This is a genomic window from Arthrobacter cryoconiti, from assembly GCF_020905375.1.
Classification (GTDB): domain Bacteria; phylum Actinomycetota; class Actinomycetes; order Actinomycetales; family Micrococcaceae; genus Specibacter; species Specibacter cryoconiti.
In genome coordinates, this window is the sequence record NZ_JAJJBU010000006.1 from 56,576 (window position 1) to 113,237 (window position 56,662).

Annotated in this window: 55 protein-coding genes, 1 tRNA gene and 1 other RNA gene (1 of these 57 only partly in view); 28 read left to right on the forward strand and 29 right to left on the reverse strand. The window is 59.0% G+C overall.

Annotated elements, in window-relative coordinates; all coding sequences use genetic code 11:
• From LOH53_RS04260 to LOH53_RS04270, 3 genes are all read right to left on the reverse strand, one after another.
• A protein-coding gene (locus LOH53_RS04260; RefSeq protein WP_230066486.1) for an SDR family NAD(P)-dependent oxidoreductase crosses the window boundary here: on the reverse strand, window positions 1-411 show its 5' portion. Its footprint begins 390 nt before the window's first position; only the first 411 of its 801 coding nucleotides appear in the window; the start codon lies at window positions 409-411; the stop codon falls past the left edge of the window.
• A gap of 71 nt (window positions 412-482) precedes the next feature.
• Complete coding sequence (locus LOH53_RS04265) at window positions 483-1,022, reverse strand: MarR family winged helix-turn-helix transcriptional regulator (RefSeq protein WP_230066487.1); 540 nt, start codon at window positions 1,020-1,022, stop codon at window positions 483-485.
• Complete coding sequence (locus LOH53_RS04270; RefSeq protein WP_230066488.1) at window positions 1,015-1,761, reverse strand: SDR family NAD(P)-dependent oxidoreductase; 747 nt, start codon at window positions 1,759-1,761, stop codon at window positions 1,015-1,017. The genes LOH53_RS04265 and LOH53_RS04270 overlap by 8 nt, the downstream gene beginning before the upstream one ends.
• Before the next feature lie 489 nt (window positions 1,762-2,250).
• Here LOH53_RS04270 and LOH53_RS04275 point away from each other — a divergent pair, with 489 nt between their 5' ends.
• The 8 genes from LOH53_RS04275 (at window position 2,251) to LOH53_RS04310 (ending at window position 8,003) form a co-directional block, all read left to right on the forward strand.
• Complete coding sequence (locus LOH53_RS04275) at window positions 2,251-3,540, forward strand: adenylosuccinate synthase (protein WP_230066563.1); 1,290 nt, start codon at window positions 2,251-2,253, stop codon at window positions 3,538-3,540.
• A gap of 120 nt (window positions 3,541-3,660) precedes the next feature.
• Window positions 3,661-4,467, forward strand: coding sequence for a carbon-nitrogen hydrolase family protein (locus tag LOH53_RS04280; protein WP_230066564.1), 807 nt, complete (start codon window positions 3,661-3,663; stop codon window positions 4,465-4,467).
• Window positions 4,468-4,531: 64 nt separating this feature from the next.
• Window positions 4,532-5,041: an SUKH-4 family immunity protein gene (locus LOH53_RS04285; protein WP_230066489.1), complete on the forward strand. Its 510-nt coding sequence runs from the start codon at window positions 4,532-4,534 to the stop codon at window positions 5,039-5,041.
• Between the two features lie 29 nt (window positions 5,042-5,070).
• Window positions 5,071-5,487: a CoA-binding protein gene (locus LOH53_RS04290; protein ID WP_230066490.1), complete on the forward strand. Its 417-nt coding sequence runs from the start codon at window positions 5,071-5,073 to the stop codon at window positions 5,485-5,487.
• Window positions 5,488-5,509: 22 nt separating this feature from the next.
• On the forward strand, window positions 5,510-6,430 hold the full coding sequence (locus tag LOH53_RS04295) for a polysaccharide deacetylase family protein (RefSeq protein ID WP_230066491.1): 921 nt from the start codon (window positions 5,510-5,512) through the stop codon (window positions 6,428-6,430).
• 55 nt (window positions 6,431-6,485) lie between these two features.
• On the forward strand, window positions 6,486-7,040 hold the full coding sequence (locus LOH53_RS04300) for a dihydrofolate reductase family protein (RefSeq protein ID WP_230066492.1): 555 nt from the start codon (window positions 6,486-6,488) through the stop codon (window positions 7,038-7,040).
• Entirely contained in the window at window positions 7,037-7,441 is a 405-nt protein-coding gene (locus tag LOH53_RS04305; protein WP_230066493.1) for an MmcQ/YjbR family DNA-binding protein, read from the forward strand. The genes LOH53_RS04300 and LOH53_RS04305 overlap by 4 nt, the downstream gene beginning before the upstream one ends.
• Window positions 7,425-8,003, forward strand: a complete 579-nt coding sequence (locus LOH53_RS04310; RefSeq protein ID WP_230066494.1) for a DUF1990 family protein — start codon at window positions 7,425-7,427, stop codon at window positions 8,001-8,003. The genes LOH53_RS04305 and LOH53_RS04310 overlap by 17 nt, the downstream gene beginning before the upstream one ends.
• Before the next feature lie 126 nt (window positions 8,004-8,129).
• Here the strand turns inward: LOH53_RS04310 and purL are convergent, their stop codons facing one another.
• The 5 genes from purL to LOH53_RS04335 all read right to left on the reverse strand — a co-directional run bounded on the left by purL (window position 8,130) and on the right by LOH53_RS04335 (window position 13,050).
• Complete coding sequence (gene purL, locus LOH53_RS04315; protein WP_230066495.1) at window positions 8,130-10,466, reverse strand: phosphoribosylformylglycinamidine synthase subunit PurL; 2,337 nt, start codon at window positions 10,464-10,466, stop codon at window positions 8,130-8,132.
• Complete coding sequence (gene purQ, locus LOH53_RS04320; protein WP_230066496.1) at window positions 10,467-11,219, reverse strand: phosphoribosylformylglycinamidine synthase subunit PurQ; 753 nt, start codon at window positions 11,217-11,219, stop codon at window positions 10,467-10,469.
• Window positions 11,220-11,221: 2 nt separating this feature from the next.
• Window positions 11,222-11,473, reverse strand: coding sequence for a phosphoribosylformylglycinamidine synthase subunit PurS (purS, locus tag LOH53_RS04325; RefSeq protein ID WP_230066497.1), 252 nt, complete (start codon window positions 11,471-11,473; stop codon window positions 11,222-11,224).
• Window positions 11,474-11,661: 188 nt separating this feature from the next.
• Window positions 11,662-12,594: a 3-methyladenine DNA glycosylase gene (locus LOH53_RS04330; RefSeq protein WP_230066498.1), complete on the reverse strand. Its 933-nt coding sequence runs from the start codon at window positions 12,592-12,594 to the stop codon at window positions 11,662-11,664.
• 3 nt (window positions 12,595-12,597) lie between these two features.
• On the reverse strand, window positions 12,598-13,050 hold the full coding sequence (locus LOH53_RS04335; protein ID WP_230066499.1) for a MarR family winged helix-turn-helix transcriptional regulator: 453 nt from the start codon (window positions 13,048-13,050) through the stop codon (window positions 12,598-12,600).
• A gap of 106 nt (window positions 13,051-13,156) precedes the next feature.
• Here LOH53_RS04335 and LOH53_RS04340 point away from each other — a divergent pair, with 106 nt between their 5' ends.
• Window positions 13,157-13,369, forward strand: a complete 213-nt coding sequence (locus LOH53_RS04340; protein ID WP_230066500.1) for a hypothetical protein — start codon at window positions 13,157-13,159, stop codon at window positions 13,367-13,369.
• 129 nt (window positions 13,370-13,498) lie between these two features.
• Here the strand turns inward: LOH53_RS04340 and LOH53_RS16920 are convergent, their stop codons facing one another.
• The 5 genes from LOH53_RS16920 to ilvD all read right to left on the reverse strand — a co-directional run bounded on the left by LOH53_RS16920 (window position 13,499) and on the right by ilvD (window position 18,286).
• Window positions 13,499-13,681, reverse strand: coding sequence for a hypothetical protein (locus LOH53_RS16920; protein WP_326832740.1), 183 nt, complete (start codon window positions 13,679-13,681; stop codon window positions 13,499-13,501).
• 45 nt (window positions 13,682-13,726) lie between these two features.
• The gene (locus tag LOH53_RS04350; protein ID WP_230066501.1) at window positions 13,727-15,013 is read right to left on the reverse strand and encodes an aspartate kinase; all 1,287 of its coding nucleotides are present in this window, start codon (window positions 15,011-15,013) and stop codon (window positions 13,727-13,729) included.
• A gap of 200 nt (window positions 15,014-15,213) precedes the next feature.
• On the reverse strand, window positions 15,214-16,044 hold the full coding sequence (locus tag LOH53_RS04355; protein WP_230066502.1) for an SDR family NAD(P)-dependent oxidoreductase: 831 nt from the start codon (window positions 16,042-16,044) through the stop codon (window positions 15,214-15,216).
• A 49-nt stretch (window positions 16,045-16,093) separates the two neighbouring features.
• A complete protein-coding gene (locus LOH53_RS04360) occupies window positions 16,094-16,273 on the reverse strand; it encodes a hypothetical protein (RefSeq protein WP_230066503.1) in 180 nt (59 codons plus the stop codon).
• Window positions 16,274-16,396: 123 nt separating this feature from the next.
• On the reverse strand, window positions 16,397-18,286 hold the full coding sequence (gene ilvD / locus LOH53_RS04365) for a dihydroxy-acid dehydratase (protein WP_230066504.1): 1,890 nt from the start codon (window positions 18,284-18,286) through the stop codon (window positions 16,397-16,399).
• A 77-nt stretch (window positions 18,287-18,363) separates the two neighbouring features.
• Between ilvD and LOH53_RS04370 the strand changes: the two genes are divergently transcribed.
• A complete protein-coding gene (locus tag LOH53_RS04370) occupies window positions 18,364-19,215 on the forward strand; it encodes a helix-turn-helix transcriptional regulator (protein WP_230066566.1) in 852 nt (283 codons plus the stop codon).
• A 13-nt stretch (window positions 19,216-19,228) separates the two neighbouring features.
• Here the strand turns inward: LOH53_RS04370 and recR are convergent, their stop codons facing one another.
• The 3 genes from recR to ffs all read right to left on the reverse strand — a co-directional run bounded on the left by recR (window position 19,229) and on the right by ffs (window position 22,927).
• Window positions 19,229-19,828, reverse strand: a complete 600-nt coding sequence (recR, locus tag LOH53_RS04375) for a recombination mediator RecR (RefSeq protein WP_230066505.1) — start codon at window positions 19,826-19,828, stop codon at window positions 19,229-19,231.
• A gap of 56 nt (window positions 19,829-19,884) precedes the next feature.
• Entirely contained in the window at window positions 19,885-22,749 is a 2,865-nt protein-coding gene (locus LOH53_RS04380; protein WP_230066506.1) for a DNA polymerase III subunit gamma and tau, read from the reverse strand.
• Window positions 22,750-22,831: 82 nt separating this feature from the next.
• Window positions 22,832-22,927, reverse strand: an RNA gene (ffs, locus tag LOH53_RS04385) — signal recognition particle sRNA small type.
• A gap of 208 nt (window positions 22,928-23,135) precedes the next feature.
• Here ffs and LOH53_RS04390 point away from each other — a divergent pair.
• The 3 genes from LOH53_RS04390 (at window position 23,136) to LOH53_RS04400 (ending at window position 24,404) form a co-directional block, all read left to right on the forward strand.
• Complete coding sequence (locus tag LOH53_RS04390) at window positions 23,136-23,348, forward strand: hypothetical protein (protein WP_230066507.1); 213 nt, start codon at window positions 23,136-23,138, stop codon at window positions 23,346-23,348.
• A gap of 372 nt (window positions 23,349-23,720) precedes the next feature.
• Window positions 23,721-23,808: transfer RNA gene (locus LOH53_RS04395), tRNA-Ser, on the forward strand.
• 116 nt (window positions 23,809-23,924) lie between these two features.
• Window positions 23,925-24,404, forward strand: coding sequence for a glutathione peroxidase (locus tag LOH53_RS04400; RefSeq protein ID WP_230066508.1), 480 nt, complete (start codon window positions 23,925-23,927; stop codon window positions 24,402-24,404).
• A 57-nt stretch (window positions 24,405-24,461) separates the two neighbouring features.
• On the opposite strand, the gene LOH53_RS04405 is transcribed toward LOH53_RS04400, so the two are convergent.
• Window positions 24,462-25,349: a Cof-type HAD-IIB family hydrolase gene (locus LOH53_RS04405; protein WP_230066509.1), complete on the reverse strand. Its 888-nt coding sequence runs from the start codon at window positions 25,347-25,349 to the stop codon at window positions 24,462-24,464.
• 122 nt (window positions 25,350-25,471) lie between these two features.
• Here LOH53_RS04405 and LOH53_RS04410 point away from each other — a divergent pair, with 122 nt between their 5' ends.
• A complete protein-coding gene (locus LOH53_RS04410) occupies window positions 25,472-25,771 on the forward strand; it encodes a type II toxin-antitoxin system VapB family antitoxin (protein ID WP_230066510.1) in 300 nt (99 codons plus the stop codon).
• A complete protein-coding gene (locus tag LOH53_RS04415) occupies window positions 25,764-26,627 on the forward strand; it encodes a LytR C-terminal domain-containing protein (protein WP_230066511.1) in 864 nt (287 codons plus the stop codon). Before LOH53_RS04410 ends, LOH53_RS04415 begins: the two co-directional genes overlap by 8 nt.
• Here the strand turns inward: LOH53_RS04415 and LOH53_RS04420 are convergent.
• The 4 genes from LOH53_RS04420 to kynU form a co-directional block, all read right to left on the reverse strand.
• Entirely contained in the window at window positions 26,624-27,250 is a 627-nt protein-coding gene (locus LOH53_RS04420) for a TetR/AcrR family transcriptional regulator (RefSeq protein ID WP_230066512.1), read from the reverse strand. The two genes, LOH53_RS04415 and LOH53_RS04420, sit on opposite strands and share 4 nt — an antisense overlap.
• A 45-nt stretch (window positions 27,251-27,295) precedes the next feature.
• Complete coding sequence (locus tag LOH53_RS04425) at window positions 27,296-28,561, reverse strand: type II toxin-antitoxin system HipA family toxin (RefSeq protein ID WP_230066513.1); 1,266 nt, start codon at window positions 28,559-28,561, stop codon at window positions 27,296-27,298.
• 22 nt (window positions 28,562-28,583) lie between these two features.
• The gene (locus tag LOH53_RS04430; RefSeq protein WP_230066514.1) at window positions 28,584-28,790 is read right to left on the reverse strand and encodes a helix-turn-helix domain-containing protein; all 207 of its coding nucleotides are present in this window, start codon (window positions 28,788-28,790) and stop codon (window positions 28,584-28,586) included.
• 133 nt (window positions 28,791-28,923) lie between these two features.
• Window positions 28,924-30,189: a kynureninase gene (gene kynU, locus LOH53_RS04435; protein ID WP_230066515.1), complete on the reverse strand. Its 1,266-nt coding sequence runs from the start codon at window positions 30,187-30,189 to the stop codon at window positions 28,924-28,926.
• A gap of 115 nt (window positions 30,190-30,304) precedes the next feature.
• On the opposite strand from kynU, the gene LOH53_RS04440 reads away from it, so the two are divergent.
• Window positions 30,305-31,618, forward strand: a complete 1,314-nt coding sequence (locus tag LOH53_RS04440; RefSeq protein ID WP_230066516.1) for an MFS transporter — start codon at window positions 30,305-30,307, stop codon at window positions 31,616-31,618.
• Between the two features lie 11 nt (window positions 31,619-31,629).
• Here the strand turns inward: LOH53_RS04440 and LOH53_RS04445 are convergent, their stop codons facing one another.
• Genes LOH53_RS04445 through LOH53_RS04455 form a run of 3 tightly spaced genes read right to left on the reverse strand, consistent with a single transcriptional unit; the run spans window position 31,630 to window position 34,698 of the window.
• Window positions 31,630-32,439 carry a carbon-nitrogen hydrolase family protein gene (locus LOH53_RS04445; RefSeq protein ID WP_230066517.1) on the reverse strand — a complete coding sequence of 270 codons (810 nt, stop codon included), beginning with the start codon at window positions 32,437-32,439 and terminating at the stop codon, window positions 31,630-31,632.
• Between the two features lie 28 nt (window positions 32,440-32,467).
• Window positions 32,468-33,811 carry an APC family permease gene (locus LOH53_RS04450; protein WP_230066518.1) on the reverse strand — a complete coding sequence of 448 codons (1,344 nt, stop codon included), beginning with the start codon at window positions 33,809-33,811 and terminating at the stop codon, window positions 32,468-32,470.
• Window positions 33,808-34,698, reverse strand: coding sequence for a carbon-nitrogen hydrolase family protein (locus LOH53_RS04455; RefSeq protein WP_230066519.1), 891 nt, complete (start codon window positions 34,696-34,698; stop codon window positions 33,808-33,810). The genes LOH53_RS04450 and LOH53_RS04455 overlap by 4 nt, the downstream gene beginning before the upstream one ends.
• Before the next feature lie 88 nt (window positions 34,699-34,786).
• On the opposite strand from LOH53_RS04455, the gene LOH53_RS04460 reads away from it, so the two are divergent.
• Complete coding sequence (locus LOH53_RS04460; RefSeq protein WP_230066520.1) at window positions 34,787-35,551, forward strand: FadR/GntR family transcriptional regulator; 765 nt, start codon at window positions 34,787-34,789, stop codon at window positions 35,549-35,551.
• A 53-nt stretch (window positions 35,552-35,604) separates the two neighbouring features.
• Window positions 35,605-35,940, forward strand: coding sequence for a hypothetical protein (locus LOH53_RS04465; RefSeq protein ID WP_230066521.1), 336 nt, complete (start codon window positions 35,605-35,607; stop codon window positions 35,938-35,940).
• Here the strand turns inward: LOH53_RS04465 and LOH53_RS04470 are convergent.
• Window positions 35,937-37,376, reverse strand: coding sequence for a DUF5129 domain-containing protein (locus LOH53_RS04470; protein ID WP_230066522.1), 1,440 nt, complete (start codon window positions 37,374-37,376; stop codon window positions 35,937-35,939). The two genes, LOH53_RS04465 and LOH53_RS04470, sit on opposite strands and share 4 nt — an antisense overlap.
• A gap of 305 nt (window positions 37,377-37,681) precedes the next feature.
• Between LOH53_RS04470 and LOH53_RS04475 the strand changes: the two genes are divergently transcribed.
• The 7 genes from LOH53_RS04475 to LOH53_RS04505 all read left to right on the forward strand — a co-directional run bounded on the left by LOH53_RS04475 (window position 37,682) and on the right by LOH53_RS04505 (window position 47,258).
• Window positions 37,682-38,851, forward strand: a complete 1,170-nt coding sequence (locus LOH53_RS04475) for an ABC transporter substrate-binding protein (RefSeq protein ID WP_230066523.1) — start codon at window positions 37,682-37,684, stop codon at window positions 38,849-38,851.
• Window positions 38,852-38,889: 38 nt separating this feature from the next.
• On the forward strand, window positions 38,890-40,653 hold the full coding sequence (locus LOH53_RS04480) for an ABC transporter permease (protein WP_230066524.1): 1,764 nt from the start codon (window positions 38,890-38,892) through the stop codon (window positions 40,651-40,653).
• Window positions 40,646-41,773, forward strand: a complete 1,128-nt coding sequence (locus LOH53_RS04485) for an ABC transporter ATP-binding protein (RefSeq protein ID WP_230066525.1) — start codon at window positions 40,646-40,648, stop codon at window positions 41,771-41,773. The genes LOH53_RS04480 and LOH53_RS04485 overlap by 8 nt, the downstream gene beginning before the upstream one ends.
• 49 nt (window positions 41,774-41,822) lie before the next feature.
• Window positions 41,823-42,989 carry an MFS transporter gene (locus LOH53_RS04490; RefSeq protein ID WP_230066526.1) on the forward strand — a complete coding sequence of 389 codons (1,167 nt, stop codon included), beginning with the start codon at window positions 41,823-41,825 and terminating at the stop codon, window positions 42,987-42,989.
• A 43-nt stretch (window positions 42,990-43,032) separates the two neighbouring features.
• Window positions 43,033-44,694: an ATP-binding protein gene (locus LOH53_RS04495; RefSeq protein WP_230066527.1), complete on the forward strand. Its 1,662-nt coding sequence runs from the start codon at window positions 43,033-43,035 to the stop codon at window positions 44,692-44,694.
• Window positions 44,691-45,380 carry a response regulator gene (locus tag LOH53_RS04500; RefSeq protein ID WP_230066528.1) on the forward strand — a complete coding sequence of 230 codons (690 nt, stop codon included), beginning with the start codon at window positions 44,691-44,693 and terminating at the stop codon, window positions 45,378-45,380. Before LOH53_RS04495 ends, LOH53_RS04500 begins: the two co-directional genes overlap by 4 nt.
• A 204-nt stretch (window positions 45,381-45,584) precedes the next feature.
• The gene (locus LOH53_RS04505; RefSeq protein ID WP_230066529.1) at window positions 45,585-47,258 is read left to right on the forward strand and encodes a ribonuclease J; all 1,674 of its coding nucleotides are present in this window, start codon (window positions 45,585-45,587) and stop codon (window positions 47,256-47,258) included.
• A 91-nt stretch (window positions 47,259-47,349) separates the two neighbouring features.
• On the opposite strand, the gene LOH53_RS04510 is transcribed toward LOH53_RS04505, so the two are convergent.
• From LOH53_RS04510 to LOH53_RS04520, 3 genes are all read right to left on the reverse strand, one after another.
• Complete coding sequence (locus LOH53_RS04510; RefSeq protein WP_230066530.1) at window positions 47,350-47,811, reverse strand: hypothetical protein; 462 nt, start codon at window positions 47,809-47,811, stop codon at window positions 47,350-47,352.
• Window positions 47,812-48,003: 192 nt separating this feature from the next.
• Window positions 48,004-49,641 carry an ABC-F family ATP-binding cassette domain-containing protein gene (locus tag LOH53_RS04515; RefSeq protein WP_230066531.1) on the reverse strand — a complete coding sequence of 546 codons (1,638 nt, stop codon included), beginning with the start codon at window positions 49,639-49,641 and terminating at the stop codon, window positions 48,004-48,006.
• Window positions 49,642-49,809: 168 nt separating this feature from the next.
• Window positions 49,810-50,457, reverse strand: coding sequence for a GntR family transcriptional regulator (locus LOH53_RS04520; RefSeq protein WP_230066532.1), 648 nt, complete (start codon window positions 50,455-50,457; stop codon window positions 49,810-49,812).
• A 124-nt stretch (window positions 50,458-50,581) separates the two neighbouring features.
• Here LOH53_RS04520 and LOH53_RS04525 point away from each other — a divergent pair, with 124 nt between their 5' ends.
• Window positions 50,582-51,589 carry a 1-aminocyclopropane-1-carboxylate deaminase gene (locus LOH53_RS04525; RefSeq protein WP_230066533.1) on the forward strand — a complete coding sequence of 336 codons (1,008 nt, stop codon included), beginning with the start codon at window positions 50,582-50,584 and terminating at the stop codon, window positions 51,587-51,589.
• A 142-nt stretch (window positions 51,590-51,731) separates the two neighbouring features.
• Here LOH53_RS04525 and LOH53_RS04530 read toward each other — a convergent pair whose 3' ends face one another.
• The gene (locus LOH53_RS04530; protein WP_230066534.1) at window positions 51,732-52,727 is read right to left on the reverse strand and encodes a sugar-binding transcriptional regulator; all 996 of its coding nucleotides are present in this window, start codon (window positions 52,725-52,727) and stop codon (window positions 51,732-51,734) included.
• A 271-nt stretch (window positions 52,728-52,998) separates the two neighbouring features.
• Here LOH53_RS04530 and LOH53_RS04535 point away from each other — a divergent pair, with 271 nt between their 5' ends.
• Window positions 52,999-54,846: an ABC transporter ATP-binding protein gene (locus LOH53_RS04535; protein ID WP_230066535.1), complete on the forward strand. Its 1,848-nt coding sequence runs from the start codon at window positions 52,999-53,001 to the stop codon at window positions 54,844-54,846.
• Entirely contained in the window at window positions 54,846-56,591 is a 1,746-nt protein-coding gene (locus LOH53_RS04540; protein WP_230066536.1) for an ABC transporter ATP-binding protein, read from the forward strand. The genes LOH53_RS04535 and LOH53_RS04540 overlap by 1 nt, the downstream gene beginning before the upstream one ends.
• Window positions 56,592-56,662 lie beyond the last annotated feature (71 nt).

Consider the following 56,662-nt stretch of genomic DNA (forward strand, 5'->3'; position numbering starts at 1 on the left):
TTCATCCCCGGCCAGTAGGGCAGCTACAAGTTCGGGGGAGTTGGGTTGCAGGGAGGCCATGGAGCTGACGACGGCGGCGCGTGGTGCTGAGCTTTTCGCTAAGACAGGTAATAGATGTTCTAAGAACTCGATGACGCCAAAGTAGTTCACGCTGACGGTCAACGGGATCGGCGCTGAGATACCCGCGCAGGCGATGACGGCGTCAATATTTCCGTCCGCCAGCTCGGTTACCTGATCTGCCGCTGCCTTGCGCCCGCTAGGCGTCCCTAGATCGGCCTCGACTTCGGCGCCGCGTAAGTCCACTCCAATCACATTCTCGCCGCGTTCGCGCAGTAATTGCACGGTGGCCGCACCTATCCCTGATCCTGCGCCCGTCACGACGTAACGACGGGGTGTGGTGGTGGCGCTCATGTGGTGCTCCTTTGAAGGTGTGCGGATCTAATGCGGGTACCGCAGCAAAATTTGGGTGGGTTGGGTGGGAATCAGCGAGTGGAGCTCAAATGCGCCGCGAACGCGATCGTGGACTTTTCGAATTGCGCCAGCAGCCGGGTGAAATCATTGCGATCCGTGTCCGACCACTCGGCCAGTAGCTCATCGGTAAGGCCGTTCCCGGCGCGGACGAACGCTCTGGCGACTTGGTGGCCTGGGCCCGTCAACTCAGCCAACTGGGCCCGTGCATCGCTTGGATCCGGAATCCGACGGGCTAGACCAGCGGCGGTGAGGCGTGCCAAAATCTTACTGATGTTCGATGCCCCGGTCACCATGTTTTCCGCCAGCCGAGACGGACGCTGTGCGCCCCCTCTGGCAAGGATGGTCACCATGGTAATGGCACCCGGATCCAGATCAACGCCTTCGCGAGCAGCAACGGCGGTTAGAAAATCGGGGGACGTCCACTCGGCCAAGACGCGGGTTAATGAGGTGATCAATGCGCTGCCGTCGACTTTTAGTGGAGCTGGTGCCCCGGGCGTCGGCGGATGATCCTGACTGTCAGATGTGCTCGCGTGGGCCAAAGACTTAGGCATTGACTGTTCCGCCGTCGACCGGGAGCACCACACCCGTAACAAAGCTGGCCTCGTCAGAAAGCAGCCAGATGACAGCGTTGGCGATTTCGTGTGCCTGGCCTAGGCGTTTCATGGGCACCTGTGCTGCGTAGCCTGCGCGGGCATCTTCGGGCAGGGAGGCCAGCGAAGCGGTTTCAATAGCACCCGGGGCAACGGCGTTGATGCGAATACCTTTGCTCGCATTTTCAATGGCAACGCTTCGGGTGAGGCTCACAACCCCGTGCTTTGAGGCGCCGTAAGGGGTCAGCAGGGGAGTGGAGGAGATGCCTGCCAGCGAGGCCGTGTTCACAATGGCACCGCCACCGTTAGCCGAGAAGTGCTTCACTTGGGCCTTCATCGCGATGAACGTTCCACGCAAGTTGACGTTCATAACCCTGTCCCATTCGGCGTCAGTGACGTCTTGAACAGGCTTGGGCATGGCGCCGATCCCCGCGTTGTTGACGGCGAGATGAAGGCCCCCGAAGGACTCCACCGCGAAAGAAACGAGGGCGTTGACATCGTCTGGCTCTGCCACATTGGCATGCATATAAGCGGCCTTTCCGCCTGCGGATATGATGGCATCCACCACGCTTTGTCCGGCTGCGTCGTTGACGTCTGAGACCACAACTGCGGCGCCCTCAGCCGCAAGACGAAGGGCTATGGCTTCGCCAATGCCAGCACCGGCTGCCGTGACGAGTGCCACCTTGTCCTCGAAAAGCATGATTTTCTTCTTCCGTTAGGGTGGCTATGCCGCCATTTTGTGTCGTAAAGACAGCATACGCCTTTTAGTGTCGAAAGGACAGTAATTTCCCAAACTCGTTACTGACGGAAGGGTAACGAGGTTGTTAGTTAGGCCTTGGCGAACCCAAGTGCAGTCTCTGGTTGTGAGCGTAAAACCATGCTGTGCACAGCGCTTCCAGTGACGCCATTTGTGTGAACCCTTATCCGCCAAAACGCCTCGATTTCAGAGTCATCATTGGGCACATATTTGCCGTCTTTGGACATCAAGGTGCGCCTCAGTGGGCGTTCCGGTAAACTTCAGTGGTAAGGCCCCCTTGTTCGCCCGGCCAGACAACGAAGTGCGACTCGCGCACATCTGTTCTGCCGAGCGGTTCCAAAAGGGGCATTTTCGTGTTCGGGTGATGTGCGGCGGAACTACCGCCGGTTTAAACAGCGCTCGGTTCAATTTATGAGCAAGGGGGAGGATCCCATGCCAGCAATCGTGATCGTCGGCGCCCAGTGGGGCGACGAAGGTAAAGGCAAGGCCACAGATCTTTTGGGTGGTTTGGTCGACTACGTGGTTAAGCCCAACGGTGGAAACAATGCCGGGCATACCGTCGTCGTAGGCGGTGAGAAGTATGAGCTCAAGCTCCTTCCTGCTGGCATTTTGAGCCCCAACGCGACACCCATTATTGGCAATGGTTGTGTTGTGAACCTAGAAGCACTGTTCGAGGAAATCGAGGGCCTGGAGGCGCGTGGGGCGGACACCTCCAAATTGCGCATTTCCGCTAATGCTCACTTGGTCGCTCCGTACCATCAGGTGCTGGACAAGGTGACAGAGCGTTTTCTGGGCAAGCGAGCCATCGGGACTACAGGTCGAGGGATCGGCCCGGCCTACATGGACAAGGTTGCACGCTTGGGGATCCGCGTTCAGGACGTCTTTGACGAATCGATCCTGCGCCAAAAAGTGGAGGGTTCACTGGTGCAAAAGAACGAGCTTCTGGTCAAGGTCTACAACCGCCGTGGCGTGGAAGTGGATGAGATCGTGGAGTACTTCCTTTCCTTTGCAGAACGCCTGCGCCCCATGGTTATTGACGCGACGTACGTGCTCAACGAGGCGTTGGACCGCGGGGAAGTGGTCCTCATGGAGGGTGGCCAGGCGACGTTCTTGGACGTTGACCACGGCACATACCCGTTCGTCACTTCTTCAAATCCGACGGCCGGCGGGGCATCAGTTGGCTCGGGAATTGGTCCCACGCGCATCACACGCGCAGTGGGTATCATCAAGGCTTACACGACCCGTGTTGGCGCTGGCCCATTTCCCACGGAGCTCTTCGACGAGATGGGTATCTACCTGCAAAAGACCGGCGGTGAGTTCGGCGTGAATACCGGTCGCCCACGTCGTTGCGGCTGGTACGACGCCGTTCTGGCCCGCCATGCTTCCCGCGTAAACGGCTTCACGGACTACTTCGTCACGAAGTTGGACGTCTTGACGGGCATCGCAGAGATTCCTGTGTGTGTGGCCTACGACGTCGATGGCGTCCGGCATGATGAGATGCCTATGACGCAGACCGATTTTCACCATGCAGTACCCATCTACGAATATTTCCCGGGCTGGACTGAGGACATCACCGGTGCCCGCACCATGGAAGACCTTCCTCAGAACGCGAAGGATTACATCCTGGCGCTGGAGGCAATCTCAGGCACCAGGATCTCTGCTATTGGAGTTGGTCCAGACCGCGATCAGACGATCGTCCGTCATGACCTCATCAACGATTAGCTAACCGTAACCAGGCAGGGTCGGCAGCGGAACTGTATTTTCCGGTGCCGACCCTGCCTTTTTGCTGGGCTAAAACGGCTAGGCTGGAGCTAATGAATGCCGCGTTTGAAGGGAGCAATCATGAAGGTCAGTGTTGGACAGTTCAATCCGGGCGGTAACGTCGTCCGGAACCTGACGGTCATGCGCCGGCTGGCCACTTCTTCCCGGGCGGACGGTGGCCGCTTGATCGTCTTCCCGGAGGAAGCAATGTTCTCCGTAGGTGAAGTGGAGGGAGACTTCGCCGCAGCCGTGGACGCCGAGTGGACTACCTTTGTTCAAGGCCTCTCTCGCATCGCCGCAGACGTGGGCATCGCTGTGATAGCTGGCGGCTATGAATCTAGTGGTGAAGAACGTCCCTTCAATACTCTGGTAGCCATTGACGACGACGGTGCTATCTTGGGCACTTACCGGAAACTGCACCTTTACGACGCCTTCTCCTACCAGGAGTCAAAGCGCATCAAACCAGGAGATAGCGGCGTAACTCTGGTGGAAATCGGCGGCTTCCAGGTCGGCATTATGACCTGCTATGACATCCGCTTCCCGGAGCTCGCACGCGCGTTGACTCTTGAAGGTGCCGAGCTTATTTGCGTTGCGGCAGCCTGGTTCAAAGGCGAGCACAAAGTGGAGCATTGGGAAACGCTACTGAAAGCGCGTGCCATAGAAAACACTGTCTGGGTTGCCGCTGCGGGTACTTCCAGTGCGCACTGCATCGGTCACTCGGCAATTGTGGACCCTATGGGTATTCCACAGGACTTCTTGGAAAATGAGGCCGAAGGCGTGGTGACAACGGATGTCACCCACAAACGCGTGGAAGAGGTCCGTGAATTCTTGCCTGTTTTGCGCAACAGACGATTCGAGGCTGGCGCCTTGGTGGATGCCGTCGGCTAAATTCTTGGGCGTTGACGGGGTCAGCAGCTGTGATTAGTGTCAGAACTAAATGAAGGAGGAAATCATGATGGACTCCAAGATTTGGGCGGCTCTGGAGCCGCTGCACCCCTCGGCGCTGGAAGATATGCCGATGGATGGCCAGTGGCTGGAGCCGCCATTTGCCGATGATCCCAGCGGGCGTGCCGTCCTGTGCAATGACGGTGACTTCCAGTTCGTTGTTGTGGACCGGAAAAAAGGGTCCGTGCTCTTTGTCTGCGAAGACGATGAATCTTTGATTGCCTCGACACTGGAGAGCTTTGTCAAGATCGTTCAGGCGTGGGGATCCATCGATCGGGATACGGTGGGTCCAGAAGATGATGAGGACTTTTCAAAGGTGCGGAAGTCCTTTGAGGAGCAGTTGAAGACTTTGGATCCGGTGGCTGCCGGTCCTAACGAATTTTGGTCCCTGTACACGGAAGAGCTCACCAGCGACGATTACGTCGACGAGGACGTGAGCGAGGAAGAAGATGAACCAGAAACTGAAACGGGTGACAATGATCGCCCGGGTATCGATGAGTCGTTCGTGAGCACGTAGGCGGCCATCCCCTCGCTACACTGTTGTGCATGGCACACATCAATGACCCGGCAGTGATCCGTAGGCTTCTTTCCACCCCCGGGCGTTGGGCCGTGGTAGGTCTGTCCCATAATCCCCTCCGTCCAGCTGTGGATGTGGCACTGTTCCTCCAACAGCAATTAGGCCAGGAGATCATCCCGGTGAGCTTGAAAGGGGACAGCGTCCACGGTGCGCAGGGTTACACGGAATTGGCGCAGGTGCCCGGTATGATCGACGTGGTTGATTGCTTTGTAAATTCGCACAAAGTGGGGGCTGTAGTGGATCAGGCAATAGCCGTGGGCGCTCGTGCGGTGTGGCTGCAATTGGGCGTAATCGACCAAGCGGCAGCACAGCGGGCAGCCGAGGCGGGGCTGGACGTCGTCATGGATGCGTGCCCGAAGATCGAAGCTGCGGCCTTGAACCTTTAGTCCACGCACATCAGGAGTTCCTATGCCGAGCCATCTTCGCACCTACCCCAACCGTTCCCGGTGGGTGACTCTGGCCATCGTCGCCGCAGTTGTGGTGGCCTTAGTTTTTGGTTTCCTGGTTTTCTATAACTCAAGAACGACGCCGGTGTCTGCGGATACGTCCACTCCGATCGCTTCAGCTGGAGCTACGAACGCGGCAAGCAATCCGGGCGAATCAACCAAACCCCCTCAAACGCCGTCGCCCGCTTCGAGTCCTAGCACCCAGCCGGTCCCTACGCAGCCGCCGGTCAACCCCGTGACTGGCCGGGTTGACACCCTGGATGGGTTGGTGCCGGACTACAAGCTGCCTCCCATTGAAAACGGTATGGTTCCGGTCATAACCAAGATTCCCACTACGCAAAAAGTGGTTTTTTTGACCATTGATGACGGTGCGGTGAAGCGTGATTCAGATCTGCAACTGCTCAAAGACAACGGCGTGAAAGCATCACTGTTTCTGGCGCAAACCTTCATAATTGGCCAGCCAGATTTTTACCAGCAGTATATTAAGTCTGGCTTTCTGATTGAAAATCACACCATTTCCCATAATTTGGGGTTCCTCTCGTTAGGGTATGCCAAAATAAAGGCCGAAATCTGCGGAATGTCAGACTTCGAAGAAGCCCACTACGGACGCCGTCCAGTCCTTATGCGGCCCCCGGGCGGCCCATATTCCAACGCTGCTCGACAAGCGGCTGCAGAATGTGGAATCAAGGCCATTGTGGACTGGGAAGCGAAGGCAAACGCGGGAGGAATGGATTACCAGGTCGGTGCCGGGCTGCGTCCCGGTGACATCGTCCTGATGCACTTCCGGCCTGAATTCCCTGCGGACTTGGCTGCTTTCCTCACGGCGCAGAAGGCTGCCGGGCTGAAGGTTGTCTTGCTTGAGGACTATCTGGGCGTGAAATAGCGCCCTAGGCGATCTAGCACCCAGTCTGTCAGCCCACAACGGTAGCCTTGGGAACATGACGAGGACCGTGTACTACACTGCCACCACGCTCAATGGCTACGTGGCGGATCCAGAGCATTCATTGGCCTGGCTCTTTGCCGTGGATGCGCAAGGTGCCCCGGACATCGGTCCTTTCATGAATACTGCTGGTGTATTTGTGGAGGGATCGAGCACCTACGAATGGGTGCTGCGCGAGGAGAACCTGCTTGCCGAACCCGCCAAGTGGCAGCAGTTTTACGGAACCCGGCCCACCTATGTTTTTACCAGTAGAAGCCTCCCCATTCCGGAAGGCGCCGATGTTCGGTTCGTCAACGGTCCGGTGAAGCCCGTTCTTACGCACATCAGAGCTGCAGCGGGTGAGCTGGACGTGTGGGTGGTGGGAGGTGGCGATCTAGCCGGACAGTTCCTGGACGCAGGCGCCCTGGACGCAATAGTTATCAATGTGGCTCCTGCGGCGTTGAGAGCAGGGGCACCGTTGCTGCCCCGGGATATCGGGCCAGATAAACTTTCCTTGCGCAGCGCACTCCAACACGGTCAGTTCGCACAACTCACGTACGAGGTCAGCAAATGATCCTTGACGCAGATGCTCTTCGGACAGCGGCACTGCTGTTTCCCGGCAGCTATGAGGATTACCCCTTCGGGGTTGAAACCTCAGTTTTCAAGGTCAAGGCACCCAGCGGCGGTAGCGAAGGTGCTGGCAAGGTGTTTGCGCTTGGGCGGCTCGACGTCCCAAAATTGAGCATTTCCTTGAAATGTGATCCGGAGCTTGCCCCGGCGTTACGTGCAGCCAATCCCGGGATCATCCCGGGGTACCATCTGAACAAGCGCCACTGGAACACGGTTGACGTCTGCGCCATCGATGCGGAGATGGTCCTTGACATGTTGGAGGACTCCTACGATCTGGTGGTGGCTGGAATGCCCAGAAAACAACAGATTGCGTTGGAATGGAGTGCACGTGTTGCCCAAGGCTGAGCAAAAGGAACTGAATTACCCGCAAATGGGCAGGACCCGCATCATCGCGTCAGAGCCGAGCGGGGCCGGAGCATGGCCAGAGGGTTTCACTCACGTGGATCAGCAAATCCGCGTTGGTTCCGGGGATGAAACGTTTGCTGCCTTGTGCGAGGGCATCATGACTTTTCAGATCCAACGCCGAGCCGGTCTCCGAGTTTCAGCTCCACCGCGTGCGGTCCCCGGAGCGCCCGTAGTGAGCGGATTCGGCGTAGCTAACCTTCGTCTGCCCATCCCGTGCAAGGTGGTGTGGGCCCTTGAACCGACAGTTTTGGTGCGTACTGATGGTGAAGAAATCACGCTGGCTGGCTTTGGCTATGGAACCCTGCCTGGGCATCCGGCTCTGGGTGAGGAGGCGTTCATAGCGATGAAGCTCTCTGACGGGGGCGTGTACTTCCGGATTCTAGCTTTCAGCAAGCCTGCAGGATTCATTTTCAAGTTGGGGGCTCCTGTGACGAAGCTGACCCAGCGAGGTGTGAGCAAGTCTTATCTGCAAGCTGCCCGGGCACTCGCCGGTCAGTTCTAAGGCACTGTGCTGGGCCCACAACTCCGAGGGGCCCCAAGTTTGGGTCGCTAACTGTGCTGGGCCCACAACTCCGAGGGGCCCCAAGTTTGGGTCGCTAGCGACCCAAACTTGGGGAGGAGTTGGGGACTAGCCGAAGTACTTCGGCAGTGTCCCCTCGTGTGCTTCGCGGAGCTCATCGAGTTCAGCGGTGAACAGGCCTTGAATATCTAAGGCGGCGCCTGCTGCATCAACCACACCGATTCGGGACAACGGGAAGCGCCGTGCCGTGCACATGTCGTTGAAGCGGACTTCTTCACTGCGTGGAACGGCCACGATGGCCCGGCCCTGCGTCTCGGCAAACAGGATCGTGAAGGTATCCACGCCGTCACGCGCCGAGACCTCACCAAGAGCCACTCGGGCGCCAGTATTGAAGCGCAGTGAGGATTCCACTAGTGCTGCCGCGAGGCCACCTTCGGAGAGATCGTGGGCAGAATCGATCATGCCATCGCGTGATGCGTTGATGAGAATCTCGCCCAGTTCCCGCTCACGGGAAAGGTCCACGGCAGGCGGCAGTCCGCCCAAGTGTCCGCGCATATTGGCCCACTCGGAGCCGTCCATCTCGGCAGCTGTGGTGCCCAGGAGGTAGATGGCTTGGCCATCTTCCTTCCAGCCCGACGGCGTGCGGCGGGCTACGTCGTCGAACTTACCTAGGACAGCCACCACGGGGGAGGGGTGGATGGGGATGGAGCCTGTCTGGTTGTACAGCGAGACGTTGCCGCCGGTGACCGGGATACCTAGCACTTGGCAGGCGTCGGAGAGCCCGCGGATGGACTCGGCCAGTTGCCACATGACATCAGGGTTCTCGGGGGAGCCGAAGTTCAGGCAGTCGCTGACGGCCATCGGTATGGCGCCGGTGGTGGCCACGTTGCGGTAGGCCTCGGAGAGCGCCAACTGGGCGCCATGGTACGGATCAAGATAGGTGTAGCGGCCATTGGCGTCAGTTGCCAGTGCCACGCCCAAGCCTGTTTCCTCGTCCACGCGGATCACGCCGGCGTCGTCCGGGAAAGCCTGTGCCGTATTACCGCCCACGTAGCGGTCGTACTGGTTGGTGATCCAGTCCTTGGAGCACATGTTCGGGGAAGCGATCAGTTCCAGTACCGCAGCTTTGAGCTCTTCAGAGGTGGCGGGGCGGGCGGCATCCTGAACGGAACCGGTGAAGTGGTCCGCCTGCAGAGCGTCCTGCCATTCGGGGCGGGCGTATGGGCGGTCATATACCGGGCCGTCGTGGGCTACAGTGCGTGGGTCGACGTCGACAATGACCTCGCCTTCCCACTTGATGATCAACCGGCCGGTATCGGTTACTTCGCCTAACCAGGAGTATTCCACAGCCCATTTGTCCATGACGGACTCAAAAGCGGCCACGTTCTCCGGAGAGACCACAGCCATCATGCGTTCCTGGGACTCGGACATGAGGATTTCGCCCGGAGTAAGGGAGGGATCTCGGAGCAGCACCGAGGTCAGCTCAACCTCCATGCCACCGTCGCCATTGGATGCCAGTTCTGAGGTAGCGCAGGAGATACCCGCAGCACCCAAGTCCTGGATACCTTCCACCAGGGAGCCCTTGAACAGTTCAAGGCAGCACTCGATCAAGACCTTCTCGGCGAAAGGGTCGCCCACCTGAACGGCTGGGCGCTTGGACGGTTTAGTGGAATCAAAGGACTCGCTGGCCAGCACGGAAGCGCCGCCAATGCCGTCGCCACCGGTGCGCGCACCGAAGAGGACCACTTTATTGCCAAGACCGGATGCGTTGGCCAAGCGGATATCCTCATGACGCATCACGCCCACAGCCAGGGCGTTCACGAGCGGGTTGCCCTGGTAGATCGGGTCAAAGACCATCTCTCCACCAATGTTCGGCAGACCCAGCGAGTTGCCGTAGCCGCCAATTCCCGCCACCGCGCCGTGCATGACGCGGGCTGTGTCGGGGTGGTCGATCGCGCCAAAACGCAGCGGATCCATGACAGCCACGGGACGGGCGCCCATGGAGATGATGTCGCGAACGATTCCGCCAATACCTGTCGCGGCACCTTGGTAGGGCTCAACGAACGACGGCGAGTTGTGACTTTCGATCTTGAAGGTCACGGCCCAGCCGTCCCCCAGATTGGTGACTCCGGCGTTTTCGCCAATGCCCACCAACATGTCCTTCTTCATTTCCGGGGTGACTTTTTCGCCAAACTGGCGCAGGTGGTTCTTGGAGGATTTGTAGGAGCAGTGTTCGCTCCACATGACCGAATACATGGCCAGCTCCGCGCCGGTTGGACGGCGCCCTAAAACCTTCACGACGTCGTCGAATTCGTTTTGCTTCAGGCCCAGTTCGGCCCAGGGAAGTTCGACGTCGGGGGTTGCCTCCGCATTCTCCACGGTGTCGATGTTGAACTTTTTTAGCGCCCCGGTGGCCGGGCCGGCGGGGAGCGAGGTCTCCGACATTTATTTGTCTCCCAAAAGTGTATTCAAGACAGAGGTGAAGAATCCGCGGCCGTCTGTGCCTGTGTGGGCCGGCCCATAGCCGTGCTCCACGGCGTGCTCGGGGTGGGGCATAAGACCCACCACGTTGCCAGCGGCGTTCGTGATCCCAGCGATGTCGCGGCGGGATCCGTTCGGGTTGGAACCCACGTAGCGGAAGGCCACACGACCTTCAGCTTCCAGGGCGTCGAGAGTCTTTTCGTCGGCGATGTACTGGCCATCCTGGTTTTTTAGCGGGACGGTGATTTCTTCACCGAGTGCGTAGGCATTGGTCCAGGAGCTCGTGTTGTTTTCCACTCGAAGGACCTGGTCGCGGCACAGAAACAACAGGTGGTCGTTCTTGATCATGGAGCCGGGCAAAAGATGTGCCTCGGTCAGGATCTGAAAGCCATTGCAAATCCCCAAAACAGGCAATTTTGCGTTCGATGTGGCGGCGTCAACGATTTTTCCCATGAGGGGGGCAAAGCGGGAGATGGCGCCAGCGCGCAGGTAGTCGCCGTAGGAGAAGCCGCCGGGGATGATGACAGCGTCCACGTCGCTCAAGCTGGAATCGCCGTGCCACAGTTCCACAGCGGTCGCACCAGAAACACGCACCGCACGGGCGGCGTCTCGGTCATCCAGGGTGCCCGGGAAGGTGACGACGCCGATGCGGGCACCAGCTAAACGGGAGTCAACGGGGGTTTGGACCGCCCCGCCGATCAAGGGGGTTTCAGTCATGTCTAGTCCGCCACAACTTCAACGTTGACCACATCTTCAATGACGGGGTTGGAGAGCATGGTCGCAGCGGCTTCGCGGGCTTGGGCCAGAATCTCCTCTGTCACCTCACCATCAACGTATAGTTCAAAACGCTTGCCCTGGCGGACCGCGGAAAACGCGGTGAATCCCAGGCGGGGAAGGGCGCCGACAATGGCTTTCCCCTGCGGGTCCAGAATTTCGGGCTTGAGCATGACGTCGACAACGATCCGGGGCATCGAAGAAACTCCTGGTGATGAGAGGGGTTGGCCGCGGAACTGCCGTCTCACGCTTTCGAAAAGGAACTCCAATAGATGGTCCAGGAATCCGTGAAACAAAGCGCTCCGCGAGCTTGCTTCCCCATTCTAGTCGAGTGTCTTCAAACTCCCGAAAATTGGACTGCCTAGTCCTGTAGCAGGGCGCCCCGTCAAGGCACGACGGTGTCTAAGAAAGTCCGTAGCCGGCCCCTGAGGACTGCCGACTCTGCACTGAAAGCGCGCTGGTGTGCCACGTAGTCGGCTTTGCCGGCGGCCGTCTCAATCTGGATCGGAGGATATCCCCATTCGGCGAGGTCGTAAGGCGAAGCGCGCATGTCCATCGCCCGAATACGCCAGGAGAGCTCAAAACAATCCATCACCATTTCGCTGGGCAGTAACGGGGAGAGCTTGTAAGCCCATTTGTAGAGGTCCATATTTGCGTGGAGACAGCCGGGCTGCTCTATATCCTGTTGGTTGACCCGTGTGGGGGTGAGCTCATTGAGTCCAGAGGCCGCCGGAGTGTAGAAACGGTACGCATCAAAGTGCGTGCAGCGGATCCTGTTTTCTTCCACCACGGCATCCGTACCACCGGAGCCAAGACGCAGGTTTAGGTATTCGTGCCTGACCTGATTGGCCTCCTGCTGGTAGACCATGGCCCATTCATGCAGACCGAAGCAGCCAAATTGTGCCGGCCTATCCGCGGTTCGGCCCAGGATAATCCGCGCGAAATCGAGTGCCTCCTTGCGCTGTTCGAGGAACTTGTTCGTGTCAATTACGACGCCGGACTTGGATGCAGCGGCTCTCTCCAGAGTGGAGCCGGGGGCAGTGCGGTAATACTTCCAGTTCAGGCGTTCTGTTGCGTTTTCGCCGGTCAAAACCACGCCCGCTCCGGGATGCCAGCGGCGCAGCTGACCTGGTTTTTGTGTGTAGTAGGTGAAAAGAAAGTCTTCCACGGGATGTTTGAATCCGCCGGAGCGGCGGGCCAAATACGGGAGGGCATAGCGGTCCACACGTTCCTGGTGGGCTTCTTCACGGGCGAGCCATGTGGCTTCATCAAGATACGCGAAGACTGGCTCTTCGAGAACGTCAGGGGCAGCGGTCATAAATCAATTATCCGCCAAAGTCTGGTGCGCTGCAGAGATCAGGGCCAGCATGCTCGTATGGAGAGCGCGCGCACGCTCAGGGTTCAGGCCCAGTCGTTCCATCATTGTGCCGGGAACTGTGAGCGCTTTTTGGCGTAAGGCGGCCCCTGCAGGCGTGAGGTCAATGGCCAAGGCCCTCTCATCCGCCGTCGAGCGTTGGCGGCTTATGTAGCCCAGTGCCTCCAACCGCTTCAACAGCGGGGACAGGGTGGCAGATTCAAGCATCAAAGTGGCGCCAATGTCCTTGACGGTGCGTGGTGCAGCTTCCCACAAAGTGAGCATCACCAGGTACTGCGGATGGGTAAGCGACAAAGGTGCCAGTACGGGCTTGTAAGCGGCAATGACGCTTCGAGACGCGACACTCAGTCCAAAGCACAGTTGGCGTTCGAGGAGTAGATCGTTCTCGGTGGCAGACATGCGTGTAGTCCTTTGGCGGTAGATGGCACTAAAGATTTAGTTAGTGCACTAATCATTAGGGTACGCTGTGAGCCACAGTCGTGAAACAACGGTAAAGGAATCTTTGATGCCTAAGGAACGCCGCGTGCATCGATTCATGCGGCTCACGGGTCGGTTGCGAGCCATCTTTGGCCCGGCTCACAGCAGTCCTTTGGACCATGAGATGACGGCGCAAAATAAGGAACTGTTGGAGCAGGCACAAGCCGCTGCGGAGCAGTGGACCATGGTCAGACGGGCCGACGGCAGTACCTATTTGGTGGACAAGTTTGCCGATGACTAATCGCTGGGTGCTTTCGGCTCCTGGAGCGGGATAATTCTCAAGGATCGCGGCGCCTTTGGGAAGGTACCGGAGTAAGATTGAGAGATACGTTTCACACCTTCAAAAATTTGAGAGGGGGTGCTGATCGTGTCAGATGAGCGAAGGTTCGTCGAGAAGGTCATGCATGCCACGGATAAGTTTCGGATGGTTTTTGGACCAGCCGATCAAGGTGATGTAGATTCCCCCATAGTTCACCGCCATGACGCCATTGAAGACGAAAGCGATGAAGTGCTCTCCCATATCGAGGAACACACGGATACGGCCGGGCATCATTACGCCACTCGCAAGGCGCAAGAACTCACGTAAATAAAAGGGAGCTTAGCGCCCTGTCCCTCCGTAGATCGTCGCCTCGTCGTCGCCGTCGAGCTCGAAAGCTTGGTGAACGGCACGCACTGCCGCGTCCAAGAGGTCGGCGCGGGTCACCACAGAAATGCGTATCTCGGAAGTAGAGATCAGATCGATGTTGACCCCGGCGTCGGAGAGGGCCTGGAAAAAGCGGTAGGACACGCCAGGGTTGGAGCGCATGCCCGCGCCTATCAGCGAAAGCTTGCCGATCTTGTCGTCGTAGATGAGATCCTCAAAGCCAACCTCAGACTGTTGGGACCGCAGGGCAGCTAGGGCATCCTCGCCTTCCACCATGGGAAGTGTGAAGGAGATGTCCGTTTTGCCGGATCCCTTAGTGGAAATATTTTGGACAATCATGTCGATGTTGGTGTGTGCGCCGGCGATGATGCCGAAGATCATGGCCGCCTTGCCCGGGATGTCAGGGACGCCAACCACTGTAACTTTTGCTTCGGAGCGGTCATGGGCCACGCCGGAAATGATGGGCTGCTCCAAGGCAACTCCTTCTGTGAACTTGATTTTGTCATCTGGACTAGGCAGTACCCATGTGCCCTCATGGTCGCTAAAGGACGAGCGCACATGAATGGGTAACCCAAAGCGACGAGCGTATTCCACGCACCGCAAGTGCAGGATCTTGGCGCCGGAAGCCGCCATTTCCAGCATTTCTTCACTGGAGATCTTGCTGATTTTTTGGGCAGTGGGCACCACACGGGGATCAGCTGTGTAAACGCCGTCCACATCGGTGTAGATCTCACACACGTCAGCATTCAAGGCAGCGGCAAGGGCCACGGCTGTGGTGTCGGAGCCGCCGCGGCCCATCGTGGTGATTTCGTGGGTGGTGCGGCTCATCCCCTGGAATCCGGCCACAATTGCAACTTTGCCTTTATCAAGGCATGTCCGCACGCGGTGCGGGTCAACGTCGATGATCCGGGCTTTGCCATGTATGCCGTCGGTGATCATGCCAGCCTGGCTGCCGGTAAAGGACTGAGCTACACCGTCATGGGCGCTGATGGCCATTGCCAGTAGCGCCATGGAAATCCGCTCACCGGCCGTCATGAGCATGTCGAGTTCGCGAGCCGGAGGGTGCTTGGAAACCTGTGCCGCCAAATCCAGAAGTTCATCGGTGGTATCCCCCATGGCGGAGACCACGACGACCACTTCATGGCCAGCATTTTGGGTTTCGACCACGCGGCGGGCCACACGCAGGATACCCGCGGCGTCACTGACGGAGGATCCGCCATATTTTTGAACAATCAAGCTCATGAATGCACACTCATCGGCTAACCTAACGCAACACAGGTAAATGACTCTCTAAAAGGTTCTGCTCTGCCGATCGCCACTGATCAGCGCACAAGCGCTCGTCTGTGGTGCGGCACTCTTGGCGCGGATTGGCAGACAGGCCTAGTTTAGCGCGGTGGCCTTCCCAAGAGGGAATTAGAGCGTCTATATGTCGGACGAGAAACTCACCGCAACCACTTCGAGAGCATGTCATCGCTTCGTTCCCACAGCTCTTTAGCCAGCGCCGGATCCTTGCTCTGGCTGCTGGTACGTGCAGGTTTGCGTTTGGCGAAGTAGCCCCCAGATTCCCAGTCGAGTCCCGGTTGGCCAATAGCCAGCCACACCATGGTTTGAGCGCCCTGGGCCGGGGTTAGCATGTAGGAGCGCATCCCGCTTCCGTAGAGGAACCGCAAGTAACTTGCGGATCCTGCGGAGAAATTGGTGGCTACTCCGCCCGGGTGGAAAGCGGCAGTAGTCAGGCCCTGGCCGCTGAAGCGGCGGTGGAGTTCATGGGTGAAGAGGATATTCGCCAGTTTGGCGTTGCCGTAGGCCCCGTTGGCTGAGTATTTTTTCGTGGCATCAAGGTCGGTTATGTCCAGTTTGCCGAAGAGTTTATGGGCCACGCTAGACGTATTGATGACGCGGGCGTGACTGTCTATCAGCACGTCCGTCAGCAACCTCGTGAGCAGGAATGGGGCCAAATGGTTGACCTGAAACGTTTTCTCATGCCCGTTTATGGTGAGTTCTCTACGGCCCATAATTCCGCCCGCGTTGTTGGCTAGGACGTCTATGTGCGGATATTTTTCCCGTAGGGCAGCGGCCAGTTCCTGCACGTCGTCGAGCCGTTCAAAGTCAGCCACGAAGAAATCAGCGTCTACATCCTCTGCAACAGCCCTGGTGCGTTTCGCGGATCTGCCGACGACGACAATCTTGTCTCCGGTTTGCGCGAGCGTCCGGGCAGCGGCCTCACCGATGCCACTGCTGGCTCCGGTGACAATGATGATGCGTTGGTCCACTGCGGTTCCTTCTAGCTGGATAAAGTGTGTGTTCCCGGTCCCGGCCATACTACGTGCCAGATGGACGCTGCGGTCCTGCGCTCATGCCTGACGTGGCGCCTCCCTCACCCCCACCGAGGGTGGATGCAATTTCCATCACGTCACCGGTGAGCTCGACGCCGAAAACCCGAACGTCATCCAAGGCAACGGTGACGGCGTGCCAAACCGTCGACGTGGCATGAAATTTCACACGCCGCGGATAGCTTGGCACGCCGTCACCGCAGGCGGACAGCAAACCGAGTCAGCAAACCGAATCAGCGCGCCGATGGGCGTCACAAATGGTCCCAGATTCTGAGCCCTTACAGAGGTACGCCTAGCGCGTTATAGGTACCGGCGCCTTCATCAAAACGGTGCTGTAGGGTACCTTGCGGACCGCTCCCTTGTCCGCACTGGTTGCCATAGACGCATAGGCGCGCAACGCGGCGGAGACCACGCGCTGACGGTTGGCGGGCTGATAACCGATCGTCGCCTCAAGGTGTTCGCGGCGGGCGTCTAGGACGTCTGCCCCGACGGCTAGTTCCAGAGAACGGTTGGGGATGTCAATTCGGATCAGGTCACCGTTTTCCACGAGGGCGATCATGCCGCCAGCCGCCGCTTCGGGCGAGACGTGGCCGATTGAAAGCCCCGAAGTGCCGCCGGAGAAACGTCCATCTGTAATAAGGGCGCACGCCTTACCTAGCTTGCGCCCCTTCAGATATGAAGTGGGGTAAAGCATTTCCTGCATACCGGGCCCACCCTTGGGACCCTCGTAGCGGATAACGACGACGTCGCCCTCCTTGACGGTGCCGTCAAGAATTTTTTCCACGGCCTCATCCTGCGACTCGCACACCACAGCCGGTCCTTCAAACGTCCAAATCGATTCGTCAACGCCAGCGGTCTTTACTACAGCCCCGTCGAGGGCAATGTTCCCGCGCAGCACAGCCAATCCACCGTCTGTAGAGAAAGCGTTGGCAACATCGTGGATGCAGCCTTCAGCGGCATCGGTGTCCAAGGAAGTCCACTCGTTTGACTGCGAGAAAGCAGTCGAGGAGCGCACTCCACCGGGGGCAGCATGCCAAAGAGATTTGGCTTCTTCCGTAGTGTTTCCACTGCGTAGGTCCCAGTCCTCTAGCCAACCGTCGAGGTCCTTGGAATGTACCGAGTGGACGTTGCCATGCAGCAAACCGCCACGGTTTAGTTCGCCCAGTAGGGCTGGGATACCGCCGGCGCGGTGCACGTCTTCCATGTAGTACGTCTTACTGCCTGAAACATTTGGAGCCACCTTCGCGAGACAGGGAACTTGGCGGGAGCGGGCATCCATATGGGTGAGGTCGTAGTCGACCCCTGCCTCCTGGGCTGCCGCGAGTAGGTGCAAAATCGTGTTGGTGGAACCGCCCATGGCAATGTCCAACGCCATGGCGTTATCGAACGCCTCCGCTGTGGCGATCGAGCGCGGCAGCACGGAATCGTCGTCGTCCTCGTAATACCGTTTGGCCAGTTCGACGGCGGTGGCCCCGGCTTTTTCGTACAGGCCACGGCGCGCGGTGTGTGTAGCCAGAAGGGATCCGTTGCCCGGCAAGGAGAGCCCGATAGCTTCCGTGAGGCAGTTCATGGAATTGGCAGTGAACATGCCAGAACAAGAACCGCAGGTGGGGCATGCGTTGGCTTCAATGAGGTCGATGTCGGCGTCAGAGACGGATGCGTCGACTGCGTCCGAGATGGCGTTGACAAGGTCAAGTGAACGTACCGAACCGTCGGTCAGAGTCACACGGCCGGCTTCCATGGGACCGCCCGAGACGAAGACGGTGGGGATATTCAAGCGCATCGCCGCCATGAGCATTCCTGGGGTAATTTTGTCGCAGTTGGAGATGCATACTAGGGCGTCGGCACAGTGGGCGTTGACCATGTACTCCACGGAATCGGCGATCAGATCGCGGGAGGGGAGGGAGTAGAGCATGCCGCCGTGGCCCATAGCGATCCCGTCATCAACGGCGATCGTGTTGAATTCGCGCGCAATTGCACCCGCGGCGTGGATGGCCTCAGAGACTATCCGACCCACGGGGGCAAGGTGGGTGTGGCCGGGCACGAACTCGGTGAACGAGTTGGCTACGGCAATGATGGGCTTGCCAATGTCAGACTTGGCGACGCCAGAGGCCATCATGAGTGCGCGGGCTCCGGCCATATTGCGGCCGTGGGTGACTGTTCGTGAGCGTAGTGAAGGCATGAAATCAGTTAACCATCACGAACACCGGCACGGAAGTCGGTGTCACTACTAGTAGTGAGAGTGATAGTTTTGAAATGATGAATGAAGAACGACGGCGGGAACTGGGCCAGTTCCTGCGCGACCGTCGAAACAACCTGATCCGAGCCGAACACGGACTGCCACCCGTGGGACGGAACCGCACGGTGGGGCTACGACGGGAAGAGGTCGCAGCTTTCGCCAACGTCAGCGTCACCTGGTACACGTGGTTGGAACAGGGGCGGGACATCAACGCATCGCGACAGGTGCTTGAATCCGTTGCTCGCGTCCTGCATTTGACGAACGCGGAGACCTCCTACCTGCTAGCCCTGGGAGGCTATTCACCCGTCCGAGCCGCTGAGGTAGCCGTGATCGAGGCGGCGCCGCCACACTTGCAAGGGCTACTGGACGCTCTCGGATTTCCAGCATTCGCAGTGGCTCCGGACTGGGGGATTGCAGGCTGGAATGATGCTTATGCTGGCCTCTATTCGCGAATTGCCGACGTCGAACCTGCTGAGCGGAACCTGCTCTGGCTGATCTTCACTGACCCGCATCTTCGCGAGATGCTGCCCGATTGGGAGGAGACTTCGCGCCACTTTGTAGCCGAATTCCGCGCAGAGGCTGGGCCGCGGCTTGGGTCTGTGGCGCATACGGTGCTGGTCCAGCGGCTAATGGCGGCAAGCCCGGAGTTTGCGCAGATTTGGGCTGACCGCAAAGTAGAAGGGTTCGCATCCCGTCAGCGCGTGTTCGTGCACCCTGCAGTCGGCGAACTGGTGTTCGACCAGCTCCGTCTGGTGCCTTCGGACGTGCCGGAGCTGCATTTTGTGCTGTACGTCCCCACGCCTGGCACCCCTACATGGGAACGACTTGCCCGGATGGTCCGCGCCGATCGTGAAGATGGGCGTGGTCTGTAACTAGGCATTCACTTTAGGCCAGAGCGTTTCGCCGTCCCTCAAAGGCCCGTCCAAGTGTGACCTCGTCCGCGTATTCCAAGTCGCCGCCGACCGGCAGCCCGGAGGCCAAGCGGGTTACCGCAATACCAAGGCTGGCCAACATGCGCGAGAGGTATGTAGCTGTGGCCTCGCCCTCCAAGTTGGGATCAGTGGCGATGATGATTTCGGTGATCTGGTTGTCGTTGAGTCGTGTCAGCAGTTCCCGGATGCGCAATTGCTCGGGCCCGATCCCCGCGATGGGATTGATGGAGCCGCCCAAAACGTGATATCTGCCGTGGAAGGCGCGGGTTCGTTCCACCGCCATGACGTCTTTTGACTCCTCCACCACGCAGATCACAGTCTGATCCCGGCGTGGGTCGCGGCAGATGTTGCAGAGTTCTTCTTCGGTAACATTGCCGCATACCGTGCAAAACTTTACGCGTTCCTTCACGGTGACAATCGCACGCACCAGCCGTTGCATGTCCTCGGTATCTGCCTCCAAAATGTGGAATGCCAGCCGCTGGGCTGACTTGGGACCAATGCCTGGTAGGCGCCCCAGCTCGTCGATGAGCTCCTGAACTGCTCCTTCGTACACGTTTCCTCTTGTTCTTTTGGTTCTAAGCTTGGTAGCTAAAAGCTAGTTGAATTGTCCTAGCGTGTGGTGTTCAGCGGACGTTCCTCGATCAACACTCCGCCTAAGATACGTTCGACGGCGCCCTGCCCGGCCACGCCAGACTCCTCAAGAGTGACGTCGTCCGGGCTGGGAACATCCTCCACATAAGGTGCGTCGGGGCCGCCACTTGCAGCTTGTGCCCTACTGGCCTTTGCCTCGGCACTGTTGGAAAGTTGCTGGTACCGGCTCAGTTTTTCGCCACCGGCAGGCGCGACGAATATTTCTGGGGGGACAGCTGCCGGCAGCGTTTGAGCACTGGTGCTTCTTGCTGTTGGCGCAGGTGCTGGCCTTTCGGGTGCTGGCCTTTCGGGTGCTGGCGCGGCGGTGGGTGCCCCCTCGGACGGCGTTGGCGTCTCCGGCGCACCGTCACTTGTTTGCTGTGCCGGAAGCGCTGTAGCTGCTTGCGACCAATCAGGTGCGGATCCCGGTGCTCCCCAGCCGGGATCTGCCACGTGAGTGCGGGAAGCCGCACCCAAGGAGACTCCCCAATCTACAGACGTGTCAGCTGGGGTGACTTGGTCTGTAGCTTGCTGCGCCTGGGCGGCCAAAAGTTCGCTGCGGCGTGGCGCCGCGGAAGGTTGCGGGATGGCAGCGGCGGTTTTCGCTGACGCGGGTGGAAGGTCCCAACCCGTGGTCCAAGCTGAGATGGAGGACACCTTGGGACGATCCGGCACCTGTGTAAGCGCAGGCGCGGGGGTTGCCTCGGGCGCCCAATTATCCTCCGCAGGCTCATGATCCCACTCCGGCTCCTGCGGGATCGGGCCGTCCCAGCCGTCCGAGGCAGGGGCAGCAGCAGGAACGGGACTGGACCCGGCTGCACTGGAAAGACCAGCAGATCCGGTCACTCCAGCCTTGGCAGTTTCTTCAATGATGAAACTAGCTGGCCGGTCACCGCTTGGCCGGGGTGAGTCAGCGGGTACTTTTGGGTTTGGCTCAGCGCTCGTTTCACGGGAAGGACCGTCACCCGTGGTTGGGTCTATCTGGCAACTAATACCCAGCGTGGTGTGGATGGCCTGACGCAAGTTCTCGGAGTGACCGCTACCTTCAAATGTTTGAATGAGTGCCGTGGTGGGCAGGGCAACACGCAATGTTTCGCCGTCGAAGGCACGGGGAACAACATTCTGGTTTACCAAGGCCCACGAAGCCTTGCGGATGTTACCCAAATTAGAGAGAATCTCAGGCCAGGCTCGGCGGATGACTTCAATGCCGGACGTCCCCACAGCCGCCGGGGCATCAGCGGGAGTCTGGGTAGCTGGGGCGGGTGCTGTAGCTGGAGCCGGGGTGGACTCCTTTTCAGCGTGGGTTGGAGCCGCTGAAGTGGGGGCCGGGGCAGACTCCGCTTTCGTGCCGGAAGAAGTGGCAGCGGCCGGTGCGGACTGGACTGGCGGTGCCTCAGAACTGTCCTGAGCGGAAAGATCATCCCATGTTGGGGCGTCCGCCTCAGTTGAGGTTGCTGACGCCGGGGCGCGGCGGCTAGCGACCTGGGCTCCGGCGTCAGCCTTGGCCTTGGCAAGCTGAGCACGAACCGCAGCCAGCCCCCCTCCGGATGCGTGGGAGGCGTCGCCAGGGGAAAGGTCGGGGCCAGGAGAAACGTTGGATGGGGAAATTGATGAGGCCGCCTGCGGGAGAGCGCTCAGCGTTTCTGCGGCTTCTCCAGCCTGGGCCGGTGCCCCACCATAATTGAGGCGGCGTTCCATGGCATCTAGTCTGGCGGTCATGCCACGGACAGAGGCATCAGCGCCGGGTAGTAGTAGGCGCGCGCCCAACAATTCCAAGTGCAGCCGCGGAGAAGACGCTCCTGTCATCTCGTTGAAAGCAGCATTGGTGACGTCAGCGGCCCGGGAGAGTTCGGCGGCGCCAAGCTGTGCGGCCTGCGTCTGCATGCGCGCAATGAGTTCCTCTGGAGTGCCTCGCAGGATCGCATGCGCATTCTCTGGCATGGCCTGAACAATGATGAGATCCCGGAATCTCTCCAGTAAGTCCTCAACAAAGCGCCGGGGGTCGTGGCCGGTCTGGATGACTCGGTCCACCGACTTGAAGACCGTAGCGGAATCGCTGGCTGCCAAAGCCTCAACGACGTCGTCCAGTAGCGAAGCGTGGGTGTAACCGAGGAGGTCGACGGCCAATTCGTAGTCTAGGCCCGCGGTCCCGGCGCCAGCCATGAGTTGATCCAGCACTGAGAGGGAGTCGCGAACCGATCCGCCTCCGGCGCGGATCACGAGGGATAGCACGCCGGGAGCGACGGGAACGTTTTCTGCCTCGCACAGCATGCTCAGGTACTTCATGAGGGGCTCGGGCGGCACCAGACGGAAAGGGTAGTGGTGCGTACGCGAACGGATGGTGCCAATGACCTTGTCCGGCTCGGTTGTGGCGAAAATGAACTTAATGTGTTCCGGGGGCTCTTCAACAATTTTCAGGAGTGCGTTGAAGCCGGCTGAGGTCACCATATGGGCCTCATCGATGATGAAGATTTTGTAGCGGTCTCGGATGGGGGCAAAAGTGGCGCGTTCGCGAAGATCGCGGGCGTCATCCACGCCGCCATGGCTGGCCGCGTCAATTTCAATAACGTCCAGAGAGCCGGAGCCGCCGCGAGCTAACTCAACGCAACTCGCGCACGTGCCACACGGATGAGACGTAGGACCCTGCGCGCAATTCAAACACCGGGCCAGGATGCGAGCCGATGTGGTCTTGCCGCAGCCTCGGGGCCCGGAAAACAGGTACGCGTGGTTGACCCGGTCTTTATCGAGCGCGGCCATTAGGGGAGCTGTGACATGCTCTTGGCCGATCACGTCCGCAAAAGAATCGGGACGGTACCGGCGGTAAAGGGCTGTTGGTGCGCTCACAGGTTGAACCCTATCTAATCTGCCTGAAAAAATACCGGGGCTGCCGCAGACCGTGCAAATCTGGGGATAACTTCGGGGCAAAAATAAAGACCCCCCATGCACCCGCCAGAGCCCGCTTACCCTTGCTACCTTCCGGTCCTGGGGGAGTTCACAGGGTGACGCCGCATGAGGGGCCGTCCAACAGCCTACCCGAAGGGGCGGGCGGGATGAAATTAGCTTCGAGGATCAACCATTTCAATTGACAGGCAACGGTGGTACGTTCGCCACAGAGAGGCGCCCTGTCTATGGCAACAGTTGTTTGCGTATGCAGGAAGCGAAGTTCACGGACAAAAGTGCTCCGGGCGGAGCCTCCAGCTGCCTGAGGCCACGAGGAGCTGACGGACGCCATGATTTACGGAATTTTTCAATGGGCATTTTTGACCCTTGCTTTTGTGTGCGGCATCAGCGCACTTTTACGCCTCGAGGTATTTTCGACAAACACCAGCCAACGTGCGCATCGTCATTCGGAACAGCAATTTTTGTTGTGGATACTGACAACGGTATTTTTGCTCGGTGGGTTTGTGGCCGCCGTGTTGGCAGTGAACCACGGCGTGCGATAAACGCCGGCGTCCTCATTTGCTGTGATTATTTGCGCGGAACAATAGATTTCTTTAAATGCGATCACGACAAAGATGAAGTAATTATGGTGCGGAATATCATAATCACATGACAATGTTGTAAAGTTTGTAAAGTACACCGATTTTGGCAAGGAGCGCCACTATCGCGTGTCTCGGAGCGAGATCGCATCTTTGCATCTCCGCACCGCATGGTCTGCATTTTTGATGGACCGTCAGTAGGAATAAGGGTAGTAGGGCTTGAACGGAGTCTTACTACCCTTATTTTCTCTTCTATTGTCTGGGGTCTGCGTGCGATTCGTAACTTCGGCACTTCTTCAGGTACTCTTGAACCTGCCGTGTTCACCACGGCAAGCTGGAGGATTCGCCTAGCGGCCTATGGCGCACGCCTGGAACGCGTGTTGGGTTAACGCCCTCGGGGGTTCAAATCCCCCATCCTCCGCCAGCTACAAAGTATCCCCTGGAAGCCTTGTGTTTCCGGGGGATTTTTGCTGCCCTTGACAACCCTGGGTATGCCTGAGACTGTCGGGACGTGTCGCGTGCTGGCGATAGGATCAGGGTGTGAGTACACAAAATCTGAACAATATTCCCGTAGCTCTGAGCGAAGGCACTAAAACTACGCTGGGTACCCTGGGCGGCAAGGCCACTTTGGTCGTGAACGTGGCGTCGAAGTGCGGCTTTACCGCGCAGTATTCTGCTCTGGAAGCCCTGTATCAGACGTTTAGAGAGCGCGGTTTGGTGGTTTTGGGCGTTCCCTGCAACCAATTCGGGGCTCAGGAGCCGGGCACTGACGAGGAGATCGTTGAATTCTGCCAGAAGAATTTTGGCGTCACGTTTCCGCTGGGCGCCAAGGCGGATGTTAACGGAGCCGATGCGCACCCGCTCTTTGCGGAATTGACCTCGCAGGGCGCTGACGCCGTGAAGTGGAACTTTGAGAAGTTTCTTCTGAGCAGTGACGGCGTTTTGCTGGCACGGTTCGATTCTGCGACCACTCCCGATTCGCCGGAGCTTGTGACCGCCGTCGAATCAGCCCTGGCGTAACAACCATGAGGCGTAACTACCCAAGCCCACGAATCGCCGTGGCGGCTCCGCTAAGAACTAACCCCTGACGGCGTCGAGCCAAGCCTGCAAGAAGGAGGCGCCGGCGTGGTCGTGAATGATGTCAGCGCCGAGGCCAAGGTCGGCGGCAGTGAGCACTTGGTAGGGCTTAGTGGGGACACCGTCTTTTGGACGCACGTCCACGTGTTTTACCTCGTGCCCTTGATGATGCAGCCAGTCGGCCATGGCGTAGTCGGTACGGGAATCACCCACTGTCCGCCAAGCCGCAGGCACGATGCCTTCTGCGCAAAGCAGTTCAACGGCCCGGCTGGCGCCCAGATCTTTGCCTAGCCGGACGGACTCTATGTCAGTAGAAATGATAGAGGGATCCACTCGGTAGTTGATGTCGCCGTCAGGCGCGGGGTAGCGATGCTCTAACCGCACCGCGCCCAAGCCGTGCCGTGACATCAGTGCCAGGACGTCAGAATCAAAGAGCTTTTGTTGCGTCAGATAATCGTCATTGTCTACGGCCACTAATTGTTCTACGGAGACCATGGCACGCTTGGTTTCGTCAAAGAACATGTGATCTGCATAGGATTCCCCCACGAGGGATCGGACATCGTCAGCAAAGCTGGTTGGCATGGCCAAATCGCGGTCCACGTGAATGGTGCCGGGACCGTTGGCGGTGAAGCTGAACCATACGGCGCCCTTCTCGCAAACCGCATGGACAACGGATCGGGCTGGAATGCCTGCCGCGATCATGGGTGCCATGACCTGCTCAAGGATGAACGCATCCGAACGCCCCGTGTTGAAGACCACGGGGATGCCCACTCGAAGTAACGCATTGAGGCTGGCAATAATCCCAGGGGCCACTTTTCGCGTGATAGGGCTGGCAATGGGTCCGTCCACGTCGAGTAGCAACGCAAGGGGTGGGGTGTCAAGGCTCATGAATCTATGATTGCAGCCTCCCGCGTGGTTCGAAGACCAGAACTGTAACCATTTGGCAACACACCCGGCGGCGCGCACGTGCGGCAGTTCCCAATCGCGCGTCCAGTCCATAGTCTGGGGTGGTGATCTTCAAAGCAGTCGGTAACAAACGGCCCTATCCCGAGCATGGCTACGTGACGCCCAAGGATTGGGCGGCGGTGGCGCCGCGCCAGGTGAGACTGGCGGATCTGGTGACTACCAAAGCGCAGTTGGACCTTGAGGCGCTGTTGGCGGAGGACTCCACTTTCTTTGGGGACTTGTTCCCACACGTCGTGCAGTGGTGCGGAACGTTGTATCTGGAGGATGGGTTGCACAGGGCTGTGCGCACAGCCCTGCATCAGCGGACCATTCTTCATGCCCGGGTTTTGGTGATCGATGACTAGCAAGGACGACGGCGGCCCCGGCATAGACAGCAAGGACGGCGGCAGCCCCGGCATGGACAGCCCGGACGGCGACAGCCCGGACGACGGCGGCCGATCAGCAGCCAAACAGGCGCGGAAAGCCGAGCGCGAGGCTCGACGGCGCGCCAAGGACGACGCTTACGAAGAACGGCTGGCCCGCAAAAAGTCCAAGGACGTGAAGTTTTGGCACGGGCGACAGGTCATCGACGCCGAAGGGCTTTCGGAGGCTTTTCCCGAGCCGGAAACCCCTGAATACGCGCCAAGCACTGTCCGGCGTCGGATAGTCCATGGAGTCACCCTCGTAGTGCTGCTGGCTCTTGTAGTGACCGGCGTCGTCCTGGCAGGCATGGTACAGCGCGGTGAGCTGGAACTGAAGTTAGGCTTTCAAAAACCGACGCCACCTGCGATTACGTGCCCCAGCGAGACCCTCGACTACCCGGCTAACGCGACTGTGGTGGTCAACGTCTATAACGCCGGCGCCATGGAGGGTATGGCTGGCCAAGTGGCGGAGGCGCTGAAAGTGCGCGGCTACCAAGTCAAAGTGGTGGCGAACGCAAATACCAGTTATCGCGCCCCCGTGGTGGTGGTTTCCGGGCCATCCGGGCATGCTGCTGCTTTCAATCTTCAGCACAATGTGGCCGACTCGGAATATGTCCAAGATGACCGTGCGGACGCCAGCATCGATTTCATTTTGACCGGTGACTACAAGGGGTTGGTGGAAGCGCAGAAAGTTGACCAGACCCCCGGCCTGCTCTCCTGCCCCAGGCTTAGCCCTTCACCGAAGCCGTCCGTGGCGCCCAGTCCGTCACCAGCACCGGATCCGGGAAAAATACCCTAGGAATACGTGACGGGACGGCCATCGGCGCCGAATGAGGCGCCCACACCAGCCTGGATGAAGCGTACGGCTGCAGCCACCCTTGCTTCGTCGGGGCTTTCGATTTTGCGCCGAGAAGCGCTGGCCGTCAACGATCCATGAATGAGCTGCACCAGCCCTTCTACGTCCGCGACGGGCAGATAATGTTGGTCCATGCCGTCTCTAAGAATGTCTTCGAGGATCGTGTTCAGCTCACCGACGTGAACACCGAGCTTGGCAAATGACTCGTTGGAAAGTACCGAACGCATGGCGGGGCCCGGTGGAAGATGCCGCCGGGTGAGGTCCATGAGTTGTGCCCGCACATAAAGCGAGAGCCTATCGACGGGGTTTTGAATTCCGGCCAGCTTGTCCTTGAGATCCGTGACGAATCGACCCGTCTCATCTAGGGCAAAGGCGACGAGCAACTGCTCGATGTCAGCAAAGTAGTTATATACGGCAGTCCGGCCAACGCCTGCGGCCCGGGCGACATCGGTCATCGTTAGCCCTGGCAGCCCGTGGCTGAAAAGGAGCTCACCAAAAGCGTCGAGAACTTTGCGCTGAGTCTGCTCGCGTTGAGCCGCGTTGGTGGGGGCGGCGATTCGTGGCATATAGACACTTTACCGTCAATTCGTCACTAAACGTCTATTGCGTGTTCACTTGCGCCTGATCATGGCCCGTCTAATATCCAAAACACGTACGACGGCGTCGCTGACGTTGGGCTCGAAAGCCAACTCTGTCGCGCTCAAAGTGGAGACAGCAAGAGCTTTGTCGATGCATTTGGCGGCCAGACGTTGCGGTAAGCGCAAGCTGGTGCCGAAGCGGAGCCAGTCCGAGCGTGTCAGAGCTGTCCGCATACCTGCGCGCCCACCAATCGGCAATGCCATGCCAGGGTCCCGGGACGGATCCCCATCGGTGAGCTCCGTGAGTATGCCCCCGGGGACTCCGGCCGCGAATCCTTGCTCGATTTCGCCAGCCAGCGTGCATTGGAGATCGTAAGCCGGGGCGAGGAACCACTCGCCGCTAGGGTGTTGGAGCACAGAGATGTTCTTGGCGTGGAGATTGCCGTTGCCGGTGAGCCACGCGAAGAGGAACTGTAGAAAGACGTTCCGGGCTGCCAATAGCTGGGCTGAACACATGGCTACCACCGCTGCTGCGACGGCCTCACTTGGAACGGAGTACTTGCGCGACGGCGGCAATCCCAGGAGTTGGGCGCCGTCCTCGACGGCTAAGGGCCCGCTGGGGGACCTGTCAAAACGTGAGACCAGTAGCCCAGGCTGGCCAGCGCTGTCGTGCACTATGCGGGCGTCGGCCACGGGGATGCCCAGCCTGCGGGCTTTGTTGAGCATGAGGTACTCGGTCTCCACCCGGCGGGGGTGGCTGGCATCATTGAATTTGAGGAGGTATGCCCTTGAGGGGTCCTTGTCCTGGACGTAAGAGGCTGTGACCTTGTCCTGCGAACCTGACAACGCCGAGGGGTCCACGGGACCTGGGATGGCCGCAAAGTCACTGAACCTCACTGATGGCATGGTTTTGGTGAGCTGTAGCAGTGGCGCAACGGGGATCAGGGGGGTGCCTGCCGGCAGGATGTGGACGTCCCCTACCGGATTTGTTCCGGCAGCCAAGAGTAAGGAAAATTCATCAGCAATGGTCGTTTTCACCGCCCAGCGGAGTTTTGCGAGGCGTTCACCCTCGGGTAGGAGCCCGGCGAAGAAGGCGGGGATTGAGCCGTGACCTAAGATGACCGGCAGATCGAGGACCGGCAGCGTGGAAGCGATGGCTGGACCGCCGGAGCTAAGGTAAGCCGGCAAGTAGGCAAACACCACGCCCGTGCCTGCGTGACGGGTAAGGGTCGCCGCCGGGCGCCCGCTCTTGTAGACCACTGCGTGATGTACCTTTTTGGCGTCTTCAAAATTTTTCACAAGCGCGCTCTGATGCGAATGATCATGGGCGTTGCACGCTTAAGCCCACACTCAGCCCCAAAGCGTTGGCCACGGCGTGGAGAATATCCAACCTGATCGTCTCCCGCCCATTCTCCAAGTCGCTGAGAACGCGGGTGGAAATATCGGCCAGATCGGCGGTTTCTATCTGGGTTAGTCCCAATTCGCGACGCCGTGTCTTCACCACTGCACCAAGCTGTGCCGCATTCATGCTTTGGCCTTTCCCCGCAGCGCGTCCGCGTGCAGCTAGGCATCAGTCTACGGTTCTTGGTCTCATTCTGTGCACGATCCTGCCGAAAATTCGGGTGAGTTCATTCGGGTGAGTTCAATGTCCGCATGGGCTTTTAGGTGACGGCCAGCCGTTCCTGGAACTTCGAGGCATCCCACAAGCGGTTATCTAAAATGTCAAACAATGCCTCCACGGCATCCCACACGTCGACGAAGCCCAAGTACAGGGGAGTAATCCCAAAACGGAGTACGTGTGGCTCACGGTAATCGCCAATGATTCCGCGAGCGATCAGCGCCTGCATGATTGCGTAGCCATCCGGATGGGCGTAGCTGACATGGCTGCCGCGGCGCTCGTGCTCCATCGGTGTGATGAGCTCGAGCGGATGTTCTCCGCGCCGGGCAGACACCAAGGCGATGAAAAGATCAGTCAACGCCAGCGACTTTGCCCGCACGGCGTCCATGGACGCGGCAAGGCTCACGTCCAGGCCGCATTCCACCAACGCCATGGAGAGAACAGGCTGTGTCCCGCACAAAAACCGTCCAATGCCAGAGACGGGTTCATAGGAATCTTCCATGGCAAACGGTCTTGCGTGCCCCCACCAGCCGGAGAGTGGCTGCCAGAAACGGTCGTGGTGGGCGGCGTTAACCCAGATGAACGCGGGGGAACCGGGCCCACCATTGAGGTACTTATAGGTGCAACCCACGGCGAAGTCGGCGCCAGCTCCGCGAAGATCTACCGGGACGGCACCTGCCGCGTGGGCAAGATCCCACACCACAAGGCCGCCGGCGTCGTGTATTTGCTTGGATGTGGCAGTCATATCCCACATGGCACCGGTGCGGTAGTTGACATGGGAGAGAGCGACGACGGCCACATCGGCGCCCAGCGCTTCCTGAAGCGACAGCGTTTCATCGATCAGACGCACCGAATAGCCTTGGCCTAGGAAGTCCGCAATACCTTCAGCCATGTAGATGTCAGTGGGGAAGTTGTCCCGTTCGGTGAGAATGACAGTGCGTGCCGGGTCTAGGGATTGTTGGATACGAATGGCGGCCGCCAGCGATTTAAACAGGTTGATTGAGGTGGTATCCGTGATGACCACTTCATCCGGACCAGCGCCGATCAGCGTGGCCAGCTTATTCCCCAAGCGCCCGGGCAGATCAAACCAGCCAGCAGTGTTCCAACTGCGAATCAGGCCCGTTCCCCACTCATCCTCCAACACACGTGTGGCTGTAGCCAGAGACGTTCGCGGGCGTGCCCCCAATGAGTTGCCGTCCAGATAAATAAGTCCTTCGGGCAGTAGGAAGTCCGTACGAAAGTTACGCAGAGAGTCTTGCGCATCCGCAGCGAGGCAGGCGTCCCTAGTGGTGGGCAGTACGGTTTCCATGAAGCATCCTTGCCGTTGGGGTCAGTGCAGGCCAATCCTAAACCTATGGCCGTATTTTTCTCCGGTCAAGGAATACTGACCCCCGATGCCCCTACCCGGTCGCTAGTGTTGTGACGTGAGTAACTTCGTTGCAAAAAAGCCCTGGGCCGGACGGATCGGCGCACTGCTAGGGATCATGGTCATGGCGCTGAGCCTGCGCACCGCCGTATCCGTGGTCCCACCTCTTCTGGGCGAATTGCGTGGTGGGCTGGGATTTAGTGCATCCACTATCGGGCTGCTCGCCATGCTCCCGCCGCTCCTTTTCGCCGTTTTTGGCCTGCTTACACCAGCTCTCATCCGCAGGTTCGGCTTGGAAAAAGTGCTGGTGGCCTCAGTTCTTCTGGCGGTGGCCGGGCAGTTGGTGCGGGCCACCAGCGGGCACGTGTGGCCATTTTTGGGCTGGTCGGCGGTTGCTCTTGCCGGCTACGGCATTGGCAACGTAGTGCTCCCGCCGTTGGTGAAAAAGTATTTTCCGGATCGCGTGGCTCTGGTGACGGCGGGATATGTGACCCTATTATCGGTAGGCACGGCCATCAGCCCCCAGTTTGCGGTTCCTGTTGCCACCTTGAGTAGCTGGCGAGTATCCATCGGCATGTGGGCGGTGGTCAGTCTGGCAGTTCTGCTGCCCTGGGGTGCGCAGGCTTTGCGAGACCGGCGCGATCGGCCGAAAATCGCGCAACTGCGCCCCGCGGTAGGGCTAACAGCTCCGGGCACTTTGCCGGCGGCCCACGCGGCAGTGCAAAAACTGGTGCCCTGGCGCTCGCCCGTGGCCTGGGGTCTGGCGATCTTCCTGGCAGGGAACTCCGCTCAGACCTACGTATATTTCACGTGGCTGCCGCCCTATTTGTCCGGTCAGGGCTTGGATGCCGCCACGGCTGGATCAGCATTGGCGTACTTTGCCATTTTGGGGCTGCCCGTAAGTCTGCTGGTTCCTTTGTGGGTGCCACGCATGCGCAACCCGATCCTTGCGATCTCCGTATTCGCGTTACTCTGGGCGGCCGGACACCTAGGTCTTTACCTTTCGCCCATGGACGGCACCTGGCTATGGGTGACACTGTCCGGGCTGGGCCAGGGAACTTTTGCAACGGCGTTGCTCATGGTGAATCTGCGTTCCCGAACCACCCACGGTTCTTCGGTGCTCTCTGGCTTCAGCCAAGGCGTGGGGTATGCCGGAGCCGGTCTGGTGCCTTTGGTCTTCGGCACGATCCATGATTCGACCGGGTCTTGGACCTTATCCTTTGCGATGCTGGGCGTATGCCTGGTGGTGATGATGGTGGGGGCGCTCATGATCAATCCACGCCGCTATATTGAAGATTCCGCCGTCGTACCGGCCAGGGATGCCATGGCCGGACCTGCCGGACCTGCCGGACCTGCCGGCGGAATCCGGTAAACGGTCCTGGATCAGGTGGGGGGAGAAGTCCGCCGCCCCCACTCGATCCGGCGCTGAACGCTGGTGGGAAAGTGCTTGCGGACGTCAGCGACGGTGTCCACGCAAACCTCCGCTGTCACGAGGCCAACTTCCACACCAAGCTCCGCCACGACACCACCCATGGGGTCAGCTAGCAGCGAGTGGCCTACCGACACGGGGGGAGCCTGACACGAGCCGGCAACATACAGGCTGTTTTCAATGGCTCGCGCTGCCAGCAGAGTCCGCCATTGTGCCATTTTGGACTCTCCGGGGACCCAAGAGGAACAAACCAGCAAGACCTGTGACCCGGCGTCGGACAGGGACTGTGCCTGCTCCGGGAAACGAAGATCGTAGCAAGTCAACAAACCGAAGCGAACGCCGTCAACGCAGAAGGTCACCGGATCAGTTGTCGGTGCCGGAGCCACGTACCGGGACTCTTCGAACCCCTGGGCATCAAAGAGATGTACCTTGCGGTAGGCGGCCAGTAAAGCGCCGTCCGGGCCAAATGCCACTAAGGTGTTGAAGGCTCTGGCAGGATCCGGGGAAGACTCAACAAAGCCGCTCACCAAAGCGATCTCATGACGCTTGGCGATTTTGGCGAGTTCACAGCCGATCTGACCGTCCAGAGGCTGAGCCACGGTAGGAAACGTGGCGTCGACCATCTTTTTCTCATAGGTGGCGTACTCAGGGAACGCAATCAGCCGGGCACCCCTCGATGCTGCCTGGGCGGCGAAGCGGTCAATGGCTTGCAGATTGGCGCCCACATCAGCACCAGAAGCCAATTGTCCCAAGGCAATATGCACGTGGAAAACCTTTCGTATCGCGGTGCGGCTAGCCTACAGCGTCCTCTAGCGTGGCCATTTCCGGTGGCGCCTTACGGAAGCCTTTGGTGATCAAAAGCAGGACCACAATGCCCACCGCCAGCCACGACAAGCCCAAGGTGACGGCATTGACGTCCAGTTGCGAGAGCAGATAGCCGCAGATCACAGCGCCCACGGCGGGGATGAGAACGTAACTGATAGGGTTCAGCAGCGTTCCGGCGCGGCGCTTACGCACGTAGTGGAAGATCACCGAGAGGTTCACCATGGTGAAGGCTGTGAACGCACCAAAATTGATGAATGACGTGGACGTGGCGACGTCCAAGAAGATGGCGATCAGGCCAATGATTCCTGCAATCACAATGTTAGCCACGGGCGTATGGTACTTGGCATTGAGCCTGCCAAATACCGCTTTGGGCAGAACCGAATCCCGTCCCATGGCGTACATCAGTCGTGACGCACTCGCTTGGGCTGCCAAACCGGAAGCGAACTGTGCAGCAACGAGTCCGGCCAGGAACACGGCACCAAAGAAAGTCCCGCCGATCTCCAAAGCAATCTCGCTGGCTGCTGACGCCGAATCGGCAAAGACTCCCCCGGGATGGACCAACTGTGTGAAGTAGGCAACCACCACGAAGATCCCGCCACCAATCAGGGCAATCAGCATGATGGCTCTGGGCATATTTTTCTTGGGATCAATGGTTTCTTCCGTCAACGTGGTGACGGCGTCAAACCCGAGGAAGGAGTAGGCCGCGATAGCTGCGCCAGCGCTAATGCTGGCCACACTAGACCCGGCATTGAAGAAGGGGACCGAGCTAGCCAGGCCCCCCGCTCCTGATGTGCTCACAATGTGGCCGATCGATAAAGCGAGGAAAAATACGATGACCAGGATCTGGAACGCCATGAGAACGTAGTTCGCCTTATCCGCAACTTTGACACCCAGAATGTTCAGTGCGGTGGTGATCACAATGAAGAGCACAATCCATACGGCAATGGGGATGCCCGGGAATTGCGCGCTGAGGAACGATCCTCCAATGAGCCAAATGACCATGGGTAAGAACAGGTAGTCGAGCAGGATGGCCCAACCGACCAGGAAGCCCACTCGGGGATCGATCGACTTGCGCACGTAGGTGTAGGCGGAGCCGGCCACTGGGTAGGCCACGGCCATGCGCCCGTAGCTGTGTGCCGTGAAAAGCATGGCCACCATCGCCACCATATATGCGGCAGGAGACGCCCCTCCCGTAGTTTCGGCGATGATGCCAAAGATTCCCAGCACGATGATGGGCGTGAGGTATGCCAAGCCAAAGAGTACGAGGGAGCGCAGATTTAGTGTTCGGATAAGGGTTGGTTGTTGTGTCAAGGGGTGCTCCTCTTTGAGCGGGAGTTGGGGTTCCAGGTGGCGGGGTCAATCCGACCCTGATAAATAGGGAGCTCGATCGCGTGCTCCCCAGGGCGAAACTGTGACCACATGCGGTTCAAACCGGCTGTTCCGTTGTTGCGGACATGTTCGACGGCGGACAGGTCAAGGTGGGCTGTCAGGACGGTGGCTTCGGCTGTGGCGGCTTCGGTGATGACGTGTCCTTCTGGATCTACGATGATGCTCTGGCCTTGCCCTGTGGGAGCCGCGCAGTTCACGCTGATCATGAAGACTTGGTTGACGATAGCGTTGGCGCGGGCCAGTACCAGTTCCTGCTCCCTGTCCGTGGTGGTGGTCTTCACGACGTTGATGATGACCTCAGCGCCCATCCAGGCGAGCTGTCGCGTTACTTCAGGAAACCAGGCGTCGTAGCAGATATTCAGTCCGGCTCGGCCGTAGCCTTCCAGATCAACGGTGACAAATTCATGGCCCGGGTCGTAGGGCTCAAATGGACGCCACGGAAAGATTTTTCGATAGTGTGCCGCAAGCTTTCCGTCGGGCGAGATAACTAATTGAGTGTTGAACAATTCCCCGTTTTCCCCGCGTTCGCAGACGCTTCCGGGCACTAGCCAGATCTTGAACTTGGCGGCGACCTCTTGGAGCCTTTTTACGCGCGGGCCTGACAATGGTTCGGCGCTTTCGGCTAGGGCCTCGTTACGCAGCCGGTCTGGTAGGTCATCGCCAAAGAGGTGAAGCTCGGGGAAGATCACAAGTTTAGCTTCCGGCATTTCGGCAAGTAGAGCTTGCACTTCTCGCTCAAACGCCTCCAAGTTTTCACCTATGAGGTGCGGTTTTGCTTGTGCTGCAATGACAGGCAAGATGCGGGACATGTGAGGCTCCAGAGTTGATTATTGTGAGGTAACCCATATTAGATCATATTGATCCAATAACAAGAGAGTTGGCCTAGAGTCTCGTAAGATGAACGGTATGACCTTCGAAGCTGAGCCTCTGAGCGAGCTCTCAGCCATGGACGATGCCGTTCTGGCTGGCCTTGACCGGCGCTCGGCTATCGATGCCGTCCGAGTTCGCATCGGCACTGCGATCTTGCTGGGCTTAATGAAACCGGGAGAGCGCCTACCAGATAAGGACGACGTCGCATTGGGACTTTCCGTCAGTCCCATCACCGCACGCCGAGCATTGACCAGTTTGGCCGAGGAAGGCGTCGTGGTGCGCCGTCGCGGACGCAATGGCGGGACGTTCGTGGCTGACTGCCCACCCAAGGACGTACTGACATCTCTGGCAGCACCGATGGACCAGTTCGGTCACGTCCATCGTCTGGTTGACCGCCGGATGCTGGGTGAATGTGCCGTCACGCATTTTGCGACTTTGAATATTTCAGCGGACCAGTTGGATCGTCTTCATGAATTGACGGTGGCGATGGATGCGGCCTCTAGCTGGTCCGTCTACCATCAGCTCGATGAGCAGTTTCACCGACTTGTGGCCCAGTCGTCGGCTCTATCTGCGGCCGTAGACGCCTATTTGGAGACTCTGATGGAACTGTATGAGTATTTCATCCCCTACCCAATCGAAAGCTTGCACGGTTCAAATCAGGACCACATTTCCTTGGTCCGCGCGCTCAGGGAGGGCCGGACGGAGGCCGCTGTGGAGATTTCTCGCCAACATGTAGATACCCTTCACCGCACAATGTTCATGGCACTTTCGGATGGAACAGCGCAGGCGTAACGTCGCCGCGGCCAAGTACGCCATGGCCGGACCCACGGGAGGATGATGGAATCATGACAGACAATGGATTGGCTGCGCGCCGCGACGAATTGGAAAATGCGGCCGGGGATCTCAGAGAACTGTGCGAGGACGTTGCAGTGCCCATGCAAAACAAGCAGTACGTGACATATTTTTGTGGCGTGACGGAGCAGGCAATCGCGCAACGAGCGCCGCGGCGAAAAGCTTTTTATGCCGCGATAGAGCGCTATAGCGCAGCCCATGCAGCCTTGGAGCAGGAACTTGCCACCGCAGGATATGCAGCGCGCGAGATCGCGAGCATTGAAAAGGAAACCGCGCGCTTTGAACAGTTGCGCCAAGAGATCTGCCAGGCTTCCGGAGACGCACTTTAGAAGCTGGAGGAGCTGCCGGAACCTGAGAAGCTGCCACCGCTGGAACCGTAACCGGTGCCGCCTCCACCGCCTGAACTGGAGCGGGCAGAATCTACACTGCTGCGGCCGCTGGAATAGGCATGCCCAAACGTGCTCACTGAGTAAAAAGCGTTCATGCCCATAACGGTGCCGAGGATATTTGCCTGCCCATAAGCTGGCGCTCGGCTCTGCTCATGTTCCATGGCGCTGCGCATCTTTTCCGCTTCTGCCGGTGTCCGGGCATAGGCGTTCACCATTGCGGCGGCAAGTTGTGTCAGCAGTCCCTCCAACTCGGAACGCACACCGGCCAACTGGTCGAGCGCTTGCTCGGGGGAGAGCTGGCCCGTCCCAATCTGGGATGCCCACAGTGTGAGCCCCTCTTCCGCCCGGTTGTTGAACGAGCCCAGAGCTGCTGCTGCGGCCAGACCGCGAGCCTCTTTTCGGTTAAGTAGCTCCGGCAAAGTGGTCAGATCCGCTCTCAGTGGGCCAATCTGTCTGTCCCAGGCGCCCTCCCAGCCCGAGAATTTGTTCAGCAGCGTGTTGGTGTCCGCAATGACATCATCCAATCGATCCAGCTCCACCGCGGCGTCGGCGTAGCGCGCAGCTATCTGAACATTAGTGGCCTTAGAAAAATCCTTTTTCGCAAGTGCGTGGGCTTGCTGATTCAACTCCGCAGCGTCGCCATATTTGGTGTTGAAGTTGCGGTACTTTTCCAGAACGCGAGCACCGTAGCTGGAGGACTCAGGGATTGTCTTGGCATTGAGCTCGGTAGCTGGCAGGTCAAGGCTGACGCTGGCAAAGCTGGCGTCAGCCCGCTTGAGGTGCGCGGCAGCCTTGCTACGGTTACGAACCCTGATGCCAAACCAGGTACCGAAGCCTGCAAGAGCCAAAACACCGGCAATGGAAGTGATGGCAACGAAGGCCGCAGATCGGTACCAGGGCTGGTTGATCAGGGCCGCGCCCTTCTTGATACCTGCGATGGTGCCGTCGGTCCACTGAGCCAGCCTGAAGTCGGCTTTGCTAGCGTCCTGAATGGAATCCTGCTTGGCTTGGGAGACCTTCCGGTCCTCACCCATGTACGTGCCAACTTTGTGATTTTGAACATCGACGGCAAAAATAAATAGTCCGTCAGCCCATTTTTGTCCGTCAGCACTAATCCATTCCGGATGGTTGGCCCGGGCAAAACGCAGTACTTCTTCGTTGATTTTCTCCCCGGGCGCGCCACGACGAGTGTAGATGACCACCTGCGTGGGTTTGTAGAAGTCAAACTGCTCTACAGCTGGGAGCAGCGCAGGCTGGTACAACACCCCGGCGGTATCTTCCACCACAATGCTCCCAGGAGCATCGGCTAATGCCGTGGGTGCGAGCCCAAGGAGTGTCATCATCGTCAAGGCCAAAATACTTAATAACTTTTTCATGATCCCCACATCTGGATGAAGCCGCGTTGGATCGACTCTACCCAAAGCCGTGGCCAGGTGCTCAGACTGCTCTCAAAGACGGCCAATTACGGATACTTTGATGCCCAAAAACATGACTGGCGGGGTCCGCGCTAGCCCAGAGACGACGTCGGCCACTATCAGTGGTTTAACACCGAAACAGTGACCAATACGACCAAAAGTGCCGTGAAATTGTCCAATACGACCAAAAGATTGTTCGCCAGTGGCCTCTTGCGCACCATGAATTGAGAACAAATGAAGTGTTCCAGATCACAAAGGAGTGAACGATGTTTCACGATTCCACCAACAATGCCAGTTCCCTGAGCCGCCGCCGCGTGATGGGGCTCGGGCTCCTAGGCGCCGCTGGCCTGGCAGCCACCCTCACGGCCTGCGGCACGTCCGCGGGCCCAGGGACAACGAAACCCGGGGCTGCTGGATCCGGCACACCAAGCTACTATCCCGCTGACTATTCCAAACTCATGGATGCATCAAAGACGGAAGGTGGCTCCCTTGTTATCTATTCCAATACCGATCAGGAGAACTGGGCGCCGATCCTTCGGGACTTCAAGGCCAAATATCCTTGGACCAAGGTCTCGGCAGACAACCTCGACAGTGACGAGGTATTTCAGCGCCAGCTCAGCGAGTCGGCCACCGGCAAGGCTCCAGCAGACATGCTAGTTTCCAACGCCGTGCAGGCCTGGGCAAGCTACGCTACAAAGCCAGATTCCCTCATGAGCTACGACTCGCCAGAAACAAAGCAGCTGCCTGAATTCGCCCAGCTGATGCCTAACGTCTGGGCCATGTCGCTTGACCCGGTAGGCATCGCCTACAACTCAGCGCTCATGAAGGATGCCCCAACCAGCATCGCCGACCTGGCCAAGATGGTCTCAGCTGATACCGGAAATTACAAGAATAAGATCACCACTCGCGACGTGAAGGGCGCCTGGGGCTTTAGTGTTTCCCACGCTTTCACGCAAGGAAATTCCAAGTCCTGGAACAGCCTCGATGAGATTTTGCCGCAGGCTCGTCCGGAAACTTCCTCCGGAACGCAGAAAGAAAAAATCCTCTCCGGAGAATACTTGGCGGGCTTCTTCATCAGCTCCGCAGTGGGCTATCCGGCCGAAAAGGCTAGCGGCGGACTCGTGAAGTTTGTTCTGCCCAAGGACGGCACCGTAGTTCTAGGCCGTGGCATCGGGATCACACCCAAGGCTCCGCACCCCGCCACGGCGAAGTTGTTCCTTGACTTTGTCTTATCCGAAGACGGCCAGAACGCCGTAGCAGAGGGCGGGCTGAGCTCCTACCGGGAGAACGTTGAACTAAAAGAAGGCCGCCACACCTATCAGGAAGTGGAGAAACTGGCCGGCAAGGACGCCATCATCCGGGTCCCCTACAAGGTGGTCCCGGAGTCAGAGGTCACCCCCTTCGTCTCCAAATGGAACGCCAAACTCGGCAGCTAGCATCCGTTTCCTTCGACAGTGACCAGGCAGGCTAAGTAATGACCACCACCAGCACGGACAAAATAGTCCGGCCGACGGCTGGCCGATCCGCCCTTCCGGCGCCGAAGTACCCTCGGGTCTTCGGCGTCGGGCGGGGACGGCTCGTGCAGTACGGCGTTTTCATCCTTTTGGCGCTCTTCGTCCTCGCGCCGATCGTCCCGATCCTTTACCAGTCATTCCGTGACAGGCCACTGTATGAGGCCGGCGGGATACTGACAGCTGATAACTACGGCAAGCTGTTTACAGATGCCGGCTTCGGCCAAGTCATCTTGAACACGGCGATTTTCGCTTTCGGCACCACTGTGTTGACGCTCCTAATTGCGATCCCGATGGCGGTACTCGTCGTGCGCACCCGCCTGCCCTTTGGTCGGTTGCTAGGGCTGTCAATGCAATGGCCTTTCTTCATCTCATCGCTCATCCTTGGCTTTGGCTGGATCACACTGTATGGGCCAGCCGGGTTCGTCAGTGTCCAGTTCCGTCAACTCTTGGGGTTCGTGCCATGGAACCTCTACTCCTTGGGAGGCATGGCCGTCACCGAGGCGGTAGGGCTTGCCCCAATCGCCTACGTCTTCTGCGCTAACGCCCTGCGCCAGTCGGACGCATCGCTTGAGAGCGCCGCCCGTGTATGCGGTGCCGGTCCGCTGCGGATTCTCTTCCAGGTGGTGGTGCCCATGCTGCGCCCGCCGATTGTCTACAGCTCCATCCTGATCTTCAGTATGTCGCTGGAAACACTCAGCGTGCCGCTGCTCTACGGAACACCCGTGCGGATTGAAGTGTTCTCAACGTTCCTTTACACCAACGGACTGCAATCTATTTCTCCCGACTACGGAATTTTGGGTGCCGCCTCCACCCTTATTTTGGCTGTGACGATTGGCACCGTGGCCATTCAAGCGAAGGTCCTCAAGAATGCTCAGCGGTTCATTTCTGTTCGAGGGAAGGCCACCCGGCCGCGGTTGCTGGACCTGGGCTGGATTCGTTGGATTGCCGTTGTGGCCATTGTCATTTACATCATTTTCGGTGCGTTGCTGCCTATCCTGGGGTTGATCTTTAGATCATTCACGATGATCTTCACTCCGCTGCAAAACCCCTTCGAATCGCTCACGCTCTCCAATTACGAGCGCGTGTTCACGTTCCCTGTTTACGTCCAATCCATCACGAACAGCATCGTGGTGGCAGTGGTGGGCGCCATTTTGGTCAGCGTGCTGGCATTGCTGGCTGTTTTGGTTGCGCGGCGCTCGCCGTTTAAGTTTGCCCGCAGCGTGGAATATCTGGCGTTGGCGCCTCAAGCCATGCCCGGAATTATTGTGGGTATCGGATTCTTCTGGGCCTTCGCCCTCACACCCGGTGGAGGATGGATTCAGGGGACGCTGGTGGCGGTCATTATCGCTTTTGGACTGCGCGCATTGCCCACCGCCTTCGGCTCGATTGCTCCGGCAATCATGCAGATCGGCAACGAACTAGACAACGCTGCCAGAACCTCGGGTGCGGATTGGTTCGGTACGTTCTTCCGGATTCTGCGCACACTCCTGCGGCCAGCATTTGTGGGTGCGATCATCTTGGTGTTTGTCACCATGATGAAGGAATATTCTGCCGCATTATTTCTTTCCTCGGCCAACACCGGCGTGATTGGAACCACCATGCTCGATCTGTGGGTGCAGGGCAATACCGGTTCCGTCGCCTCACTGGCCACCATCCAAATTGCAATCACTGCAGTGTTCGTCGCCGTGGCGAGCCTGTTCATGAAGGGACATACCGATGCCTGAAGTAAAAGTCAGCGGACTACACAAAAAGTTTGGCGACGTGACAGTTCTCAACGACATAAATTTCACCATCCGGGAAGGGGAATTCTTCACCCTTTTGGGCCCTAGCGGTTGCGGAAAGTCGACGACGCTGAACTGTATTGCCGGCTTGGAAACTCCCAGTTCCGGTGCCATCACCGTGGACGGTGTCCCTTTTGTTGATACGCACAAGAAACTGTACGTACCCACTGAGGAACGAAACCTAGGCATGGTCTTCCAGTCCTACGCTCTCTGGCCACACATGAGCGTTGAGGCGAACTTGGTCATGCCGTTGGCCATCCGCAAGGCTTCCAAGGAAGAAAAATCCGTTCGGATCCACGAAGCCCTGGAAACGGTGGGACTCTCACACTTGAAGGATCGTTACCCTCACCAGCTCTCAGGTGGGCAGCAGCAGCGCGTGGCCCTTGCGCGCGCACTGGTGTATTCGCCGTCGGTCCTCCTCCTTGATGAGCCGCTGTCCAACTTGGATGCGAAACTGCGCGAACAATCACGCGCATGGTTGAAGCGCCTCCAAGTGGAGCTGGGCATAACCACCGTGTATGTGACCCATGACCAAGATGAAGCGCTGTCACTTAGCGATCGGATCGCGGTGATGTTTGACGGCCAGATGGCGCAAATTGGCACGCCAGCTGAAATCTACGAAAAGCCCGCGACTGCTGCCGTCGCCGCTTTCGTTGGAAGCTGCAATTTCTTCACCGGGCGGCTTGAAGGGCACCATGGGGGGATCGCCTTGGTCCGCCTGGACAACTCGGGGATCCTCGTAAAAGTAGCCAGTGCGCTGACTTTGGATAAGGGCGACGCCGTCACAGTAGCTGTGCGTCCAGAAAGGCTGAGCATCACGTCCAGAACAGCTGATGTAACCGGGGCCAATGTGCTTGAAACCACTGTTTTGACGCGTTCTTACGTCGGTTCCAGGTACGAATATGGGCTCAAACTTGGAACAAACGTGGTCCAGGTGATTTCGCCTTCCGGTGATCTCGACGGCGCCGTTCGGCTCGTCTTCGAAGCAGAGGACGCCCTCCTTTACGCGGGATCCTCAGTTCCTTCCGCCGAGGCTGCTGAATTGATGACGGTCGCGTCATGATGCGCAGGTCATGACGGAGCGCGTCAGGTGGCCCCGGAGGCTACTTCTGGTGTTGGCACATGCCGTGGTGATTCAACTCATCACTTTCGGCATGCGGCCAACACTGTCGTATGCGGTTTTGGACGTGGGTGGATCTCAGGCGCTGCTCGGTGTGGTGGTGGCCGCGTTTGCCGTGCCGGCACTCTTTTTAGCTCTGCCTGCCGGTCACGTCATTGACCGGATAGGTGAACGCATATCTTTGCTTGCCGGGGCGGTGGCCTTGATAGTGGCGGCACTGTTGGCAGCGTTTGGCGGGGGCCAGGTGGCGGTCTTATTGCTGGCCACCATGTTCCTGGGCATGGGGCACCTCCTGTCGGTGATCGGGGAACAAGCCTTGGTGGCCAATACAACGAGCCGGGGGCAATTCGACTCTAAATTTGGGTACTTCACCTTCGCCTCGGCGTTAGGGCAAACTCTTGGGCCACTGCTTTTGGCGCTCCCGGGGGGAACTCCCGAGATTCCACCCGTTCGGCTGATTTTTCTGGTGTGTGGCGCCTTGAGCGTGGTGTTACTGGCGATCTCTGCGGGTATCCACAGCTCTGCACGTCCAGCTGTCGCGGAGCGCGTGCGGATGCTTCCGGCAACCGTAACCTTGCTGCGCACACCTGGATTGATACGCGCATTGCTGGCCGGCAGCATAGTTTTGGCATCAGTCGACTTGTTCTTGGCTTACCTGCCCGCGTTGGCACACGAGCGCGGAATTGCGGCCATCACCGTCAGCGCGCTTCTGGTAGTTAGGTCACTATTTTCCATGTTCTCAAGGTTGTTCCTGGGTGCCATGGTGAGACTTCTTGGACGGCGTGCCTTGATGGTGTGGAGCATTGTGCTCTCAGCGTTTGCTCTGGTCTCCTTCGGCTTGCCAGTGCCCGTGGCCGGCTTGCTGTTCTTGGCGGGAATCTATGGCTTCGCAGTAGGGACTTGTCAGCCCATCACCATGTCGTGGATTGCTGAACTAGCAACCGCTGGCACCCGGGGTTTGGCCATGTCCTTGCGTCTAGCCAGCAACCGGCTCGGGCAAACCCTGCTGCCTTCGCTGTTGGGTACACTCGCTGCCGCAACAGGCGCGGCGGGGGTCTTTGTGGCGACGGGAATGATGCTGTTCGGCGGGGCGTGGTCTGGTGCCGCCGTCGGCGAGGCTGAAGGGGAGGGGACCGCTGGTGAGCCGCTCAGTAGATGAGATCCACGCCACATTCTGCGAGAATGGGCCGGTGGAGAGACGGATGACATTAAAGACGCAACTGCTACTGCTGCAGATAGTAATTGTGCTAATTACGGTGGTCGGAACAGGTGCGGTAGCAAGCTTCTTGCAAGAACAGCAGCTACGCAACAATTATCAGGACCGGATGATTGGCGTCGCTGAATCAGTCGCGACCATGCCGGTCATTGTGGATGCCTTTTATGAAAAAGACCCCAGCAGCACCATCCAGCCCATTGCCGCATTGATCAGCAAGTCCACCGGCATGGCCTACGCGGTTGTCATGAACAACGACGGGATCCGGTACTCCCACCCAGATCCGGCAAAAATTGGGCTGAAGGTCTCCACCGATCCTGACGGTGTTCTTTCCGGAGAAACCTATGTGGGAACTCAAACAGGCACCCTTGGACGATCGTGGCGTGTCAAGGTGCCGATCTTCAACGCTGGCCACTCTGTCATAGGCGCAGTTTCTGTTGGCGTTCTGGAATCTGACCTACGTCAGGAGTACTTGGCCAATTCGGTATGGCTGTTTTTGACCATCGGCATCGCAGCAATTTTTGGCGTTGTTGGTGCCGCTTGGGTGACAGTGGTGATTCGCAAGCGGATCTTCGGCCTGGAACCGGAGGAGATTGCAGGGCTTCTTGAAGAACGTGAGGCCATTCTTCATGGAGTCCGGGAAGGGCTGGTGGCAGTTGATGATCGGGGCTGCATCGCGTTGATCAATGATGCTGCGCTGAGCCTCCTGGGCCTCAATGACGGGGCAAGTCTAGTAGGCACCAAAGCCGTGGATTCCCTTGATGATGAATTAGCACGCCTACTAGACTCCGGCGACGCTGAACAGTCCCTGGTTCTCTCCGGTGAACGCGTGCTTTTGGTGCGCCGCGATATTGCCAAAATCAACGGCAGACCCGCAGGCACCATCCTGATCTTGCGGGACAACACGGAATTGCACACACTTTTGCGCGACTTGGATGGGGTGCAGGGCCTGGCGGACGGATTGCGGGCCCAGGCCCACGGCTTTGCTAACAAGTTGCACGTTATTTCTGGTCTCCTGGAGCTTGGCCGGGTAGAACAGGCGGTTTCCTTCATTTCCCACGAACGCAGTGCCGGTACCCTCTCGGCCATGACGGGGGGCAGTGGGATTAGTGAGATAGAGGTAGCTGCGCTGCTGTTGATGAAACAGCTCCGTGCGGAGGAATTGGGCATTAAGGTTTCGATCGAGTCCGCGTCAACTCTTCCGACGCTGTCAGCTGATCCCTGCGCAGACATTCTGCGCGAAGACCTTCTAACGATCATTGGCAATTTGCTCGACAACGCCGCTGAAGCAACAGGCGCTGGCGGACAAATTTACGTTTCCATCCAAGAACAAAAACTCGAAGGTGGCGATTCGAATCTGGTTATTGTGGTGGCGGATTCCGGTGATGGGATTCCTGCTGAACTTCAGGAACGGGTTTTCACCCCCGGCTTTTCCTCAAAGGTGGCCCGACCCGGCGCAGTTGCTACGGGCCGCGGCATCGGGTTGACGCTTGTTAGACGCATAACCACTCGACGTGATGGGCGCGTTGAGATCAAGAACGGGAACCTCGGCGAAAGCATCCTCCTCGGAGCATGGATCACAGTGGTGCTGCCGCTGGAGCGCAAGAATATTGCGCCCATTCAGGGGAGCGGCATGGTGGCGGCACTTTGAGCTCGAAACTAAGGGTGGTGATCGTCGAAGATGACATCACGGTCGCGCAGATCAACCATGAGTTCGTGTCCTCCCATGCAAAATTTACGGTGGTAGGGGAAGCGCACACGGGCGTGCAGGCCGTGGCGCTCATTGAAAAGTTGAAACCCGATGTGGTGTTGCTAGATTTTTACCTTCCCGATTTCTCCGGGCTCGAGGTGCTATCACGTATAGACGCCGAGCTTGCGCGCCACATCGAGGTCATTGCTGTCACGGCTGCCAGGGACCTTGAGAGTGTGCGTGAGGCCCGAGCCAAGGGTGTGCGGCACTATTTGGTGAAGCCGTTTATGGCATCAGCCCTATTTGCGCGGCTTGATGAAGTCTTTGCCCAGAACGACGCCGTCCGCCGCACGTCCCGCGGGCAACTACTGGACCAGCGCAGCGTTGACGTCATCATGGCCAGCGTTGGAGGGGGGAGCACCCCTGTGCCGAAGGGGCTCTCAGGAGCCACTTTACAACGGGTGCACCTTGCCTTACAGCAGGCCGGAACGGACGTGTCGGCGGCAGAGCTCGCCCAGAGCGTTGGGATGTCGCGGGTGGCGGCAAGACGTTATTTGGAACACCTAGTCGACCTGGGCCGCGCTACGCTCACCCCGCGCTATGGGGGCGCCGGGCGACCCGAAAACCGTTACAAGATCTCCTCCTAGACGCACTGTGGGGCGAAGCGGCTAGATAGCTCACCGCCGCTGGGCAGTTCAACGACTGCCGCGGTGGTAAAATCGGCAGAAGGACATCCAAAATTTTTCTTTAGCGACACCGTGCAGGCTGCACGCCGTCGCACTTTTATAGGTAGCACAACAGCACCGATTGGTGCGGTCTGCCGTTTAGCGGCATTACAGAGAACGGAACACATGAGAAGAACCCCACGCCAGACCCCGCCCGCCCTTGCCAACGGTGCCATGCGCATTGTTGCTCTCGGTGGTCTAGGAGAAATTGGCCGCAACATGACCGTCTTTGAATTCGGCGGAAAATTGCTGATCGTTGACTGCGGTGTCCTCTTCCCGGAGGAAAACCACCCGGGAGTTGACGTCATCTTGCCGGACTTCTCCTACTTGAAGGACCGCTGGCAGGATGTAGTGGCCCTAGTATTGACGCACGGGCACGAGGACCACATTGGTGGTGTTCCCTACCTGCTCAAGCACCGTACGGACATCCCCGTAATCTCCGCAAAGCTGACGTTGGCCTTCTTGAAGACCAAGCTGGAAGAGCACCGGATCAAGGCCAAAATGATCCAGGTCAAGGAAGGCGACCGCCGCAAGTTGGGGCCGTTTGACGTTGAATTCCTGGCCGTCAACCACTCCATCCCAGACGGCTTGGCAGTTGCTATCCGAACGCCTGCTGGCCTCGTGCTAGAAACTGGCGACTTTAAGATGGACCAGTTCCCGCTGGATAAGCGCATCACCGACTTGGCTGGCTTTGCCCGTCTAGGCGAAGAGGGCGTGGACCTGTTCATGCCCGATTCCACGAACGCTGAAGTTCCCGGCTTCCTGGCTGCTGAGGCGGACTTGATTCCGGCCATCGACGGCGTCATGCGGACAGCACCACGCCGCGTAGTTGTTTCCAGCTTCGCCAGCCACGTTCACCGCATTCAGCAAATCATCGACTCCGCTCAGAAATACAACCGCAAGATCGCATTTGTGGGTCGCTCCATGGTCCGCAACATGACAACGGCGCGCGAGCTGGGCTACTTGAAGATTCCGCGCGGCATGCTCGTTGATGCCAAGGAACTGGAAAAGATGGACCCCAAGAAGGCCGTCCTGATCTGTACCGGTTCTCAGGGTGAGCCCATGGCTGCGCTGGCCCGCATGGCCAGTGGCGATCACCAGATCAATTTGACCGAGGGCGACACCGTCTTGCTGGCTAGCTCTTTGGTACCCGGCAACGAGTCCTCGATCTACCGTCTGATCAACGACCTCACCAAGCAGGGCGCCAATGTGATCCACAAGGGTAACGCCAAGGTCCACGTCTCCGGGCACGCCAGTGCTGGGGAGCTCGTCTACTGCTACAACTTGGTTCGCCCACGTAACGTCATGCCCGTGCACGGTGAATACCGTCACCTTAAGGCGAACGCGGAATTGGCTATCCGCACCGGCGTCGATCCTAAAAATGCGCTGATCGTTGAAGACGGCACTACGATCGATCTCAAGGACGGCATTGCACGTATCAGCGGCAGCGTCCCGGCCGCGTACGTATATGTCGAGAACATGGTCCCGGGTGCGGCTACTGAGGAGTCCTTGCAGGACCGCCTTCGTCTGGCCGAGGACGGTGCAGTTACCGTCTTGCTGATCGTCAACCCTGACACCGGAAAGATCGAAGAAGATCCCGAATACTTCGCCGTCGGATTTAACCTGACTGAGAAGGACATCGAGAAAGCCACAGTAATTGTGGAGAAGACCATCGCCGGACTCCGTGGCGAAAAGACAGGGCAGGCTGCCGAAAAGGCTATTGCTGCCGGTCTGCTGCGTTGGTCCGACCGCTCTCTTCGCCGCAAGCCCGTCTACACGGTCATCATCGTCGAAGCGTAGCAACTAGGCGCAAAGAGCTGGCCCGAATGGTTTTATCATTCGGGCCAGCTCTTTCTTGTTTACAACCTTTGCGTTCACGCCTGCAGGGAAGCTACTTCAGACCGCCGTGCAATATTCCAGGCTTGGTATAGCTCCGGGCTAGAACCGCCAGGGCCAGGGCTGCAACAAGAAGCCCAAAGTCACGCAGGGCCACGTCGTAGAAGCCGGAGTAAGTCACTAGGTTCACGATGATCCCGGCCAGCCAAAGGGCTACAACGAACGCTGCGTAACGGGGTCGCAGGATCATTGCGATAGCGGCGATTATTTCTACCACGCCGATGGCCATCATGGTTCCGTGTGGGGTGAATGGTGAAATATTTGCAATCCACGGGGCCAGGTAGTCCACCCAATTGGTCAAGACGTTGGTGAACTTATCCAGACCCATGATCAGTGGGATGGCGATGAATCCAATCCAGAGCATCAGGAACGCCCCGTAAGCGGGTTCGACCTTCGCGCGTTGTAGTGCGTGGGAGGTCCAAGCGGTGGTCGGGGCGGGGATTGAGTGAGTTGCCATGATTCCTCCATCTAAAAACTACATTTATGTTTTTAGAGTGCGCCTCCGGATGACCGTTGTCAATAGGCAGCTGTGAACTTGTGGCGGCGTGCCTAAGTTGCGGTGTTCTGCTGGGGGCGTGCCAAAGTGGCGACGGCGTGGGAAATTTCCCACGCCGTCGCCACTTTGGCACGCCCCCGCCGCGCTAGACCGCTAGAGTTCGGTGACTACCCCGCCATTGACGTCCCAACGAGTGTCCAGGTGCACATTTTCGAGCAGGCGGCGGTCGTGCGAGACCAGCAGTAGCGTGCCGTCGTAGCTGTCCAGCGCTTCTTCCAATTGTTCGATCGCCGGGAGGTCCAGATGGTTGGTTGGCTCGTCCAAGACCAGCACATTGACTCCGCGTGCTTGCAGCAAGGCCAGCGAAGCGCGGGTGCGTTCGCCGGGCGAGAGAGCGCTCACTGAGCTGGTTACCTGGTCCGCTTTCAACGCGAACTTTGCCAGGAGCGTGCGCACCTCGCCCTGATTCATTTCCGGCACTAACGCTTCAAATGCGACGCCTAGGGGCACGTCGTGCGGAAACTGGCTACGCGCCTGGTCTATCTCGCCCAAGGCAACGTTGGCACCCAGAGAGGCGACGCCGTCGTCCGGGGCAGTGCGGCCCAGCAAGAGCCGAAGCAAAGTGGATTTTCCGGCTCCGTTAGGCCCCGTTATACCGACGCGTTCCCCTGCGTTGACCTGCAGCGATACTGGTCCGAGCGTGAAGTTACCTTGGTGGACTGTGGCGGCGTTCAAGGTTGCCACTACCGTGCTCGAACGTGACGCAGCGCCAATATTGAACTGGAGCGCCCACTCCTTCCGGGGTTCTTCCACCTCGTCCAGTCTGGCAATCCGCGACTCCATCTGGCGTACTTTTTGCGCTTGCTTCTCCGAGGATTCAGCGCTGGCTCGACGGCGGATTTTGTCGTTGTCCGGACTCTTCTTCAGAGCGTTGCGAACGCCTTGCGAGCTCCATTCACGCTGCGTTCGGGCACGGGAAACTAGGTCTGACTTCTTGTCCGCAAACTCGTCGTAGGCCTCGCGCGCGTGACGCTTGGCGATGGTGCGCTCCTCCAGAAACGCATCGTAGCCGCCGTCGTACACGGCAACTTTATTCTGCGCCAGATCCAGTTCCACCACGGAGGTGATGCAGCGGGCCAAAAACTCTCGGTCATGGGAGACCAGCACCACACCACCGCGCAGCCCCTTGACGAATTCCTCCAGCCGAGCCAGCCCTGCCAGGTCAAGATCGTTGGTTGGCTCATCCAGAAGTACGACGTCGAAGCGGCTGAGTAGGAGCGCGGCCAGGGCCACTCGGGCGATCTGCCCGCCGGAGAGACCCGTCATCAACGAGTCGGGGCCTACGCTTAGGCCGAGTTCGGCAAGGGTTGCCGGGATCCGCTCATCAAGATCGGCCGCACCACATGCGAGCCAGTGATCTAGAGCATTGGAATAGCGGTCATCATCTTGGGAATTGCCGGATCCCAAGGCCTCAGCGGAGGCCTCCATAGCTTCTGTGGCGGCAGTGCTCCCCGTGCGTCGGCCAATGTAAGCCGCAACGGTTTCGCCCTCAATCCGCTCGTGTTCTTGCGGGAGCCATCCGACGAAGGCATCCTGCGGCGCGGTGCTGACGGTTCCGCCCTGTGGTGTATCTGCACCGGCCAGCAGACGTAAAAGTGTTGTCTTTCCTGCGCCATTGGCGCCTACCACGCCAATCACGTCTCCTGGGGCCACCGTGAAACTGAGGTTGCTGAACAAGGTGCGGTTGGCTGGGCCGGCGGAAAGGCCTTTGGCCACAAGTGTTGCGCTCATAAACCAATCTTAAGTTCTATTCGCAAGAACGTCTGACCTTCCGTAGGCGCCGGACCCGCGTTGGCTTCTGCGCATAGTGCACTATGCGCAGAACCCGCGCGCAGTTTGGCCCCCACGGAAATGAGGTTTGCGATTGTGAAGTCTCATTAGGGGCGTACTGGCGCGCTATCAGCCTTTGGAGCCTAAAGACAGCCAATTTTCACGGCTGGCCAGTGCCGCACCGTCGGCGTCGCCCAGGCTAGAGAGTCTAATGATCTCCGCATGAACTCCGACGGAATGCCTAGCGGCGTGGGAGCTGAATCGTTGCCGCTCCACGCGCCGCAACAGGGGGAGCGCCTGCTCCAGGATGCTCGGAATCATCTCGTTGCCGCAGGTCTGGACAAACACGTCATGGAATTCGTCGTCCGCGGCGAGGGCAAGATTGACGTCCTCGTCCTTCAGCGCCGTCTCGAAACGAGCGTTGGCCTCCGCTAGACCTGAGATGTTAGTGCAGTTGAGTGACGGTACGGCCAGCCGTACCGCAAGTTCGTGCATGGCCGCCACTATTTCACGGGCACTCGCAGTGGATGCGGGATCCAGCGGCGCCACAATGGTGGCCCTTCCAGGCTGGGCGATGATCAGTCCGGCCCGTTCCAAACGCAAGAGCGCCTCGCGGATGGGAGTCCGGCTCACGCCCAGCCACTTTTCCAGTTCAGGGTCTTTGAGTCGTTCGCCCGGTTCAAAGGTGCCCTCGACTATGGCATCACGAATGGATTCGTAGACGTCGTCGCGCAGAAGTGAGCGCTTGTGTACGCCGTGCGATGAAGGTGTGGGCATGCGAACCATAGTATCGCCCGAATCTGCAGGATTGGGTAAGCCTTGACAGCAAGAACATATTAAATGCAATATATTGCATACGACGATGGGGAATCACCTCAAAGTACATTCGCAAAGGATCATTATGGCTATTTCCGACTTTGAGCGTTATCCCCTAACTTTCGGCCCGAGCCCCATCCATGACCTTCCCCGGCTGAGTGCGCATCTGGGTGGCGCAAAAATCTGGGCCAAGCGTGAGGACGTCAATTCGGGCCTGGCTTTTGGCGGGAATAAGACCCGAAAATTGGAGTACATCGTCCCGGACGCGATTGCCCAGGGCGCCGATACCCTTGTCTCAATCGGCGGTTACCAGTCCAACCACACCCGTCAGGTCGCTGCCGTCGCCGCGAAGATTGGGATGAAAGCCCGTCTGGTGCAGGAAAATTGGGTCGATTGGCCGGATCCGCTCAGCGATCGTGTGGGGAACATCCAACTTTCTCGCATTATGGGAGCTGACGTTCGCTTGGATGCGGCAGGATTCGACATTGGCATCCGCAGCAGTTGGGAGCAGGCCATCAAAGATGTCCAGGATGCTGGCGGAAAGCCCTATCCGATCCCGGCTGGAGCCTCAGAGCATCCCCTGGGCGGACTCGGCTTCGCGAACTGGGCCTACGAGGTGCAAGCCCAAGAAAAGGAGTTGGGCATCTTTTTCGACACTATTGTGGTGTGCACTGTCACCGGTTCCACGCACGCCGGGATGATCGCAGGATTTGCCGGCCAGGACCGGCCCCGGCGCGTGATCGGCATCGATGCCTCGGCCACCATTGAAAAAACACGCGCGCAAGTTGGCAGGATCGCCCGTCACACAGCGGAGTTGATAGGTCTGCGCCGGGAACTACGTGACGATGAAATCACGGTTATGGACGACTGGGCGGGGGACTTCTACGGCATTCCCGTCGCGTCCACCATGGAGGCCATCCACCTGAGCGAATCCCTTGAAGGGATGATCATTGACCCTGTTTATGAGGGAAAGTCCATGGCCGGGCTCATTGACCTCGTCAAATCCAAGGATATTCCGGCCACCAGCAATGTCCTTTATGCCCACCTCGGCGGGCAATTGGCCCTGAATGCCTACAGCGGATTGTTCCGCTAGGCCACAAAGAGACTGCCAAAACCAAGCAGTGCCCGGCATCTATTGCTGCTGAAGAGCGGCGCAAGGAGGACGACGGCGGAAGCCAAGGATCCGCCGTCGTCCGCTTAAAATAGTTTCGAAGCTGGAAGTCGGACGAGGAAAGCTAAAGGCTTCGAGAGGTTCCGGACGCAAGGCCCCCAGCTCTGGAAACAAGTATTGCCAGGGCCGTCGACTCATCCGTCACCAACTCATTGACGAAGCCGCCACGAATGGCCGCAGCCAACGGGGCCACCTTCGCGGGACCCGCCGTGACCATGAGCCGGCGCGGAATTGCCAGCAGATTCGTCAGGGTAATTCCAACCAACTGCTCACTGACTTCGGAGCTGACCTCGTGTCCGTCCTGGTCAAAAAAGTGCCCACACAGATGGGCTGCGGCACCGGCGGATTCGAGCTCAGCCAGCACCCGGGCTGAAACGGGGCTGTAAGTGCCGGTGCCGTCAAAGCGTTGCATGGACCCTAGACCGATCAGGGCCAAGTCACTGTGGGGACCGCGTGCTAAACCGTACGCCACGTCCGGATCCTCTAGGGCCTTGGCGCGCGCAGGTGGATCCCGGTAGAGAAAATTTGCGCAAACGGGGATGAAATCGGCCCCCAACTGCTGGCCGATGTGCTCGCCAACGTGGATGCGTTCATCGCCAGAACGGTCTAGACGGGACGGACAGGCGAGCAGATCAATGACGGTTAGATCGGTGCGCCGGGCTGGGCTAAGCGCCTTGGCCACGGAAGAAAGCGTGCGGCTCGCGGCCACGCCTAGCTGGAAAACGCCGTCCAAATGCGTTTCCAGATAGCGGGCAGCAACGTAGCCAAGACGGTTGTTTTTCTCGTACAGGGATCGTGGCCGGTCCATGGAGATCACCACGCTGTCCAACCCGAACGTCTCGCGGACCCGAGTCTCTAGTTCCGGCATCCTGTCCACCGGTGGGCCGATCCGGATCTGCACTACGCCGCGCTGTTTGGCCTCGGTGAGCAAGCGCGAGACAGTTGCGCGGGAAAGGTTCTCCGAGGACGCTATTGCCAGCTGCGTGGCGCCGGAAACGTAGTACAGGTGCGCCACTTTCTGCACAAGATGGTCGTGGCGCATGGCCTGATCCGTGGACAAATCGGTGGTCCTTTCCTGTGACAGAAGTTTGCGAGCTTACCCATGATTGTAGGAGACAGCACTCATATCTGCGGTTCGCACCCTCGTTGTTGGAAAAAGAGTCTCAATGCAGGCATCACCACAGCGCCCAGATGTGCGTTAGGGTAAGTAATTGTGAGTTAGAGAACAGCAGCCCCGCAGCACGCAGATCAACCAGCCCGCCCAGACTCTTTGTCTGAGCCAGCTCCTTGCGACGTTTTTGTCCGGAGCCAGTGGCAGTTTGTTGGATCGCGTGAGAAACCGCCTATCCATCCACCCATTTTTCAAGAAGGCCACTGTGCGCTCATTCCCTTACCCCGACGCCGGATCCCCGGACCTACGTTCGCCCGCCCGCTACCTGTGGTGGCTGGCCCGGGCGGAGCTGGGGACGTTGCTCGCCGGCGTATTGTTCGGCTCCCTCTGGACCGTGTGCCAGGCGCTGACTCCGTTTGTGCTGGGTAAAGCGGTAGATCAGGGCATTGTGGCCGCCGATTTCTCCCGACTTTTGCAGTGGGTGGCGCTGCTCATTGGCCTCACGCTGGTGCAGTCGGCAGCGGCAACGCTGCGCCATAGAGTGGCAGTCAGTAGCTGGATGCAGGCAGCCTTCCGTTCCGCTCAAGTAATTGGCCACAAGGTCACGCGCAGCGGTGACGCTCTTCCGCAGAAATTCTCCACGGGAGAAGTTGTCTCCACGGCCGCATCCGACGCCATGCGCATTGGCGAAATCTATGACGTCTTCGCCCGGCTGTCAGGCTCCGTGGTGGGTTTCTTGCTCGTAGCGTTCTTGGTATTCCAGTCTTCCTGGCAGCTGGGCACCGTGGTGCTCGTTGGGGTTCCACTGTGCGGGGCCATGTTGCTATTCGTGATCCGACCCCTGCAATCCCGCCAGAAAGAGCAGCGGGAGGCCGCCGGGAAGATGACTGCCCTTGGCGCCGACACGGTGACCGGGTTGCGAGTTTTGCGGGGGATCGGTGGTGAGCACATCTTCGTCCAGCGCTATCGGGAACGCTCGCGGGCAACCCAGCTGGCCGGTAACAAAGTGGCCTATTCTCTGGCCGACTTCGACGCCGCACAGGTACTAGTGGTCGGTGTCTTCAGTGTGGCTTTCACGTGGATCGGAGCCCTGCAAGCCCTGTCCGGCCAGATCGAGACCGGCCAGCTCGTGGCCCTGTATGGGTACGCCGTTTTCCTGGTCTCCCCGATCCGCACAGCATCGGATGCCGTCTCCCGGTACATCCGCGCCCACGTTGGTGCCAGACGCATCATCGATGTGTTGGCAACGCCGTCGGCCGTGCACGACGGCGAAACTACCGTCCCAGCGCCGGGGGGACCGTCCGCTTTGGTCGACACCACAACGGGTGTGCTCATCCAGCCAGGCGAACTCACCGCCGTCGTCTGTGCCGACCCGGGGGAATCAGCAAACTTGGCCAGGCGTTTGGGGCGTTTTGAGGACGCAGTGCTGCGCGAAGCTCACGTGCGGTGGGGCAGCGCCGCTCTGCATTTGGTGCCGTTGGGCCAGGTGCGCTCGCGAATCGTGGTCTCCGACGCCGACCCGCAGCTGTTCACGGGTACTTTGCGCGAAGAACTTGATCCGACCGGACGGCATAGCGACGAACAAATCTTGGCGGCCTTGGACGTGGCCAGTGCAGAGGATGTTCTGGACGGGCTGGAAAATGGTCTCAACGACGAGGTAGCAGAGAAGGGCCGCAGTTTTTCCGGTGGACAACGCCAACGTTTAGCGTTGGCGCGTGCCGTGCTGACTGACGCGGAGGTGCTGGTCCTCGTTGAGCCGACCAGCGCCGTCGACGCCCACACCGAGTCCCGGATCGCCGAGCAACTGCGGGCCAGCCGAAGTGCTCCCGGTGACACCACGGTATTGGTGACGGCCAGCCCGCTCATGCTCAGCGTCATGGACACCGTACTGTTCCTGGTGGATGGCAAGGTTGCTGCGACTGGCACCCACAGGGAGCTGCTCGCCACCGTGCCCAGCTATCGCTCGGTGGTGATCCGCGGTGAAGGCATGGACGGACATGCAAGCGATGGACATGCAAGCGACGGGCATGAAGAAGACCTGCAAATGACGAACGAAGGAGGACTCTGATGGCGGGGAAACTGCTGCCCGTGGCGGACCCGGCACAGGTCCGGGCGGAGGCGGGCCGGCTCATGAGCCAGCACCGCAAACCGTTGATATTCGTGGTCAGCTTGTACGTGGTGGCTGCCTTCGCTGGCTTGGCGGGACCTTTCCTGCTCGGTCGGCTCGTGGACGCCATCACCGTTGGGACAACTGCGGGCTTTGTGGCCGCCGTCGCGCTGACCCTTTCAGGGTTCGTGATCATTCAGACAATTCTCTCGCGCTGGGCGCAGCGAACCGGGATGGTGCTGGGGGAGAAAGTGTTTGCGCAGTTGCGTGAGGAGTTCATGGAGCAGGTGACCTCCTTGCCTCTGTCCACGGTTGAAAAGGCTGGTACGGGTGACTTGGTCACGCGCACCACCAATGATGTTGACTCCGTTTCCCATACTGTCCGTTTTGGTGTGCCTCAGGTACTGGTATCCGTGGCGACCATTGTGCTGACCATTGCCGCCGCAGCGTTCACGAGTCCGGTGCTGGCGCTGGCCCTGCTGGTCGGTGCGCCGCTGCTGGTGCCTGTCACGCGCTGGTATCTCAAACGCGCCACAGCTGGCTATCTTGCCGAGCGGGAGAGCTACGCCATACTGAACGGCGCCATCACCGAGACGATCGAAGGCGCCCGGACAGTGGATGCGCTGAGCTTGGGCCAGCTGCGTCGGGCCCGTATTGACGCCTCTTTGAGGACCTGTTTTGAACGCGAACGGTACACGCTGGGTCTGCGAACAGTGCTGTTCCCGGCTGCGGAAATCTCCTTCTGGCTGCCCGTTGCCGCGGTGTTGCTGTGGGGCGGCTGGCTTGCCTCGCAGGGCAGCGTGAGCGCAGGAATGGTGGCCACGGTAGCGCTGTACGCGATGCAGCTCATTGACCCGGTGGACACGCTCATCATGTGGATTGATGAGATCCAGGTGGGGGCGTCCTCGCTCGCTCGGATCGTGGGAATCCGTAATGTTTCTGGAGATCGCACGGCCACAGACGCGGTTCCGGCCGATGATTCGCTGGTGGTTGATGACGTCCGCTACGCCTACCGTGAAGGCCACAATGTGCTGCATGGGATTGATCTAACATTGCGCCAGGGCGAGCGGTTGGCCATGGTTGGCCCTTCGGGTGCGGGCAAGTCCACGCTGGGCCGGCTGATTGCCGGCATCCATCCGCCCACGTCCGGTTCCGTCACGGTAGGGGGCGTTCCGTTGGTGGATAGGCCGTTGGATGACCTGCATGGGGAGGTGGCCCTGGTAACTCAGGAGCACCATGTTTTCGTCGGAACGCTGGCGGATAACCTGCGCCTGGGTAAGTCCGGCGCTACGGACGCGGAGCTGGAAACTGCCCTGTCCGACGTCGGATCCTTGACTTGGGTGCGAGCCTTGCCGGAGGGGTTGGAAACTGAGGTGGGCTCGGGAGCGCACATGTTGACGCCCGGTCAGGCGCAGGAGTTGGCATTGGCCAGGCTTGTGCTGGCAGATCCGCATACCCTGATTCTGGACGAGGCCACGTCGCTCATTGATCCTGTAGCTGCTCGGGAATTGGAGTTCTCGCTCAGTGCTGTGCTGACTGGGCGCACGGTTGTGGCGATTGCGCACCGGTTGCATACCGCGCACGACGCCGACAGGGTCGCCGTGGTGGAAAAGGGCAGGATCACCGAGCTTGGTTCACACGATGAACTCCTTGCCCAAGAGGGAGCCTATGCGGCTTTGTGGCATTCGTGGCGGTCTGACTCTTAAGAGGGTTCCCGGCTTCCGGGCCTACACAGGCCCGGAAGTTCGGCGTACCGTTGGGAGAGGGGACGATTTGG

Coding starts and splice junctions, on each gene's coding strand:
- LOH53_RS04420 (WP_230066512.1), bottom strand. CDS start 27,250: ATGCCACGAATCGCCGCCCCCACCAACGCGGCTCAACGCGAGCAGACT.
- purS (WP_230066497.1), bottom strand. CDS start 11,473: ATGCCCCGGATCGTTGTCGACGTCATGCTCAAGCCCGAAATTCTGGAC.
- LOH53_RS04505 (WP_230066529.1), top strand. CDS start 45,585: ATGAGAAGAACCCCACGCCAGACCCCGCCCGCCCTTGCCAACGGTGCC.
- LOH53_RS04305 (WP_230066493.1), top strand. CDS start 7,037: ATGATCCTTGACGCAGATGCTCTTCGGACAGCGGCACTGCTGTTTCCC.
- LOH53_RS04285 (WP_230066489.1), top strand. CDS start 4,532: ATGATGGACTCCAAGATTTGGGCGGCTCTGGAGCCGCTGCACCCCTCG.
- LOH53_RS04275 (WP_230066563.1), top strand. CDS start 2,251: ATGCCAGCAATCGTGATCGTCGGCGCCCAGTGGGGCGACGAAGGTAAA.
- LOH53_RS04340 (WP_230066500.1), top strand. CDS start 13,157: ATGCCTAAGGAACGCCGCGTGCATCGATTCATGCGGCTCACGGGTCGG.
- LOH53_RS16920 (WP_326832740.1), bottom strand. CDS start 13,681: ATGATGCCCGGCCGTATCCGTGTGTTCCTCGATATGGGAGAGCACTTC.
- purQ (WP_230066496.1), bottom strand. CDS start 11,219: ATGACTGAAACCCCCTTGATCGGCGGGGCGGTCCAAACCCCCGTTGAC.
- LOH53_RS04330 (WP_230066498.1), bottom strand. CDS start 12,594: ATGACCGCTGCCCCTGACGTTCTCGAAGAGCCAGTCTTCGCGTATCTT.
- LOH53_RS04405 (WP_230066509.1), bottom strand. CDS start 25,349: ATGAGCCTTGACACCCCACCCCTTGCGTTGCTACTCGACGTGGACGGA.
- ilvD (WP_230066504.1), bottom strand. CDS start 18,286: ATGCCTTCACTACGCTCACGAACAGTCACCCACGGCCGCAATATGGCC.
- LOH53_RS04280 (WP_230066564.1), top strand. CDS start 3,661: ATGAAGGTCAGTGTTGGACAGTTCAATCCGGGCGGTAACGTCGTCCGG.
- LOH53_RS04335 (WP_230066499.1), bottom strand. CDS start 13,050: ATGTCTGCCACCGAGAACGATCTACTCCTCGAACGCCAACTGTGCTTT.
- LOH53_RS04515 (WP_230066531.1), bottom strand. CDS start 49,641: ATGAGCGCAACACTTGTGGCCAAAGGCCTTTCCGCCGGCCCAGCCAAC.
- LOH53_RS04485 (WP_230066525.1), top strand. CDS start 40,646: ATGCCTGAAGTAAAAGTCAGCGGACTACACAAAAAGTTTGGCGACGTG.
- LOH53_RS04370 (WP_230066566.1), top strand. CDS start 18,364: ATGAATGAAGAACGACGGCGGGAACTGGGCCAGTTCCTGCGCGACCGT.
- LOH53_RS04480 (WP_230066524.1), top strand. CDS start 38,890: ATGACCACCACCAGCACGGACAAAATAGTCCGGCCGACGGCTGGCCGA.
- LOH53_RS04270 (WP_230066488.1), bottom strand. CDS start 1,761: ATGCTTTTCGAGGACAAGGTGGCACTCGTCACGGCAGCCGGTGCTGGC.
- LOH53_RS04465 (WP_230066521.1), top strand. CDS start 35,605: ATGACAGACAATGGATTGGCTGCGCGCCGCGACGAATTGGAAAATGCG.
- LOH53_RS04495 (WP_230066527.1), top strand. CDS start 43,033: ATGACATTAAAGACGCAACTGCTACTGCTGCAGATAGTAATTGTGCTA.
- LOH53_RS04390 (WP_230066507.1), top strand. CDS start 23,136: ATGATTTACGGAATTTTTCAATGGGCATTTTTGACCCTTGCTTTTGTG.
- LOH53_RS04470 (WP_230066522.1), bottom strand. CDS start 37,376: ATGAAAAAGTTATTAAGTATTTTGGCCTTGACGATGATGACACTCCTT.
- LOH53_RS04460 (WP_230066520.1), top strand. CDS start 34,787: ATGAACGGTATGACCTTCGAAGCTGAGCCTCTGAGCGAGCTCTCAGCC.
- LOH53_RS04295 (WP_230066491.1), top strand. CDS start 5,510: ATGCCGAGCCATCTTCGCACCTACCCCAACCGTTCCCGGTGGGTGACT.
- LOH53_RS04525 (WP_230066533.1), top strand. CDS start 50,582: ATGGCTATTTCCGACTTTGAGCGTTATCCCCTAACTTTCGGCCCGAGC.
- LOH53_RS04300 (WP_230066492.1), top strand. CDS start 6,486: ATGACGAGGACCGTGTACTACACTGCCACCACGCTCAATGGCTACGTG.
- LOH53_RS04475 (WP_230066523.1), top strand. CDS start 37,682: ATGTTTCACGATTCCACCAACAATGCCAGTTCCCTGAGCCGCCGCCGC.
- LOH53_RS04430 (WP_230066514.1), bottom strand. CDS start 28,790: ATGAATGCGGCACAGCTTGGTGCAGTGGTGAAGACACGGCGTCGCGAA.
- LOH53_RS04265 (WP_230066487.1), bottom strand. CDS start 1,022: ATGCCTAAGTCTTTGGCCCACGCGAGCACATCTGACAGTCAGGATCAT.
- kynU (WP_230066515.1), bottom strand. CDS start 30,189: ATGGAAACCGTACTGCCCACCACTAGGGACGCCTGCCTCGCTGCGGAT.
- LOH53_RS04415 (WP_230066511.1), top strand. CDS start 25,764: ATGACTAGCAAGGACGACGGCGGCCCCGGCATAGACAGCAAGGACGGC.
- LOH53_RS04290 (WP_230066490.1), top strand. CDS start 5,071: ATGGCACACATCAATGACCCGGCAGTGATCCGTAGGCTTCTTTCCACC.
- LOH53_RS04520 (WP_230066532.1), bottom strand. CDS start 50,457: ATGCCCACACCTTCATCGCACGGCGTACACAAGCGCTCACTTCTGCGC.
- LOH53_RS04540 (WP_230066536.1), top strand. CDS start 54,846: ATGGCGGGGAAACTGCTGCCCGTGGCGGACCCGGCACAGGTCCGGGCG.
- purL (WP_230066495.1), bottom strand. CDS start 10,466: ATGTCGGAGACCTCGCTCCCCGCCGGCCCGGCCACCGGGGCGCTAAAA.
- LOH53_RS04350 (WP_230066501.1), bottom strand. CDS start 15,013: ATGAGCTTGATTGTTCAAAAATATGGCGGATCCTCCGTCAGTGACGCC.
- LOH53_RS04510 (WP_230066530.1), bottom strand. CDS start 47,811: ATGGCAACTCACTCAATCCCCGCCCCGACCACCGCTTGGACCTCCCAC.
- LOH53_RS04455 (WP_230066519.1), bottom strand. CDS start 34,698: ATGTCCCGCATCTTGCCTGTCATTGCAGCACAAGCAAAACCGCACCTC.